The 56,913-nt window shown below is 66.1% G+C and carries 49 protein-coding genes (2 of these 49 only partly in view); 19 read left to right on the top strand and 30 right to left on the bottom strand.

Annotation, left to right across the window (positions count from 1 at the left end):
• A protein-coding gene (locus GGR40_RS15630; RefSeq protein ID WP_429277168.1) for a winged helix-turn-helix domain-containing protein crosses the window boundary here: on the bottom strand, positions 1–91 show its 5' portion. It extends 596 nt beyond the left edge of the window; 91 of the gene's 687 nt are visible here — the first part of the coding sequence; it begins with the start codon at positions 89–91; its stop codon lies off the left edge, out of view.
• Between the two features lie 189 nt (positions 92–280).
• Between GGR40_RS15630 and GGR40_RS15625 the strand changes: the two genes are divergently transcribed.
• The 6 genes from GGR40_RS15625 to GGR40_RS15600 all read left to right on the top strand — a co-directional run bounded on the left by GGR40_RS15625 (position 281) and on the right by GGR40_RS15600 (position 8,055).
• Positions 281–619, top strand: coding sequence for a hypothetical protein (locus tag GGR40_RS15625; RefSeq protein ID WP_429277167.1), 339 nt, complete (start codon positions 281–283; stop codon positions 617–619).
• Between the two features lie 73 nt (positions 620–692).
• Positions 693–1,133, top strand: coding sequence for a DUF2147 domain-containing protein (locus tag GGR40_RS15620; protein ID WP_429277166.1), 441 nt, complete (start codon positions 693–695; stop codon positions 1,131–1,133).
• A complete protein-coding gene (gene mprF / locus GGR40_RS15615; protein ID WP_429277165.1) occupies positions 1,130–3,733 on the top strand; it encodes a bifunctional lysylphosphatidylglycerol flippase/synthetase MprF in 2,604 nt (867 codons plus the stop codon). Before GGR40_RS15620 ends, mprF begins: the two co-directional genes overlap by 4 nt.
• Positions 3,730–4,479 carry an AcvB/VirJ family lysyl-phosphatidylglycerol hydrolase gene (locus GGR40_RS15610; RefSeq protein ID WP_429277164.1) on the top strand — a complete coding sequence of 250 codons (750 nt, stop codon included), beginning with the start codon at positions 3,730–3,732 and terminating at the stop codon, positions 4,477–4,479. Before mprF ends, GGR40_RS15610 begins: the two co-directional genes overlap by 4 nt.
• Complete coding sequence (locus GGR40_RS15605) at positions 4,476–4,640, top strand: hypothetical protein (protein ID WP_429277163.1); 165 nt, start codon at positions 4,476–4,478, stop codon at positions 4,638–4,640. Before GGR40_RS15610 ends, GGR40_RS15605 begins: the two co-directional genes overlap by 4 nt.
• Positions 4,641–4,740: 100 nt before the next feature.
• Positions 4,741–8,055, top strand: a complete 3,315-nt coding sequence (locus GGR40_RS15600) for a glycosyltransferase (RefSeq protein ID WP_429277162.1) — start codon at positions 4,741–4,743, stop codon at positions 8,053–8,055.
• A 3-nt stretch (positions 8,056–8,058) separates the two neighbouring features.
• On the opposite strand, the gene GGR40_RS15595 is transcribed toward GGR40_RS15600, so the two are convergent.
• Positions 8,059–9,117, bottom strand: coding sequence for an oxidoreductase (locus tag GGR40_RS15595; RefSeq protein ID WP_429277161.1), 1,059 nt, complete (start codon positions 9,115–9,117; stop codon positions 8,059–8,061).
• Positions 9,118–9,171: 54 nt separating this feature from the next.
• Positions 9,172–9,594: a nuclear transport factor 2 family protein gene (locus tag GGR40_RS15590; RefSeq protein WP_429277160.1), complete on the bottom strand. Its 423-nt coding sequence runs from the start codon at positions 9,592–9,594 to the stop codon at positions 9,172–9,174.
• A 114-nt stretch (positions 9,595–9,708) separates the two neighbouring features.
• On the opposite strand from GGR40_RS15590, the gene GGR40_RS15585 reads away from it, so the two are divergent.
• Together GGR40_RS15585 and GGR40_RS15580 are read left to right on the top strand one after the other, a co-directional pair.
• Positions 9,709–10,059, top strand: coding sequence for a Rieske (2Fe-2S) protein (locus GGR40_RS15585; RefSeq protein ID WP_429277159.1), 351 nt, complete (start codon positions 9,709–9,711; stop codon positions 10,057–10,059).
• 93 nt (positions 10,060–10,152) lie between these two features.
• Positions 10,153–10,581 (top strand): nuclear transport factor 2 family protein, encoded by a 429-nt coding sequence (locus GGR40_RS15580; RefSeq protein WP_429277158.1) that lies wholly within the window; start codon positions 10,153–10,155, stop codon positions 10,579–10,581.
• Positions 10,582–10,636: 55 nt separating this feature from the next.
• Here GGR40_RS15580 and GGR40_RS15575 read toward each other — a convergent pair whose 3' ends face one another.
• Both GGR40_RS15575 and GGR40_RS15570 read right to left on the bottom strand, forming a co-directional pair.
• Positions 10,637–12,685: a M13 family metallopeptidase gene (locus tag GGR40_RS15575; protein WP_429277157.1), complete on the bottom strand. Its 2,049-nt coding sequence runs from the start codon at positions 12,683–12,685 to the stop codon at positions 10,637–10,639.
• 221 nt (positions 12,686–12,906) lie between these two features.
• Positions 12,907–15,372: a TonB-dependent receptor gene (locus GGR40_RS15570; RefSeq protein ID WP_429277156.1), complete on the bottom strand. Its 2,466-nt coding sequence runs from the start codon at positions 15,370–15,372 to the stop codon at positions 12,907–12,909.
• A gap of 155 nt (positions 15,373–15,527) precedes the next feature.
• On the opposite strand from GGR40_RS15570, the gene GGR40_RS15565 reads away from it, so the two are divergent.
• A complete protein-coding gene (locus GGR40_RS15565; protein ID WP_429277155.1) occupies positions 15,528–16,535 on the top strand; it encodes an NADP-dependent oxidoreductase in 1,008 nt (335 codons plus the stop codon).
• Between the two features lie 3 nt (positions 16,536–16,538).
• On the opposite strand, the gene GGR40_RS15560 is transcribed toward GGR40_RS15565, so the two are convergent.
• The 4 genes from GGR40_RS15560 to GGR40_RS15545 form a co-directional block, all read right to left on the bottom strand.
• Positions 16,539–16,880 carry a hypothetical protein gene (locus GGR40_RS15560; protein ID WP_429277154.1) on the bottom strand — a complete coding sequence of 114 codons (342 nt, stop codon included), beginning with the start codon at positions 16,878–16,880 and terminating at the stop codon, positions 16,539–16,541.
• A 73-nt stretch (positions 16,881–16,953) separates the two neighbouring features.
• Entirely contained in the window at positions 16,954–17,718 is a 765-nt protein-coding gene (locus GGR40_RS15555) for an SDR family NAD(P)-dependent oxidoreductase (RefSeq protein ID WP_429277153.1), read from the bottom strand.
• Between the two features lie 78 nt (positions 17,719–17,796).
• Entirely contained in the window at positions 17,797–20,115 is a 2,319-nt protein-coding gene (locus GGR40_RS15550; protein ID WP_429277152.1) for a TonB-dependent receptor, read from the bottom strand.
• Between the two features lie 191 nt (positions 20,116–20,306).
• Complete coding sequence (locus GGR40_RS15545; protein ID WP_429277151.1) at positions 20,307–21,068, bottom strand: SDR family NAD(P)-dependent oxidoreductase; 762 nt, start codon at positions 21,066–21,068, stop codon at positions 20,307–20,309.
• 132 nt (positions 21,069–21,200) lie between these two features.
• On the opposite strand from GGR40_RS15545, the gene GGR40_RS15540 reads away from it, so the two are divergent.
• The gene (locus GGR40_RS15540; RefSeq protein WP_429277150.1) at positions 21,201–22,007 is read left to right on the top strand and encodes an SDR family NAD(P)-dependent oxidoreductase; all 807 of its coding nucleotides are present in this window, start codon (positions 21,201–21,203) and stop codon (positions 22,005–22,007) included.
• Positions 22,008–22,074: 67 nt separating this feature from the next.
• On the opposite strand, the gene GGR40_RS15535 is transcribed toward GGR40_RS15540, so the two are convergent.
• From GGR40_RS15535 to GGR40_RS15525, 3 genes are all read right to left on the bottom strand, one after another.
• Positions 22,075–23,301, bottom strand: a complete 1,227-nt coding sequence (locus GGR40_RS15535) for an MFS transporter (protein ID WP_429277149.1) — start codon at positions 23,299–23,301, stop codon at positions 22,075–22,077.
• A 62-nt stretch (positions 23,302–23,363) separates the two neighbouring features.
• The gene (locus tag GGR40_RS15530; protein WP_429277148.1) at positions 23,364–24,002 is read right to left on the bottom strand and encodes a cysteine hydrolase family protein; all 639 of its coding nucleotides are present in this window, start codon (positions 24,000–24,002) and stop codon (positions 23,364–23,366) included.
• Entirely contained in the window at positions 23,995–25,137 is a 1,143-nt protein-coding gene (locus GGR40_RS15525; RefSeq protein WP_429277147.1) for an LLM class flavin-dependent oxidoreductase, read from the bottom strand. Before GGR40_RS15525 ends, GGR40_RS15530 begins: the two co-directional genes overlap by 8 nt.
• Before the next feature lie 175 nt (positions 25,138–25,312).
• Here GGR40_RS15525 and GGR40_RS15520 point away from each other — a divergent pair, with 175 nt between their 5' ends.
• The gene (locus GGR40_RS15520) at positions 25,313–26,137 is read left to right on the top strand and encodes an oxidoreductase (RefSeq protein WP_429277146.1); all 825 of its coding nucleotides are present in this window, start codon (positions 25,313–25,315) and stop codon (positions 26,135–26,137) included.
• 30 nt (positions 26,138–26,167) lie between these two features.
• Here the strand turns inward: GGR40_RS15520 and GGR40_RS15515 are convergent, their stop codons facing one another.
• From GGR40_RS15515 to GGR40_RS15505, 3 genes are all read right to left on the bottom strand, one after another.
• The gene (locus tag GGR40_RS15515; protein ID WP_429277145.1) at positions 26,168–28,474 is read right to left on the bottom strand and encodes an acetamidase/formamidase family protein; all 2,307 of its coding nucleotides are present in this window, start codon (positions 28,472–28,474) and stop codon (positions 26,168–26,170) included.
• A gap of 7 nt (positions 28,475–28,481) precedes the next feature.
• Entirely contained in the window at positions 28,482–29,684 is a 1,203-nt protein-coding gene (locus GGR40_RS15510) for an aromatic ring-hydroxylating oxygenase subunit alpha (RefSeq protein WP_429277144.1), read from the bottom strand.
• A gap of 101 nt (positions 29,685–29,785) precedes the next feature.
• Complete coding sequence (locus GGR40_RS15505) at positions 29,786–30,271, bottom strand: VOC family protein (protein ID WP_429277143.1); 486 nt, start codon at positions 30,269–30,271, stop codon at positions 29,786–29,788.
• Positions 30,272–30,467: 196 nt separating this feature from the next.
• Between GGR40_RS15505 and GGR40_RS15500 the strand changes: the two genes are divergently transcribed.
• Positions 30,468–31,559, top strand: coding sequence for an acetamidase/formamidase family protein (locus GGR40_RS15500; RefSeq protein WP_429277142.1), 1,092 nt, complete (start codon positions 30,468–30,470; stop codon positions 31,557–31,559).
• A 69-nt stretch (positions 31,560–31,628) separates the two neighbouring features.
• Here GGR40_RS15500 and GGR40_RS15495 read toward each other — a convergent pair whose 3' ends face one another.
• Both GGR40_RS15495 and GGR40_RS15490 read right to left on the bottom strand, forming a co-directional pair.
• On the bottom strand, positions 31,629–34,190 hold the full coding sequence (locus GGR40_RS15495; RefSeq protein ID WP_429277141.1) for an HWE histidine kinase domain-containing protein: 2,562 nt from the start codon (positions 34,188–34,190) through the stop codon (positions 31,629–31,631).
• A complete protein-coding gene (locus GGR40_RS15490) occupies positions 34,183–34,782 on the bottom strand; it encodes a biliverdin-producing heme oxygenase (protein ID WP_429277140.1) in 600 nt (199 codons plus the stop codon). The genes GGR40_RS15495 and GGR40_RS15490 overlap by 8 nt, the downstream gene beginning before the upstream one ends.
• Before the next feature lie 222 nt (positions 34,783–35,004).
• Between GGR40_RS15490 and GGR40_RS15485 the strand changes: the two genes are divergently transcribed.
• Entirely contained in the window at positions 35,005–35,754 is a 750-nt protein-coding gene (locus GGR40_RS15485) for a Crp/Fnr family transcriptional regulator (protein ID WP_429277139.1), read from the top strand.
• A gap of 31 nt (positions 35,755–35,785) precedes the next feature.
• Here GGR40_RS15485 and GGR40_RS15480 read toward each other — a convergent pair whose 3' ends face one another.
• Positions 35,786–36,466: a response regulator transcription factor gene (locus tag GGR40_RS15480; protein ID WP_429277138.1), complete on the bottom strand. Its 681-nt coding sequence runs from the start codon at positions 36,464–36,466 to the stop codon at positions 35,786–35,788.
• A gap of 109 nt (positions 36,467–36,575) precedes the next feature.
• Between GGR40_RS15480 and GGR40_RS15475 the strand changes: the two genes are divergently transcribed.
• A complete protein-coding gene (locus GGR40_RS15475) occupies positions 36,576–37,208 on the top strand; it encodes a response regulator transcription factor (protein WP_429277137.1) in 633 nt (210 codons plus the stop codon).
• Between the two features lie 21 nt (positions 37,209–37,229).
• Here GGR40_RS15475 and GGR40_RS15470 read toward each other — a convergent pair whose 3' ends face one another.
• The 9 genes from GGR40_RS15470 to GGR40_RS15430 form a co-directional block, all read right to left on the bottom strand.
• The gene (locus GGR40_RS15470; RefSeq protein ID WP_429277136.1) at positions 37,230–40,151 is read right to left on the bottom strand and encodes a sensor histidine kinase; all 2,922 of its coding nucleotides are present in this window, start codon (positions 40,149–40,151) and stop codon (positions 37,230–37,232) included.
• Positions 40,152–40,218: 67 nt separating this feature from the next.
• Positions 40,219–40,926: a YoaK family protein gene (locus GGR40_RS15465; protein WP_429277135.1), complete on the bottom strand. Its 708-nt coding sequence runs from the start codon at positions 40,924–40,926 to the stop codon at positions 40,219–40,221.
• 99 nt (positions 40,927–41,025) lie between these two features.
• Positions 41,026–42,399 (bottom strand): alginate export family protein, encoded by a 1,374-nt coding sequence (locus tag GGR40_RS15460; protein ID WP_429277134.1) that lies wholly within the window; start codon positions 42,397–42,399, stop codon positions 41,026–41,028.
• A complete protein-coding gene (locus GGR40_RS15455) occupies positions 42,392–42,832 on the bottom strand; it encodes a DoxX family protein (protein ID WP_429277133.1) in 441 nt (146 codons plus the stop codon). The genes GGR40_RS15460 and GGR40_RS15455 overlap by 8 nt, the downstream gene beginning before the upstream one ends.
• A gap of 4 nt (positions 42,833–42,836) precedes the next feature.
• Positions 42,837–43,712 carry a glyoxalase gene (locus tag GGR40_RS15450; protein WP_429277132.1) on the bottom strand — a complete coding sequence of 292 codons (876 nt, stop codon included), beginning with the start codon at positions 43,710–43,712 and terminating at the stop codon, positions 42,837–42,839.
• A gap of 158 nt (positions 43,713–43,870) precedes the next feature.
• Complete coding sequence (locus tag GGR40_RS15445; RefSeq protein ID WP_429277131.1) at positions 43,871–45,715, bottom strand: amidohydrolase; 1,845 nt, start codon at positions 45,713–45,715, stop codon at positions 43,871–43,873.
• Between the two features lie 92 nt (positions 45,716–45,807).
• Positions 45,808–46,059: a DUF1427 family protein gene (locus GGR40_RS15440; protein ID WP_429277130.1), complete on the bottom strand. Its 252-nt coding sequence runs from the start codon at positions 46,057–46,059 to the stop codon at positions 45,808–45,810.
• Positions 46,060–46,086: 27 nt separating this feature from the next.
• A complete protein-coding gene (locus GGR40_RS15435) occupies positions 46,087–46,923 on the bottom strand; it encodes an alpha/beta fold hydrolase (protein ID WP_429277129.1) in 837 nt (278 codons plus the stop codon).
• Positions 46,924–47,097: 174 nt separating this feature from the next.
• Positions 47,098–47,769, bottom strand: a complete 672-nt coding sequence (locus GGR40_RS15430) for a hydrolase (protein WP_429277128.1) — start codon at positions 47,767–47,769, stop codon at positions 47,098–47,100.
• A gap of 358 nt (positions 47,770–48,127) precedes the next feature.
• Here GGR40_RS15430 and GGR40_RS15425 point away from each other — a divergent pair, with 358 nt between their 5' ends.
• The gene (locus tag GGR40_RS15425) at positions 48,128–50,590 is read left to right on the top strand and encodes a PhoX family protein (protein WP_429277127.1); all 2,463 of its coding nucleotides are present in this window, start codon (positions 48,128–48,130) and stop codon (positions 50,588–50,590) included.
• Between the two features lie 163 nt (positions 50,591–50,753).
• A complete protein-coding gene (locus tag GGR40_RS15420; protein WP_429277126.1) occupies positions 50,754–51,161 on the top strand; it encodes a hypothetical protein in 408 nt (135 codons plus the stop codon).
• Between the two features lie 6 nt (positions 51,162–51,167).
• Here GGR40_RS15420 and GGR40_RS15415 read toward each other — a convergent pair whose 3' ends face one another.
• From GGR40_RS15415 to GGR40_RS15405, 3 genes are all read right to left on the bottom strand, one after another.
• Entirely contained in the window at positions 51,168–51,293 is a 126-nt protein-coding gene (locus tag GGR40_RS15415) for a hypothetical protein (RefSeq protein ID WP_429277125.1), read from the bottom strand.
• Positions 51,290–51,898, bottom strand: a complete 609-nt coding sequence (locus GGR40_RS15410) for a hypothetical protein (RefSeq protein ID WP_429277124.1) — start codon at positions 51,896–51,898, stop codon at positions 51,290–51,292. The genes GGR40_RS15415 and GGR40_RS15410 overlap by 4 nt, the downstream gene beginning before the upstream one ends.
• A gap of 184 nt (positions 51,899–52,082) precedes the next feature.
• Positions 52,083–53,285 (bottom strand): BON domain-containing protein, encoded by a 1,203-nt coding sequence (locus tag GGR40_RS15405; protein WP_429277123.1) that lies wholly within the window; start codon positions 53,283–53,285, stop codon positions 52,083–52,085.
• 648 nt (positions 53,286–53,933) lie between these two features.
• On the opposite strand from GGR40_RS15405, the gene rpsL reads away from it, so the two are divergent.
• The 3 genes from rpsL to fusA all read left to right on the top strand — a co-directional run.
• Positions 53,934–54,305 (top strand): 30S ribosomal protein S12, encoded by a 372-nt coding sequence (gene rpsL / locus GGR40_RS15400; RefSeq protein ID WP_007011879.1) that lies wholly within the window; start codon positions 53,934–53,936, stop codon positions 54,303–54,305.
• Between the two features lie 90 nt (positions 54,306–54,395).
• On the top strand, positions 54,396–54,866 hold the full coding sequence (gene rpsG / locus GGR40_RS15395; RefSeq protein ID WP_008828242.1) for a 30S ribosomal protein S7: 471 nt from the start codon (positions 54,396–54,398) through the stop codon (positions 54,864–54,866).
• Positions 54,867–54,986: 120 nt separating this feature from the next.
• Positions 54,987–56,913: the 5' portion of an elongation factor G gene (gene fusA / locus GGR40_RS15390; RefSeq protein WP_429277122.1), read on the top strand. The gene runs 158 nt beyond the window's last position; the window shows 1,927 of its 2,085 coding nt (coding positions 1–1,927); it begins with the start codon at positions 54,987–54,989; the stop codon falls past the right edge of the window.

The following is a 56,913-nucleotide window of genomic DNA, read 5'->3' as shown; positions in this document are numbered from 1 at the left end:
GATCGACGACGAAGCCGGCCTCGTCCAGCCCCTTGGCGATGAATTCGGCTGTCGATGCATCGTCTTCCACTAGCAGTATCTTCTGGCTCAACGCGCGCGTTCCCGATCAAGGCTGTGCGGTGCGGACTGCGCGAATGCAGGCCGTCGATCCTTCCATACCGATAGAGCGCCAGGCCCATCCGGCCGATGAGGGACGAATTAACTTTTGCTCATCTTTCCTCCAGCGGCGGAAGGCATGGGGCATCGTATCCGCTTCGCCTTACATCACAAGGCACAACCCATGGAACCCGACAAAGCAGCCGATCCCGCCGGGCTTGATGCGCGCACCTGCCGGCTGATCTGTCCAATCGCCTCGGCGATGGTGGGCGTGTGCATGACGGGCATCGGCCTGCTGCGCGTTGCCGCATCAGTGCGCGGGGACACGACCATCGCCGACGACCTGTTGTCGGTCGATGCGCTGCTGTTCCTGTTGGCGACGCTGACTTCGTATTTCGCGCTGAGGGTGCAATCTTCCGTGCGGCTGCGTGGACTCGAGCAGGTAGCGGACAAAGCCTTCATCCTGGCCATGGCGCTGCTGACAGTTGCGTGCTTCGTCATCACGTATTCGCTGGGCAGCTGATCCCGCCGCAGATTGCCGATTGTTCATGTAGCGGCGAGCGTCCCGCAATCCGGCATCGGGCAAAAGTGGCATCATGTCGTACCGAACAACCATTGTCCTTCCGCTTCTTGCCGCACTGGCAGCCCCGGTGCAGGCCGGGGCCATTCCCGCCGCCTCTCCTGCGGAAGGCGTATGGCTCAACCCGTCAGGCAGCGTGGCGGTGCGTACCGCGCCTTGCGCAGTGCAGGCAGGGCAGGGCTTGTGCGGGCACATCGTCTGGGCCAGTGCCAAGGCGAAGGCCGATGCGCAGGACAGCGGCATCGGCTCGCTCGTCGGCATCGAACTGCTGCAGGACTATCGCCCCGCAGGCAGCGGCGCATGGCGCGGCACCGTCTACGTCCCCGACATGGGCCGACGGTTCGATTCGCGGATCGAGACGCTTTCGCCCGCGCGCTTGAAAGTCAGCGGCTGCCTGCTTGGCGGCTGGCTGTGCCGATCGCAGGTGTGGACGCGCATCGCGCAGGTGCCGGCATGATCGCGCTGTTGCAGCGGCATCGCCGCGCGATCGAGATCGCCGCCGTGCTGGTCATGATCGTGCTGGCCTTCACCGCGCTAGACACCCTGACCCATCAGATGCGCTATTCCCAGGTGCGCGCGGCCTTCCATGCGCTTGAGCCGGGCCGGGTCGCGCTGAGCCTGCTGTTGACGGCAGCCAGCTATCTGGCGCTTACGTTCTATGACGTGCTGGCGCTGCGCACGATCGATCGACCGCTACCGTGGCGGACCGCCGCTCTGGCGTCGTTCGCCAGCTATACCCTGAGCCACAACCTGGGGCTTTCGCTGCTGACCGGCGGCTCTGCACGCTACCGCATCTATGTGGGCGCCGGGCTGGACGGGCCGGATGTTGCCAAAGTGGTGATGCTGGCGGCTGGAAACTTCTGGGCGGGCGTGCTGGCGGTGGCGGGCGCGGCGATGATCGTCCACCGCGGCGATCTTGACCTCCACATGGTCGTGCTGGAGCCGCTGGCGACGCACCTGACCGGCGGGGCGGTGCTGGCTCTACTGGGCGGTGTGGCGGTGGTAGCGGTGCGCGAAAAGCGTCTGGCCCTGCCGGGCATGCGCCTGCCGCTGCCCTCGGCTGCAGGGATCGCGGCACAGCTGGGCGTCGGCGTCATCGACATCACCTGTGCCGCTGCTGCCCTGTTCGTGCTGCTGCCCGGTGCCGAGCCGAGCCAGCTGCCGATCTTCGTGCTGGCCTACGCGCTGGGGATCGTGGTTGCGCTGGTGGCGCATGTGCCGGGCGGGCTGGGCGTGTTCGAGGCGGTGGTGCTGGCGGTCGCGCCGGGGGACCGGACGCAGCTGTTCGCCGGGCTCATCGCCTATCGGCTGGTCTATTACCTGCTGCCGCTGGCCTTGGCCGCACTGCTGCTGGCATGGCGCGAAGGGGCGCGCAGCACCCGCATGACCCGGATCGTCGGCGGCATGCACAGCGTCGCCATCGGGTTGTCGCCGCTGGTGCTGGCCAGTGCGACGCTGCTGGGCGGCGGAATGCTGCTGCTGTCGGGTTCACTGCCCGCTATCCACGCCCGCATGGGCCTGCTGGCCGACGTGCTGCCACTGCCCTTCATAGAGGCCAGCCACATCGCCGCCAGTCTGGTCGGCACCGCGCTGCTGCTGCTGGCGCCGGGCCTTTACCGCCGGCTGGATGGCGCCTTCCATGCCACGCGGCTGCTGCTGCTGGCGGGGGCGTTCTTTTCCCTGACCAAGGGCATCGACTACGAGGAGGCGCTGGCCTGCCTGACGCTGGCCGGGCTGCTGCAGATGACGCGCAGCGCGTTCTATCGCCGGACCGCGCTGACCGAAACGCCGGTGACCGTGGGCTGGGCTGCCGCTGTCACCCTCGTCGCCGGAATGGCGCTGTGGGCGGGACTGTTCGCCTATCGCCACGTTCCCTACGCCGACGATCTGTGGTGGAAGTTCGCGTTGCGGGCGGATGCGCCCCGGTACTTGCGCGCGGCACTGGCCTGTGCGGTGCTGCTGGCGGGCTTTGCGATATGGCGGCTGTTCGCGCCCGGACCCCTTCGCGTCGAGCGGGGTACCGGAACCGCTCAGCAGACAGACCCGGCAATTCGCGCGATCCTTGCCGCCAGCCAGCGGACGGAGGCGATGCTGGCACTGACCGGGGACAAGCGGTTCCTGATCTCGGCGGCGGGCGATGCCTTTCTGATGTACCAGATCAAGGGCACCAGCTGGGTTGTCATGGGTGATCCGGTGGGCGCGGAACAATCCTGGGGCGAACTGCTGTGGCAGATCCGCGATCTGTCGCACCGCCGCCAGGGGCGGCTGGTTCTTTACGAGATTTCGCCCGCCATGCTCGACCTTGCAATTGGCATGGGCCTGCAGATCGTCAAGTACGGCGAGGAGGCGGTCGTCGATCTGCCGGGGTTCGAACTGGACACGCCGCAACTGCGCTCGATCCGCAAGTCGGAGCGGACGGCAGCGCGGGCAGGGGCCAGGTTGCGGGTGGTGCCGGCAGCAGCGGTCCCGGTGATCCTGGACGAACTGGAGGCGATCTCCGCTGAATGGATGGCTGCCAAGAACCAGCGCGAAAAGGGCTTCAGCCTGGGGGCATTCGACCGGGAATACCTGTGCAACTTCGACATGGCGCTGGTCATGGTCGAGGACCGCATCGTCGCGTTCGCCAACCTGTGGCGGACGCAGGACGGCTCCGAATGCTCGGTGGATCTGATGCGCCACCGTTCCGACGCGCCGCGCGGAACCATGGACTTCCTGTTCACCAACCTGATCCTGTGGGCCAGAGCACGCGGCTATCGCCGCTTTACGCTGGGCATGGTGCCGCTTTCCGGCATCGAGGGACGACACCTCGCCCCCGCCTGGGCCAAGGCGGCGGCGCTGGTGTTCCGCCATGGAGAGCGATTCTACGGCTTTCGCGGGCTGCGCGGGTACAAGGAGAAGTTCGCCCCGCGCTGGGAGCCGCGCTACGTTGCCGGACCCAGCGGGATTGGCCTGCTGCAGGGCCTGCACGACATCTCGCGCCTGATCGGCGGTAGCGGCGCGGCCACAGGGCGTGCCGTCCTGCCGCGACAGGCAGAGCAAGCGGAGCAGGCGGCATGAAGGCGCGCTCCTTTTTCACTCGCAGCCGCATCGCTCTTGCGTTGCTGTTGACAGCCACATTGGCCCTGGCAGCGGTTTGTGCGCCCCGCCTGGGGCTGCTGGGCACTGCGCCTGTCGTCATGTTCCCCGCCCGCGACCCGCATCCGCGCGTGGCGGCGGTGTTCCTCTCGGGAGACATGGGCTTTCGCTTCGGCATGGGCGTCAAGGTGGCCCGCGCGGTCGCCGCCAAGGGGGTACCGGTGGTGGGCGTCTCCACTCCGGTGGTCTTCGCCGGTCGCCGCACGCGCGCAGAGGCCGATGCCGTGGTGGCCGGAGCGGTACGGCTGGCGCTGGCCAGCACACGGGCGCAGAAGGTGGTGCTGATGGCGCAGTCCTACGGCTCCGACATTCTGGCCACCGCCGCGCCTGACCTGCCCGCCGACTTGCGCGCGCATGTCATCACCATCGACCTGACAGTGCCGGCGCAGGACGTCTATTTCCGTGCCGACCCGGTCGGTCTGGCATACCTCGGCACGCCCGACGCCCGCCCTCTGGCAAAGATGCGGCGGCTCGACTGGGCACCGGTGGTCTGCATCTACGGCCTGAAGGAGCACGGCAGCCTCTGCCCCGCGCTGACGGGCAATCCCCGCGTCCGGGTCATCGGCCTGAGCGGCGACCATTACCTCGATCACGATGCGCGGCGCCTGATCGCCACGACCCTGGCAGCGCTGCACGACGTCGCCCCGCAAACAGGTCTGAAGCCATGAACGGTACCCTTGCCGATTGCCGCAACGAACGCCATTCCGCCGCGCGCAAGTTCGTGGTCGATGCGTCGGGCGTCCAGACCTGCCGCTGCCGGGTCTGCGGCTGCGATCTGCGGCGAATGCCCGCCATGCGCCGCTGGTTCCGCTCAGGCATGATGGGCTGATCGTCAACATGACGAAAAGTTAAGACGCCGATCAGGTCGCGGAGAAACGGGCGGAGGTATCGGGCTCACCATACCCTTCCTCGCGTGGACACACGGCGTCATGAGCAAGCCCATCTTCTTCGATCCCACCGGCCGCCGCAGCCGCCATGCGCGCCGCGTTCTGGCAGTCCTGTTGGCGGCGGTGCTGCTGGGCGCGGCGGCTTTCGCGACGACGCTGGTCGCCGTCCCCGCCCAGCGCGAACTGGAACTGCCGATCCAGCGCCTACACCCTTCCACCCTGCACGGATCGCCGCTGGGCCATGCCATCAAACGCTGGCTGCCGCGGATCAAGGCGCCGGGTGGCTCCAACGGCCATAAGCCGCTTAGCATCGGATTCTACCTGCCCGGCAACGACGCCAGCTTCCTCTCACTGGTCCACCACGGCAACGATCTGGACTGGGTGGTGCCGGCGGTAATCAACGTGGCAGGACCGCAGCACGCCGTCACGATAGCCCCGGATGCGCGCTTCGACCGTCTGGTGGCGGGGCAGCAGCACCACTTCAAGGTGCTGCCGATGGTGCAGAACGTGGGCGCCAGCGAATGGGACGGTGCCGGCACCGCCGCGCTGCTGCACGATCCCGCGCAGCGTGGGGCGCTTGCCGCCCGGCTGGCGCAAGTGGTCGCGCAGAAGCACGAACAGGGCCTGGTGATGGACTTCGAGGCACTGCCCGCGCGCACCATTCCCGATTACCTGATGTTCCTGAAGACCCTGCATGCCGCGCTGCCCGCCGGTTCCACCCTGGCGCTCACCACCCCCGCCGACGATGGCGGCTGGCCGCTGGAAGCGCTTTCGAAGGTGGCCGACAAGATCATCTTCATGGCCTATGACGAGCATTGGGAAGGCGGCCAGCCCGGCCCGATCGCGCCGCAGGACTGGTTCGTGCGCGAAGTGCAGGGCGCTCTGAGGCGCGTCGGCCCCGATCATCTCGTCGTGGCGCTGGGCAGTTATGCCTACGACTGGCACGGCGGCGATAGCGATGCGCTGGCGATCGAGGACGCCTGGCTTGCCGCGCATGACAGCGACGCCAAAATCACCTTTGATCCCGCCAGCGGCAACGCCGGCTTCGCTTACGACGACGACCGGCAGCACCACAATGTCTGGATGCTCGACGCCGCAACCAGCTGGAACGAGATGGCAGCGATGAAGCAGCTGGGCATTCGGGACATGGCCCTGTGGCGGCTGGGCACAGAGGATTCGGGCTTCTGGGCGGACCTCAGGGCCTTTCGTAGGGGCGGCCAGCCGGACCTGTCCACCCCCCGCACGATCAGCAGCGCCGATATCGAAGGTTCGGGCGAAATCCTGCGCATCACCGCCACCCCGCACGACGGCAGCCGCACCATCCGCTACGACCCCAGCGGCGTGATCCGTGATGAGGCGTACACCACGCTGCCCACGCCCTATGTGGTCAACCGTTCGGGCAGCGCCGATCCCAAGCGGATCGCCCTGACCTTCGACGACGGCCCGGACCCGACGTGGACCCCGCGCATCCTGAAGGTGCTGGAGGCCAAGCATGTTCCAGGCACATTCTTCGTCATCGGCGAGAATGCGCTGGGCAGCCCCGGCCTGCTCCAGCGCGAAGTCGCCGACGGCGGTGAACTGGGCAATCATTCCTACACCCACCCGAACATGGCGAACACCGGGCCCCGCCAAACGCGGCTGGAACTCAACGCCACCCAGCGACTGGTGGAGGCTTATACCGGCCACAGCATGACGCTGTTCCGCGCACCCTACTTCGGTGACGCAGAGCCAACCACGCCGGATGAACTGGGCCCCGCGCTGGAAGCGCAGGAGGCGGGCTACACCGTTGTCGGCCTGCACGTCGATCCCAACGACTGGCAGCGCCCAGGCGAAGATGCGGTGGTCGATCAGGTGCTCCAGCAGGTTCATGCCGCCGGCCCGCAAAACGCCGCAAACGTCGTGCTGCTCCACGACGGAGGCGGTGACCGGTCCCAGACGGTGGCGGCACTGCCCCGCATCATCGACGCACTGCGGGCGCAGGGCTATACCTTCGTCACCGCATCGCAGCTGGTCGGCATTCCGCAGGCTCGGGCAATGCCCGCGATCTCCACGACCGACCTTGCCGCCGTGCGCATCGACGTGGCGGCCTTCGTGGCGCTGATGGCGATCTCCGCCTTCCTCGCCTGGCTGTTCTACGTGGCGATCTCGCTCGGCATCGCGCGGGCGGTCATCATGGCCGGCCTCGCCTGGTTCCAGAGCCGCCGCCGCCGCGCCGAGCCGCCGCACTACGAACCCGCCGTTTCGGTCATCATCCCAGCCTACAACGAGGAGCGCGTGATTGCGGCATCGGTGGCGCGGGTGCTGGCTTCGGATTATCCGGCGTTGCAGGTCATCGTCGCCGACGACGGGTCTAAGGATCAAACCAGCGCCATCGTGCGCGAACGCTTCGGTGACGATCCTCGCGTAACGCTGCTTACGCTTGCCAATGGCGGCAAGGCCAGTGCGCTCAACCGCGCGTTGAAGGAGGCCACCGGCGAGGTCATCATCGCGCTGGACGCCGACACCCAGTTCGAGCCGCTGACGATCCGCCGACTGGCGCGGTGGTTCGCCGACCCGGCGATCGGCGCGGTGGCGGGCGATGCGCGCGTGGGCAACCGGGTGAACCTGGTCACCCGCTGGCAGGCGGTGGAATACATCACGGCACAGAACCTCGAACGCCGCGCTCTGGCAGGGTTCGAGGCGATGACGGTGGTGCCCGGCGCGGTCGGTGCATGGCGGCGCGCGGCGCTGGACGAGGTGGGCGGCTATCCCGAAGACACGCTGGCCGAAGATCAGGATCTGACCATCGCCATCCAGCGCAAGGGCTGGCGCGTCACCTTCGACCCTCGCGCCGTTGCCTGGACCGAAGCGCCCGAAAGCTTCGCGGCGCTGGCCAAGCAGCGGTTCCGCTGGGCCTTCGGCACCCTGCAATGCCTGTGGAAGCACCGCCGCGTGATCGCGGAGCGCAAACCGTCGGGCCTTGGGCTGGTGGGCCTGCCGCAGGCCTGGCTGTTCCAGATCGGCTTTGCCGCCATCTCGCCACTGATCGATCTGGCGCTGGTGCTCTCCATCATCGGCACGGCGATGCGCGTGTCTGCCCACGGCTGGGCGCAGACCCGCGGCGACGTGGGGACGATGGGCGCCTACTGGATCGCCTTCACCGCCATCGACGTGCTCTGCGGCTCGGTCGCTTACCGGCTGGATCGGCAGGACGGCGTGAAGCGCGCGCGCTACCCGGCGCACCTGCTGGTCGCGCAGCGGCTGGTCTATCGCCAGATCATGTACTGGGTGGTGCTGCGAGCCATTGCATCCGCCGTTGCCGGCTGGTTCGTCGGCTGGGGCAAGCTGGAGCGCACGGGCCGCGTCGCCGCCGCCTGAGCACTACCAGGCTTCCCGTTCCTGTGCCGTGAGGGGCAACGCCACGGTGCGCCCCTCACGCGCGGAGATCACCCCGGCCTCGATCACCGCCATGACCGCCAGCGCTTCGAGCGGACGGACCGGGGGCGTGGCTTCTCCATGCCGGGCGGCGGCAAGGGCGGCGTAGAAGCCGCGCTGATCGCCGGGCGTAGCGGCGATGTTCCGCGCAGGGGCCGTGCCTTCGTAAAGGACCAGCGGGTCGGCATCCTCTCCCCAGCCCGTGTCGCCGGGGCGCATGCCGGACAGCAGTTGCGCTTCCTGCCGATCAGCCGCCTGCTTGACGGCGCTGCCGGTGGTCCCATGGACGGTGAACCGCGCCGATCCGCCCGCCACCAGCATCCCGGCATGCAGCACCACGCGGCGTTCGCCGTACGTCAGCACGGCGTGTGCCCAGTCGTCGGTCTGCGCGCCGTCACGCTGCAGCGCCAGACTGACGGTGACGCCGTCGGGCAGGCCGAACAGTTGCAAGGCCTGGTCGATGAGGTGTGGTCCCAGATCGAACCAGATGCCGCCGCCGGGCGTCGCATGTTCGCGCCAGCGATCGCGCACTTGCGGGCGGAAGCGGTCGATACGGGATTCCAGATGAACGACGCGGCCCAGCACGCCGCTATCGATCGCGGCACGTATGGTCAGGAAATCGCTGTCCCAACGGCGGTTGTGGAACACCTGCAGCAGCCGCCCGGTGGCCTGCGCCTTCGCCACGACCTCGCGCGCCTGCGCCAGATTAAGAGCAAAGGGCTTGTCGATCACCACATGCCGCCCCGCGTCCAGTGCGGCGATGGCAAGCGGCGCGTGCGTATCGTTGGGCGTGGCGACGATGACCACATCGACGGTATCGTCCGCGATCAACGCCTCGGGCGTGTGGTGGACGATGACCTCGGGGAAATCCGCATGGACCTTGGCCGCATCGCTGGACGCTACCGCGTGAAGGACAAGCCCCTCTGTCGCGGCCACAAGCGGGGCGTGGAACGTCTTGCCTGCAAAGCCGTAGCCCAGCAGCCCCACGCGGATCGGTCCGGACATGATTTCCCCTGACGGTCGGTAAAGCCATATTGTCTAGGGGCTATGAGCCGGGAATCAAGCGACGGGCGCGCCTTGAGCGGCTTTCGCCTTTGCCGCGGCGTGGAAGGTCGCGGGATCGTAGTAGTAGGGTTTGATCTCGCAGCATTTGCCGTCTCGAAAACGGAACATCTCGCACAGATCGGCCGGGGCCAGCGAAGGATCGGCGAAGCGCATGGTCAGGACGGCGATGGCGCTGTCCTGTCCCGTCAGCAGGTCGTGCCGGTCCAGCCCGACGACATCGACCATGCCCATCACGCGGGCGAACAGGTCTTTCAGGCCGTTCCTGCCGCGATAGGCGCCCGCCATCGGCAGCGCGTCCGCCTCGTAGGCCACGAAATCGTCCGTGAGCATGGCATTGGCGGTGTCCCAGTCTCCCGCGCCTGCTGCGGCGTAGAGGCGGTCGACGAGGTCGGCGATCTCTTCGGGGGACATGCTCATCGATCCTGCTCCACATCTGTTTTCCGGCTGAGTTGACCACGCCGGGGCTTCCGCGCAAACCTAGCGTTTAGGCCAGCCTTTTCTGTGCCGGCACCATCGGTAAGCATGAGAACCATGAGCGAAACCTACCATCCCGTCGTCGCCGAGGCCGAGTTTCCCGAAGACGGCAAGATCGCCGTCCGGCTGGGCGAATGGAGCGTGCTGGTGGTCCGGGTCGATGACGGATACTGCGCGGTGAACGACCGGTGCACCCATCAGGCGGCGCTGCTGTCGCCGGGGCGGGTGCGGCGCGGGGCGATCATGTGCCCGCTGCACGGCGCCCGGTTCGAAGCGGCGACGGGGCGGTGCATCGGCGGCGCCTATGCGGACCTGCGCCGCTTCCCGCTGCGGGTGGAAGGGGGCACGATCGAAGTCGCCGTGCCGGACGAGGCGCCCGGTCCGAACGAACGCCCGGTCCCGTCCTGAGGACTCCTAGCCCTGATTACTCGCACAAGGCATAGTTTCGCGTTCGTTGGCAGCGGTTAGCATTCCATGCAAACACCACGGGAGAATGCCGAAATGCCTTTCACCGGCCCGTTCGAGGACCGCCTCGCCATTCGCGAACTGCTTGAGACTTATGCCGACGCGGTGACCCGCCGCGATGCCGAGGCATGGGGCGCGACCTGGGCGCCGGATGCGGAATGGTCGCTGCCGGATTATCCGGAGCTGGGCACCACGCATGGCCGCCCCGCCATCGTCGCGATGTGGATCGAGGCCATGAAGGCCTACCCCGGCATCATGTTCGAGGCCTGGCCCGGTTCCATCGAAATCGACGGCGACCGGGCCGTGATGCGCAGCTACACCTCGGAAGTCTACGACCACGATGGCGTCACCATGCGCGATCGGGGGGTCTACGAGGATACGTGCGTGAAGGTGGACGGGCGGTGGCTGTTCAAGAGCCGTTCGTTCCGCAACATCCACCGCCAGCACGCCCCAAGAGGCGTTTAGCGCCCTTGGCGCAAACCGCCAACGGTCCCGGATCAGGTCCGGGACGACGGCAGCCTTACCACAGCTTCACGCGCTGTTCCGGCGACAGGTAAAGCTTGTCGCCGGGCTTGATGTCGAACGCCTTGTACCATGCGTCGATGTTGCGCACGGTCAGAGCGCGATACTGGCCCGGCGCGTGGGGATTGCCGATGATCTGGCGGCGCAGCGCGCCGTCGCGGGACTTGTCGCCCCAGCTCTGGGCAAAGGCGATAAAGAAGCGCTGGTCGCCGGTGTAGCCGTCGATCACCGGCAGTTCCCTGCCGTCCAGCGCCTCGCGATAGGCATCGTATGCGGCGGCAAGGCCGGCAACGTCGGCACCGTTTTCACCCAGTTCCAGCTTCCCGTTGAGGTGCAGGTCGGGGAATGGCTGATAGGCATCGTATTGCGCCACCAGCGCCTGCGTCTGCGCCTCGAAGTGGGCAAGGTCTTCGGCGGTCCACCAGTTGCGCAGGGTGCCGGTGCCATCCACCGATGCGCCGCTGGCGTCGAAGCTGTGGCTGATCTCGTGCCCGATCACCGCGCCGATCGCGCCGTAGTTGGACGCAAGGTCCGCCGCCGGGTCGAAGAACGGCTTTTGCAGGATCGCGGCGGGGAAGTTCAGCGCGTTCTGCACCGGCAGGTTCACCGCGTTGACCAGCTGCGGGGTCATCCACCACTCGCCCCGGTCCTGCGGCTTGCCCAGCTTGGAAATCTGCTGGAGCGTGTAGCCGTGGATCGCCGACATGCGGTTGGCATAGGCCTGTCCCGGCTTGATGACGATCATCGAGGTGTCGGGCCATACGTCAGGATAGCCGACCGCCACGACCATGCCTTCCAGCTTGGCCTTGGCCTCGGTGCGCGTTGCCGGGCTCATCCAGTCGAGCGCGTCGATACGATGGGCGAAGGCATGCTTGATGCGGGTGGACATGTCCTCCACCTGCGCCTTGGCCGAAGCTGGGAAGTATTCGCGGACGTAGAGCTTGCCGAACGGCATCCCGAGGTCGCTGTTGACCGAAGACAGAGCCCGCTTTTCGCGGCTGCGCTGCTGCGGCGTGCCCGACAGGTTGGTGTCGAAGAAGGCGAAGTGCAGGTCGTCGAACTTCGTGGGCAGCACGTCGGTCTGCGCGTTGATGCGGTGGAACGCCAGCCAGTCCTTCCACGCCTCAAGCGGCTCCGACGCGACCAGTGCGGCAAGGCCGGTGACGGCGCTGGGGCTGTAGACGTCGAAGGTCTGCTGGCGCGGCATGTGCGCGGCGGTGAAATAGGCGTCCCAGTCGAGACCGGGAGCCTTGCTTGCGAACTCCGTGCGGGTCCACAGGGTGCCACCCTGCGTGAAGTCGGCGGTGTCGGCCTTGCTGGGGTGGGCACCGGCGATCTTCGTTTCCAGCTCGAGGATGCGCGCGGCGCGCACATCGGGCTGGTCGATACCGGACATGCGCAGCAGGTCGGCGATGTATTTCAGATAGTCCGTCCGCACCTTGACCATGCGCGGCTCGGCGGAGAGGTAGTATTCGCGGTCGGGCAGCGCAATGCCACCCTGGAACAGGTAGGGCACCACTTCGTCGCTCTTGAGCGCCTTGGTGATGAACAGGCCGAACAGGTTTTCCGTCGCCATGTCGTTGTTGTTGTTGAACAGGTCGAGGTCGGCCTCGGTCTGTTCCCCCAGAACCTTCACCAGCGCGGCCTTGTCGCGGATCGCTGCATAGCGCGCCAGATCCGCCTTCACCGGGGCAAGGCCCAGCTTGTCGATCGCGGCGGTGTCCATGTAGGCGCGCCAGTAGTCACCGATCTTCGCCTCGTCCGACCCGGCGGCGGGCTTGGACTTCAGGATTTTGTCGATCAGCGCGGTCTGCTGGCGCTCGGTCTCGTCGGCGGCGACCGTGTGAGAGCCGATGCGGCTACGGTCGGCGGGGATCTGCGCCTGGGCCAGCCATGCACCGTTGGCAAAGAGGTAGAACTCGTCGCCCGGCTTGACGGTCTTGTCCATCGCCGCCTCGTCTATGCCGTCGGTTTGCGGCTCGGCGGCAGCGATCGAAATGGGGGCGGTGCAGAGCAGCAGCGCGGCCAGAAGGTGCGGGGTCTTCATCGAGGGCAGTCCTTTCGCGGCGGCGGGCAGGAGACGGCCCGCGCCGGTTTATCCATGCCGGTGGACTAGCGCCGCTTGCTGCCCGCGCCTACGGAAAAGTTGCGCTGCGACGCAACAATCGGAGAGAGCTGACAGGGACGTAAGGCAAGCACACCCTACGCGGCTGGAGGGCATGGCCCCGCCCCCGCTCCCCCGTGAGGCTGCGGAAGGGTTGCTTCCCGTCAGAAGCGCTTGGTCACTTCGACCATCACGGTGCGGGGCAGGGTGCCGAAGCCCAACTGGTCGGCCTTGACGCCCGCCGGAGTGCCGGTGCCGCTACCTGTGGAGGGGCCGTCGACCACGCCGGTGACGTAGAAGCGGTTGGTGAGGTTCTTGCCGATGACGGCGATCTGCCAGTTGTCGTCCTCGGCGCCGAAGCGGATGCCGGCATCCAGCGTCGCGTATTTGCTCTGGCGCGACAGCGGGTTGCCGAAGCCCGAGGCGAGGTAAGCGCCCGAATACTTGCTGTCGATGTTGAAGCCCAGCTTGTTGGCTGACCCGACCGACACTTCGTAGCCGATGCCCAGATTGCCGGTCCAACGGGGCGCAACCGAAAGCGGCGCGCCGGTCAGGTTCTGGCGGGTGTTGCCGGCAAGGTTACAGCCTTCCGCCGGGGTTTCGCCGGCATAGCACGGGGCCAGCGGGAAGTCGGTATAGGTCGCCTTGTTGTAGTTGACCGAGCCATGGATATCGAGGCCGGGAATGCCGTTCGGGGCGAATTCAAATTCCACCTCGACACCCTTGGTGCGGGCATCGGCGGTCAGGGTCTGGAACGCGAAGATCGGCGAGTTGAAGAAATCGACCTGCAGGTCGCGGTACTTGTAGCTGAACGCGGTGACGTTGAAGCGCAGTTGTCGCTCCAGCAGCGTCGACTTGAAACCGATTTCGAAGCCCTGCGCCCGTTCGGGATCGAACGTCAGATCGGCAGTGGGATCGCTGGAGAACTTGGAATTGATGCCGCCGTTGGAAAACCCGCCGGACTTGTAGGCGGTCTTGTAGGCGCCGTAGATCATCAGGTCCGGGGTCGGCTTCCACGTCAGGGTGGCTTCGGGGGACCAGTTGGTGAAGCGCTGGCGGGCGGTGACCACGCCCAGACCATCGGGGTCGTTCTGGTCGCGGAAGATGCCCAGAAGCAGCGGGTTGTTGTAGTTCTGCGTGAAGAAGCTGTTCTTCGTCTCGTCGGTATAGCGGACGCCGCCGGCCAGTTCGAGGTCGGGCAGGATTTTGTAGGTCAACTGGCCGAAGAGGGCCATCGTGTCGCCCTTGGTGAAGCTGGTCTTGGCGGTGGCGACGTGTTCATAGCCCTCCGGTGCGGCGGAGTTGGAGACCGCGCCCGTCATCACGAACTGCGCGAAGTCGCGGCGGGTGCGCTGATAGAGCGCGCCGACCATCATGTTGAATGGCCCGTCGAACTGCGTCAGCGCGCGCAGTTCCTGACTGAACGCCTTCCATGAGGAGTTCTCGGTCGCCCAGTTGCTGGCCGCGCTGGACTGGAAATCGCAGGCGCAGGCCCAGCGGTTGTTGTTCCATTGGTAATTGGTGACCGACGACACCTGCAGCGTATCGGCGTCATACGTCACGTTGAGCGTGCCGCCGGCCGAACGGTAGCGGTTGTAGAGCGAGCCGTCGCTCTTCGCGTAGGGATAGTTTGCGGCGATGTCGGCAGGCATGTTGTTCTGGTAGGTGACGAAATGTTCGCCGCATGCCTCTCCGGTCAGCTGCGAGGTGCTGCCGTTGCCGCAGCGGAACGCGACGTAGTTCCACGAGGAGTTGTTGACCTCGTTGTTGTCGAAGCTGCCCTTGAGGCTGACGGTCAGGTGATCGTCCGGTTCCCACTTCAACGTGGCGCGGGCCAGGAACTCCTCCTCGCCCGGAGCCTTGCGCGGGGCCGCCGTGGCCAGGTGCGATGTCGGGTCGCCGGTGCCGCCCGCGAGCACGCTGGCAGCGTCCACTTCGGTATAAGTGATGTCCTGCGCCAGATTGCGGTAATAGCCGCCGTCCATCTTGCTATAGCGCGCAGCGACGCGGTAGCCGAGCGTATCGGTCAGCGGACCGGATGCGTATCCTTCGACGCGGTACTGCTGGCTGCGAAATTCGTACCCGCCCTTGATCATGAATTCGGGTGCGGCGGTCGGGTCGGCGGTGGTGATGGAGATCACGCCCGCCGTTGCATTCTTGCCGAAGAACAGCGCCTGCGGGCCTTTCAGCACTTCCACGCGGGCAAGGTCGAAGAAGCCTTCGTTGATGACGCGGCCCTGACCGTAGTAGGCGCCGTCCACCACCACGGCCACCGACTGCTCGATGCCGATCGAGGTGGAGGAAGACCCGATGCCGCGCAGGGTCAGCTGCGCGCCCGAACCGTTGGAAGCGCGTCCGACGCTGAATTGCGGCGCGATGGCGGTCAGTTTCTCGACGCTGGTGACGTCGCGCGCGGTGATCTGCTCGGCAGAGATGGCGGTGACGGCCACCGGCACGTCCTGCGCGGTTTCCTGCCGCTTGCGCGCGGTGACGATGATCTCGTCGAGGCCGCCCTTCTGCCGGGCGCTGTCTTCCTGCGGTGCGGGCGCGGCGGCTTCCTGCGCCATTGCCGGCGTGGCGAAGACGGCGAACATGCTGGACGCGAGCAGGACGGATTTGTGGCGGCGCATTTCGACAGACCTCCCGATTGTATTCGTTCTTTGCACCCTGCCTAACCGGCCCGGTCCGCGACGCGCCCTGTGCAAACGGATAGCCCTAGCCGTTTGGACAGGTGGCCCCGGCGAGCGGCAGGTCGAGGGTACCCCCGCCCCACAGGAGACCTGAATTGACCCGCTGCCGTTTCTGGCGACTGGACCGCCACCCGGAAGGAAACACCGACTTCGCCCGCTTCCTCAGCCTGCAGGAAGAGGAATGCGCGCCGCTGGCGGCAGGAGAGGTACGCATCGCCGTCGAATGGCTTTCGATGGACGCGGGTACGCGCATGTGGATGAGCCCGCGCACCGATAGCTACCAGCCGCCGCTGCCGCTGGGATCTCGGATGGTCGGGCTGGTGCTGGGCCGGGTGATCGAAAGCGCCGACGCCGCGTACCCGGTCGGGGCGCTGGTGCGCGGTTTCGGGCAGTGGGCTGACGTGGCCACGGTGGTCCCGGCGCTTTCCGGGCTGGAGATCGTGGACGAAACCGTCGGCGATCCGCGCCAGCACTTCGGCGCGCTGGGCATGAATGCCTGGACCGCTTGGGTCGGTGTCAGCGAAGTGGCGGCGGTCAGGGCGGGCGAATGGCTGGTCGTCTCGGCAGCGGCAGGGGCGACCGGCAGCCTGGCCTGTCAGGTGGGCCGCAACCTTGGCGCGCGGGTCGTCGGCATCGCGGGCGGGGTGGAGAAGTGCCGCTACCTGACGGATGAACTGGGTGTCGACATCGCCATCGATTACCGCAGCGAAGACGTATCGGCGCGGCTGGCCGCGATACCCGGCGGGGTGAACGCCTTCTTCGACAATGTCGGCGGCCCGATCCTCGATGCGGTGCTGGGCAACATGGCGCATTACGGGCGCGTGGCGATCTGCGGCATGGTGGCGGGCTACGATACCGATGCGCCGATGCCGGGGCCGACGAGGTTCGATCAGGTGCTGATGCGGCGGCTGCGGATAGAGGGGTTCTTCATCCCCGATTTTCTCGAACGCGGGGCGGAATTCATGCCGCGGCTGCGCGAATGGCTGGACGCGGGCAAGCTGGCGATGCGCTTTGACGAGACGCCGGGGCTGGACAACGTGCTGACCGCTTACGAGCGGATGCTGACCGGGCGGAACATCGGGAAAGTCGTGGTCCGGCTGTAGCGATCAGCCCTCGGAAGCCAGCCTGTCCAGCCACGCCTGCGCCTGCTTGGGCTCGCCAACGGACTGGGAATCCACGGGGCCGCGTGCACTTAGAAATTCCTGCTGGAGCGCGAACGGCTCCATGAACAGCGTCTCGCGCGCCGCGTCGATTTCTGCGCCCAGTTCGGCAAGTTCGGCGATCACGGGAGCGATGAAGGCGCGGGCGTGACGGTCGGCGTTGTGGTCGAACAGACCCCACTTGCCCGCGGCAGTCACTTTAAGAGCAGCGATCAGCGCCTCGCGGTATTCGACCTCAAGGTCGGCGCGGCGCGCGTCGAGGCGTTCGAGACGGTCTGCTTTGGCCATGTGCGGGCGGTAGAGCGACCTGCCTGCCTGCGCAACCGAATCCTCCCCGAACAGGGCCGGGGAGGATTGGCAATCACATCGCGGTCACGCCGCCATCGACGATAAATTCGCAGCCGGTGATGTAGCCGGCCTCGTCGCTGGCGAGGAACAGGTTCATGTTGGCGATGTCCAGCGGGCTGCCCATCCGCTTCATGGGGATGGCGTTCACGATCTCCTTGAAGCCCTCGGGATTGTCGCGCCGGGCGACGTCCTGCATCGCGGTTTCGATCATGCCGGGGTGGACCGAGTTGCAGCGGATGTTGTCGGCGGCGCATTCCATCGCCACCACCTTGGAGAACAGCCGCACGCCGCCCTTGGCCGCCGCATAGGCGCCGCACATCGGCACGCCGACGTAGCCGGCAATGGACGAAAGGTTCACGATCGAGCCGCCCTGGCCCACCTTGCGCATCAGCGCCACGGCACGCTGGGTGCCATAGAACACGCTGTCGAGGTTGACCTTGTTCTGCCGCTCCCAATCTGCGGCGGTGAGGTCCGCCAGCGGCTTGAGGATGGCGATGCCGGCGTTGTTGACCAGTACGTCCAGCCGCCCGTGACCCTGAACGATGGCGCCGATCACGGCATCCCACGATGCCTCGTCGGTCACGTCCTGCGCCAGCGCCTCGGCCTGGCCGCCTTCATCGCGGATCGCGGCGGCGACCCCCTCGGCGTCTTCCAGCTTCAGGTCGGTGACATACACGAAGGCGCCTTCCTGCGCGAAACGGTGCGCGGTGGCGGCGCCAAGGCCGCGCGCATTGCCCGCGCCGGTTACCAGGGTGATCTTGCCTTCGAGACGGCTCATTGCATTTCCTTCTTCAAAGTTGGGGTGCCCGGTGAGGGGCCACCGGGCACCCCGTCTTCCCCCCGGAAGGGGGATGGCTCAGAACTTCACGCCCACCGTCGCGCCATAGGTGCGCGGTTCCAGCGCCATGCCGAAAGAGAACAGTCCGGCCACGGTGAATGCGTGCGTGGTGGTCTTCTCGTTCGCCAGATTGCGGCCGAACACGCGGAAGTAGGCTTCCTTGTCCCCGATATCGAAATTGAAGGTCAGGCTGGCATCGACCAGATCCTGCGTCGTCGTGCGGACGCGGGCATCGTTGCCGTTGACGGTGACTTCGGTGACTTCACCCGCGCCATTGACCGTCGGCGTCAGCGATCCCTGCGAAATCTGCTCGTCGTACGGGCTGATGTGGCGCCAGCCAGCCGTGGCCACGATCTTGCCGAAGCTGGTCGGGATTTCGTAATCGGCATTGATCGAGCCGGTGAATTTGGGCGCATAGATCAGGCGATTGGCGGAATAGTCGAACGGCACCAGCCCGGTGCCGCAGCCGTTGACTGCGGGCGTGCCCGCCGCATAGGCGCCGCAGGTCACGAAGTTGCGGAAGTGCGACTTCATGTAGGCGGTCGATGCGGTGATGCGGAACTGCGGGGTGATGCGCAGCGTGGCGTCGGCCTCGATGCCCTTGATGATGGCGCCGCCTGCGACGTTGCCGGTGATCGTCTGGTTGCCCAGCGGTCCGCCCGGCACCGTCAGGTTCTGCTGCATGTCCTTGTAGTCGGACACATAGCCCGCGACGTTCAGCTCCAGCTTGCGGTCGAACATCGCCAGCTTGGCGCCCACTTCGTAGGCATCCACGGTTTCCGGCTGGAACGGCGTGCTGGCGGTTTCGGCGGTGGCGGCGCGGGGGCTGAACCCGCCTGAACGATACCCGCGCGACCAGCTGGCATAGAGCATGACGTCGCCGTTCGGGCGCCAGTCAAGGCCGACCTTGGGCGTGAACTTGGTGAAGTTCGCGTCGCCGGTGCCGATCAGGCCCTGCGTGGCGAAGCTGTTGGTCAGCTTCTTGTTGTCATGGCTCCACCGACCGCCAAACGACAGGCGCCACTTGTCCGCGAAGGCCCAGTTGAAGTCGCCGAAGAAGGCGTAGCTGGTGGTCTTGCCGATGTTGGTCTGGGCATTGTTGTCGAACTCCATCGGCGGGATCGTCGGATCGAAGCCGAAGAAGCGCGTCCATTGCGTCAGGCTGTACTTCGAATGGAAGTAATAACCGCCCACGACATAGTCGAACCCGGTGAACAGGTTGCCGGCGGCGCGCAGTTCCTGGCTCCATTGCGTGTACCGCTGGCGCCGGTCGACATAGTAGAGATCGCTGGACGACCCGTCGAAGTCCTGTGTCTGCTTCTCCTTGCTGTGACGCCAGCCGGTGATCGAGCTGAGCTTTATGTCACCAAGATCGTAGTTCATCTGAAGTGTGGCGTTGGGCGCCTTGTACGTGCTCTTCGCGGGCAGGGTGAAAGTGGTGTAGAGGTCGGTCGTATTGTTGCGGTTGCACTCGTTTGCCGGGATGAGCGCGCAGAACGCTTCGGTGCTGTTGGTCAGATTGCTGACCACCGGCTCGAACTGCTGCTCCACGTTCTCGACCGAAAGCTGGGCGTCGAAGCCGGACCCTGCAGGTTCGAACAACAGGCTCGCACCATAGCTGTCACCCTTGCTGCCGCCCGCGCGGTCGCCCCGGATGACATTGCGGTAGAAGCCGTCGGTTTCGTTGTGGAAGTACCAGCCCTTGACGCCCCAAGTCTCGCCGTCGCCGTAGTTGACGATCGCCTTGCCGGCCCAGGTGTTCCAGCGGCCATAGGTGAACTCGGCCTTGCCGCCCGGCTCCATCGTCGGTTTGGAACGGGTGATGTTGATGACGCCGCCGATGGTATTGGCGCCGAACAGCGTGCCCTGCGGACCGCGCAGCACTTCGATCTGGGCGATGTCGAAGGCGTCCTGCAGCTGGCCGGTGCTGGTGCCGATGGTGACGCCGTCCACCACGACGCCGACGGTCGGGGTCTGCGACTTCTCGATATCGGCGTAAGTCAGGCCACGGATGGAGATGTTGGCCGCCTGCGCGCCCGAATTCTGCTGGGTGATGAGGAGGCCCGGCGCGGCGCCCTGGAGGTCACCGATGTTGGCAGATGCCTTGTTCTCCAGCATCGCGGCGCTGACGGCGGTGATCGCGACCGGGGTTTCCTGAAGCGTTTCCGAACGGCGGCGGGCCGAAACGATGATCTCGTTGGGATCCACCGCAGTCGTTGCGGGCGCTGCGGCGTCCTGCGCAAATACAGGTGTAGAAATACAGGTCAGCGCACTGCTGGCGAGGGCGAGTTTGAAGAGCGCGTTGCTCCGCGCTCCGCGAATAAGTGCGGATGCCATCAGATATTCCTCCCGGTGCGGCCGTGACTCTGTGAAGGGCCGTCTTCCGAAGAACACTATGCATCGGATCGCGCGTTGCCCTACCTGTCGAATTGCACAGGTGTGAACACTGTCCGGAAACGGGGCGATTCAGGCACGACAAAAGGCGGGCCGAAACGACCCGCCTTCCTCAGTCATCTACCCTTGTGCAATCAGAACTGGGTGCGTTTGGTATAGCCGTTATCGACCACGATGTTCGCGCCCGTCATCGCCTTGCAAGTGGGCGAGACGACGAAGGCGATCGCCTTGGCCAGCTCCTCTCCGGTGGTGAAGCGGCCCGAGGGCATCTTTTCCAGCGTCGCGTTGTAGAAGTCGGGCATCGCACCCTGAATATACTTCCACGGGCCATCGTCGGTCATCACCGGGCCCGGCGTGAAGCAGTTCACGCGGATGTTCTCCGCCGCCAGAGCCTGCGCCAGCGAGGAGGCGTAGTTCATGACCGCCGCCTTCAACGCGTTGTACGGCTGCACGCCCATGAACTCCTCCACTGCGCCAGTGGAACTGAGGCACACGATCGAGGCGTTGGCCGATTTCGCCAGATGGGGACGCGCGGCGGCAATACCGCGGCGCATGGGCAGGACGTCCGCCTGCATCACCGCGTCCCAGCCCTCGTCGCTGTCTTCGCCCTTGTTGGCGGACGTGAAGCTGATGAAGATGTCGCAGCCGCCCAGCGCCTCGGCGGCCTTTTCCACGAAGGCGGGGACGGTATCGGCCTGCGTGACGTCGAGCGCTTCGCCATACGTTGTTACGCTCGTGTCAGCGATTTCGGCCAGAACCTTGTCGACCTTGTCCTGCGAACGACCGCACACCGCGACGTTGCAGCCCTCTGCCGCCAGCACATGGGCTACCGCGCGCCCGATGCCGCCATTCGCCCCAACGAGGATGGCCCTGAGGCCGTTCAGTCCGAGATCCATGTCTTTCGCTCCTCTGCCGTGCACCCACGGTTTCGACGCTGGGCCATGCGATTGCCACTGTTTCTTTGATCAGGAATGCGCCGGTGTCCGCCGTGCTAGCGGTTTTCGCATGGGAATGAGAGGAAATCCGTGATGGGACGTCTGGAAGGAAAGCGCGCCGTCGTTCTGGGCGCCAGCAGCCCCGGCAACATGGGCCAGCACATCGCGAAGCGCCTGCTGGCCGAGGGCGCACAGGTGCTTGTGTCAGGCCGCAAGGAGGACGTGCTGGCCGACTTTGCCAACGACACCTGCTGTCTCTGGGCGCCGTGCGACTTGACCGACAAGGCCAGCGTCGATGCCCTTGCCGATGGCGCCATGCGGCAGTTGGGCGGCATCGACATCGCGGTCAACGCCACGGGCTGGGGGCTGCTCAAGGGATTCCTCGAAACCACGCATGACGAGCTGATGGCGATGACCATGCTGCAGTACGTCGGGCCGTTCCATTTCTATCAGGCAATGGTGGCGAAGATGGCGCGCAGCCGGGGCGGGCGCGGCGGATCGCTGATCCAGATCAGTTCGGCCACGGCCACGATCATGCTCAACGACCATGCCGCCTACATGGGCACCAAGGCCGGGGCGGACCATGTGATCCGCTGCGTCGCGCATGAATTCGGGGCCGAGGGCGTGCGCGCGAACTCGATCTCTCCGGGCCTGACCGAAACGCCGATGACCGCCGATGCGAAGCAGGTGCCCGGCCTGTTCGACGCCTTTCTGGCGGGCTATCCGCTGGGCCGCGTCGGCACCAGCGACGATATCGCCGCCGCCGTCGTCTGGCTGGCGAGCGACGAGTGCTTCATGACCGGCGAGAACCTGCAGGTGAACGGCGGCTTGACCCTGCGCCGCAATCCGACGAAGGGCGAGATCGATTCCGCCGTCGCCGCCGCTGCCGGCGGGCGATAGCGGGGACTGTCTTCCTGGGGAGGAAGGGCCGGCGGCGGTGTCCATCGGATACCGTCGCCGCTTCGCCTCATTCCGCGGCGAGGGCGGGCATGTCCGCCGGCGCAGTGCGTTCACCCGGCTTGCGCAGGACGGCCACGACGCAGAACAGCACGGCGCTGAGCACCGCCATCGCCAGGAAAATGCCTGAGAAGCTGCCGGTGGAATCCTTGATCGCCCCGCCCAGCGCCGGGCCGACGGCGGCCGAAGTCGATACCGCCATCATGATCGAATACAGCTCCAGCGCGGCACGCTGGCCGAAATAGGACTGCAGCAGCATGGCGGTGCTGACGTAGCTGAAGCCCAGCCCGCCACCGAACGTCACCATCCACAGCATCAGCGAGAGGGGCCCGTCCACCCACGCCAGCGTGGCGGCGGATACGCCCAGGCAGCCGAGCGAGAACATCGTCAGCACCCGCGCCGGAGTCTTCTCCCCCGCAAAGCCGGCCAGCGCCGATCCCACCGCGCAGACCAGCGCCGACAGGCTTATCAGTTGCGACGCGCGCGCGGCGGTGATGCCGTGCTCCATCAGGTGCTGGTAGGCGAAGCTGTGCGTCGTCGTGTTGATGGCAAGGCAGGCGGTATAGGCCAGCACCACCACCCAGAACTGCGGTGTTGCCAGTGCCCGCCGCACTGTCCATTCGATGTGCGCGGCATTGGGGGAAGGGGCCGGATCGCGCGGCGTTTCCAGCTTCAGGCGCCCGGCGACCAGCGTGCAGAAACCGCCCACGATCACCGATGCGACGGCGAACAGCAGCCAGTAGAACCGCCAGTCATACCCTGCCGACTGGGTGCCCGACCACAACAGCGGCCCGGCCACCGCGCCCAGATTGCCGATGGTGAAGTAGACCCCCAGCACCGTCGAGCGGCGGGTGAAGCTGCTGGAAAGCACATGCACCGCCGGGACCGTACCGCAGAAGCAGTACCCCACGCCCAGCAGCGTCGTGCCCAGATAGTAGGTCCATACGCCCTGCGAGGTGTAGAGCAGGCCAAAGGCGACGAACAGCAGCACCGTGCCCAGCGCCAGCGTGCGTCCGACCCCCAGCTTGCGGATGGTCAGCGCCGGGGCCAGGCTGACGATCCCGCAGGCCGTGCCGAGCAAGGTGAAGCCGAAGCCCGCCTGCGCCCAGCTCATGCCGAACGCCTCCACCATCGAGGGCAGGACCATGCCCAGCGAATTGAACGTCCCCGCCGAAAGCAGGAAATACATCAGGCACAGCGCCTGAAGCACGATCATGACGAGCAGATGGGTGTTCATCGCAAGGGTCCTTTTCCGGCGGGGAAATAGGGTGCGGGCTTGCGCTTTGCCAGCGCGCACGGTCAAGACTTCCACGCCGCGACCACGGCATCTGTCGTGACCAGCAGCGACGTGTTCTCGCTCAGGGCCTTCAGCGCATGAGCGTGCATGTCCGCGTCGTAGGCTGCGCAGGCGTCGGACACCACGAAAGTATGGAAATCGCGGTGGAAGGCGTCGCGCGTGGTGGAATCGACGCAGCACTCCGTCGTCAGGCCGGTCATCACCAGCGTGTCGATCCCGCGTGAGCGCAATTGCTGTTCCAGATCGGTGCCGTGGAAGCTGGAATAGACCCGCTTTTCGATCTCGATGTCGCCGGGGCGGGGGAACAGGCGGTAATAGTCCTCTCCGCCGCTGCCGACGCGGCAGATGCCTTCGTTGCCGGGCGTGCCCCGCCGCTCCATCCATGTGCGCAGCGCGTTGGAATCGGTTTCGGGCCGTGTCATCACCCGCATGAAGCCCACCGTCACCCCGGCTTCGCGGGCGGCGGCCAGCAGCGCATCGATCCGATCGATCGCCGCTTCTGCCGGGGCAAGGTCAACGCCGAAGCTGCCGATCAGACCCTGGGGCGCGGCGAAGTCCACCTGCACGTCCACCACGATCAGCGCCGTGCGGTCCGGTGCGATCATCGCGGCATCGGGTGCAATGTGCGGCAGGTCAGCCATGGGCGAGCGCCTCGGGCAGGACGGGCACCTTCGCGGGAAAGCGTTCGCGCAGCACCGGCAGCACCCTTTCGCCGAAGATCGGCAGCGACGCGTGATAATCGGGGAAGATCAGCATCAGGCCATCAAGCGAGGTCTTCGCGAAGATTTCGCTCAGCCGCTCGATCACGGTATCGGGCGTGCCCAGCACATGCGGCGTCATGAAGGTGGAGCGCGCCTTCTGCGTGAAGGCGTTTTCCTTGCCGATCTCGCTGTCGAGGAAGCCGTAGGCGCGCATCATGCCGTGCAGGGCTTCCTCGTCGAAGCCGGCGCGGAAGTGGGCGGCGGTTTCCTGCGCGGCGGCGTCGGTATCGCCGAACACCACGGTCATCATCGAATAAGTGCGGATCTTCGCCCCGTGCTCCGCCGCGCCCGCCTTCGCATCGGCGCTGGCTTTCGCCAGTTCATCCACGTTGCCGCCCGACAGGAACAGCGCGTCCATCTCGTTGGCGGTGAACTCTATCCCGACTTTCGACGTGCCCGCGCAGACAAGGAACGGCGGCGTGGCGGGCTTGGGGTTGGACATGCAGTCGTCGAGGGTGAAATACTTGCCCTCCATCGTCACCGAGTCCTGCGTCCACAGCGCCTTGATCGCCTGAATCCATTCGGTGGCAAGGACATAGCGCTCGTCATGGCCGACCCCTTCGGGCCATGCGCCCATCTGCGAAAACTCGCCCCTGTACGATCCGGTGACGACGTTGAGGCCCGCCCGGCCATGGCTGATCTGGTCCAGGGTGGCGATCATCTTGGCGGTGACTGCCGGGTTCTGCAGGATCGTGTGGACCGTGGCCCAGACCTTCACGCGGCTGGTCGCCTGCGCCAGCCCCGCCATCATCATCGGTGAATCCAGTGAACTGTTCCAGTGCTGCGTTTCGCCGCCGTAGCCCCGGTACTTCGCCATGGCCATGATGAAGTCCAGCCCGATCTCCTCCGCCAGCTGCGCCGCCTTGAGGTTGTAATCGTAGGAGCCGTCCAGCGTGGGGGCGTTCTTCGACAGGATCCAGCCGCCGTTCGCCATAGGCATGAAGATGCCCAGATCGCGCCCGCCGGTGTCGGAAGGCAGGCCGAATGCGGCAGGTCGCGGTTGGCGTTGGATCATCGTTTCTTTCCCTGGCCCTTCTGATCTTGGGCGAAAGGGTAGAATGGGACGCCCGGCGGTTCTTGTCACCCTGCGCCCCTGCTGTTGTCAGCGGTCAAGGTGTCGTACGTCCGCTGCAAAGCGCAAAGGCGCGGGCTTGCCTATGGTCCGGTGCCACACCGTCAGGGAGATCGACATGAGCAACTGGTTCGTCACAGGCGTCAGCACAGGGCTTGGCCGCGCAATTGCGCAGGCGGCACTGGCCGCAGGGCATACGGTGGTGGGCACCCTGCGCGATCCGGCGGCGGTGCCCGCGTTCGAGGCGCTGGGGGAGGGGGCGGTCGGCATGGTGCTGGATGTCACCGATGCCGCCGCAGTCAAGGCGGTGGTCGATGCGGCACATGCCCGGACCGGCGGCCTCGACGTGATCGTGAACAATGCGGGGCTGGGCTATACCGGCGCGATCGAGGAAACCCCGCTGGCCGATGCCAAGGCGCTGTTCGACGTCAACGTCTGGGGCGCGCTGGCAGTGATCCAGGCCGCGCTGCCGCACCTGCGCGCGCGCCGCCGCGGGCATATCGTCAACGTCGGGTCGATCAGCGGCATGGCCTGCTGGAACGGCACCGGTATTTACGGCGCCAGCAAGTTCGCGCTGGACTGCATCGGGCGCACGCTGGCGCAGGAAGTGAACCCGCTGGGCATCCGCGTCACAAACGTCGCGCCCGGTGGCATGCGGACCGAGTTCGCCGCCAAGCGCCTGCTGGGAGCGGAACCGGCGGTTGCCGACTATGCAGACACCGCCCATGCCGCGCGGGCCGTGCTGACCGGCCACCACGGCGAGGAACCGAGCGACCCTGCAAAGATCGCGCAGGCCATCCTGATGGCCGTGGCGGCGGACGAACCGCCGCTGGTGCTGCTGCTTGGCACCGACGCGCTGGGCTATGCGGAACGCGAGTTCGCGATGCTTCAGAGCCAGTTCGATGCATGGCGCGCGGTGACGACAGGCGTGGGGGCGGAGTGACGCACGGCCCGCTCCGGTGGCAAGACGCCTCTACGCCGCGAACAGGCTTTTGCGGATCACGGCGTGGACGCCCCAGTTGCCGTTGGCGACCTGGCTGATGCCGAAGTCCACCCCCACCGACAGCAGCGAAATCGCCTCATCCTCCGACAGATCGCGCAAGGTCATCAGGAACCGCCGCGCCTTGCGGAAGGCATCGCGCATGGCGCTGTCGATGGAACTTTGCTTGTAGACTTCGCTCTGCGCGCCCGCGCCCAGATCCTTAAGGTATTCCGGGCTGGAAAAGCCCAGGATCACCCATTCGTCCTTCGTCTCGATCATCGGATAATCGAGGTCGCGGATGTACTTGCGGCTGGTCTTGGCCGGGTGGAGCACCACCTGGATCACCGCCGTCATCGAACATTCGATGGCCGTGCCGCATAGTTCGGAATCGCCCTGGCTGGCGTGGGGATCGCCCATCGACAGCAGGCCGCCGGGAACGCCCACGGGCAGGAACACGCTGGACCCCGCGCCCAGCCGCCAGTTGTCGATGTTGCCGCCGAAGTTGGCGGGCGGAACCGAGTCGATCAGTTCGGAATGCGCAGGGGCCAGCGCCACCACGCCGAAGTGCGGGCGCACCGGGATCGTCACGTCGCGCAGGACGTCGAAGTTGCGGGTGATGCTTTCGGGATCGACCGGCACGCCGGGATAGTCGTAGCGTTCGTGGACCACGCCAGACGGGTCGGTCTGCGGTGTCCAGCGATAGGAATAGACCGCCTGCGCGGTGGCGCGGCCCGGTTCGTTGTCGATCTCGTAGATGGTGATGACCTCGCGCTGCTTGGGCTCTGTCAGCAGGTCGTTGTAGTGATAGCCCCAGTACGCCGCCACGTTGCTGCCGAACGCTCTCCCTGCGAACAGCGGGTTCTGGCTGGGCCGGTTCTCCATGTCCAGGATGCGCACCTCTATCACGTCGCCGGGCCGCGCGCCCTCCACCGCGATCGGGCCGGTGCAGATGTGGACGCCGAACCCCTCGCCCGGTCCGCGCCCCAGGGCCGAGGCGTCGAACGGACCCGCACCGCGCCGCTCCACCGCCTTGCCTTCCGCCGTCCAGTGAAACACCGCCTCCGCGCCCGCATCGCCCTCTATCATGCGTTCGGCGTCGTCATTGGCGTGATGGGTCAGCGTTTCGATCGTTACGTAGTCGCCCGAGCGGATTTCCAGCGCCGGTTGCAGCGAGCGGCTGAAGTAGCCCCAGTGGATCGTGTCGGGCCGCGCGGGCAGGAAGTGGTGGCGGCGCGACCGGGCGGCGTCGTCGAGGCTGGGCAGGCCGGCGAGCACGCTGGGCGGCTCGCGGTTGTCCAACCGCACGTCGCGCGCCTTTTCGGGGCGGCCCCGGCGGGGCGCTTCGGCAGGGCCGGCCGCGATCTCGGGAGACTTGCGGTATTCGCGCGGGCTCATCCCGTACTGTTCGCGGAACGCGCGCGAGAACGAGGCGCTGTCGTTGAAGCCCCACTGGAACAGGATTTCCGAGATGGAGCGCTGGGCATGAAGCGGGCTGCCAAGGTCGAGCCGGCACCGCTCCAGCCTGCGCAGCTTGACGTAGTGGCCGAAGCTCTCGCTATGGCTCTCGAACAGCTTTTGCAGGTAGCGCGGCGAGATATTGTGCTCGGCGGCGATCTGGTGGGTGTTGAGGTTGGGGTCCGACAGCCGCATTTCGATCGACTGGAACACTCGCTCCAGGATCGCCGCGCGTCCGCCTGCCGCGCCGCCCAGCTGCTTGGCGGGCGCGCGGTCCAGCAGGGTGGCGGCGATCATCTCAGGCAGGGCCAGTTCCACCGGGCGGATCTGGTCGTCCGAAACATCCAGGATGGTGTCGGCCACGGTGCGCAGCAGGCTGGACATCATGCGGCCCACGGCGGTGTCGGCGATCAGGTCGCTGATTTCGGTGGGCAGCTGCGAGCGGGATTTCAACGCCGGCAAACTGTGCGGCACCTTGACGACGAGCAGGCGGAAATCGCCCTCCATGGCGATCCGGCAGCGGGTGTCGCCGCCGCCATAAACCATGTCGCCCTCGCCGATTTCCGCAGTCCTCTCGCCGCTGCTGGCGGTCAGCCGCCCTTCGAGCAGCAGCACCAGCCAGAAGCAGCGGGCCTCCTGCGCGAAATTCAGCGTCATCGCCTGCGCCGTGCCGGTGCAGCGGACGAACTGGATCTTCTGCCCGCTGGTGAAGCTGACGAGATCGCCGTAGATGTCCTCGTTCTCGCTCTCCAGTTCCAGCGACACGCGCTGCAGGGCAAAGCGCCACGCCTGCAGCCGCTGGTCGTGGGGATAGGCATTGGTGGTCAGGCGCACGCCGGTCATGCGGGGATCAACTCACGCTTTCCGTCTGCGCCATGCGCGCGTGCGCGGCGCGGTAGCGGTGGACCAGCCACTTGTTGAACTGCCCTTGCGCACCTTCCTGCCACGAATAGCGGCCACGCGGGGCAAAGCGGGATCGCAGACCCTCCTGCACCAGTTCGTCGACGTGGAAGTCCTGCGCGATGATATGCGCGGTGGCGCGCATGTTCATGTCCAGCTTGTGCTCGAAATTGGGGTCTTCCATCGCGCCGGGGGCGAACAGCAGGCCGGTGTCCATTTCCAGCGATTCCGGGCCGTCGGGCCGCAGGATCAGGTAGATCACCATGTCGCTCATCATGATGAGGCTGAGCGAGGGCGGCACGTTGGCGAAGGTCATGCGATGGCGTGCCGCGTCCGACAGGCCGGGGAAGATCGGCAGCACCGCGCGCTGCGTGGCGTTGAAGCTGGCGTCGGGATGCAGGGTGCCGTTGAAGCGCAGGAACCCGGCGTCCTCCGGCTCGGAATGCGGGAACTCCGCCTTGCCCGATGGCACGAAGTCATGCAGCGGCCCGGCGTGCAGGCGGCTGGCATGGTAGCCGTCGTTGTTGTTCTCGAACATGACCTTCCAGTTCCACGGCAGCTTTGCCGCAGGTTCCGGGCGTGGTCCTTGCGCGCTGGCAAGGTCGTAGTCCGCGATGGCTTCGGCCACGCCCGTCAGGCGCGGGGCCAGCGGCGCGGCGTTCTCGTCGAAGTTGATGAAGACGAAGCCGTTCCAGATTTCCACCGCGAACCGGGGCAGGCTGTTGGCCTTGCGGTCGAAGTTGCACGTTTTGTTCATCGCCGGGGCCGCCACCAGCGTGCCGTCCAGCGAATAGCTCCAGTGGTGGTAGGGGCACAGGAACCCCCGCGCCGAGCCGCTGCCTTCGGCCACCAGCATCGCGCGGTGCTGGCACACGGCGGACATGGCGCGCACTTCGCCCTGCAGGGTGCGCGACACGATGACGGGCTCGTTCACGGTGCGGGTGGTGAAGTAATCGCCGGGGTTGGGAATCCAATCCTCTCGCCCCACGCACTGCCACTCGGCGTAATAGAGCGCGTCCTTCTCGAACTCGAAGAAATCGCGCGAGGTGTAGCACGAGGGCGGCAGCGTCACCGCGTCCTCAAGCGCCACCGCCGAGGCGGAGAGGGATTCGATGAAGGAATCGGACAGCTTCGGTGACGGCGGGAGCGACATGATGACCTTCCTGAGTCGGTATCTTTATGGGCTCGCTGACGCGGCAGCATCATCCTGCATACCGCAACCGCGAAGGCAATATTGCAAATGCGAAATGATGCTTATTCGCGCGAATAGTCGTCCGGGATGCGCGGCGGGTCGCCGGCCTTGCCCCACAGCACGATCTCGTTGCCCCAGGGGTCGCGGAAGGCGTGGTTCAACCCGTTGAAGGTGCCCCAGAAATGGTTGCGCCACAGCACCGTCGCGCCGCGTTCCTCGGCGGCGGAAAGGATGCGTTCGGGGGTGTCGTCATCAGCGATGAGCACCCAGATGCGCGGTTTACGTCCCTCGGCAGCGATCGCGCGCGGCGCCACGCCTCCGGCATCGGGGTGCGGGCGGGCATTCGCGGGATCGAAGATGCCCAGGTGCAGGTTGCCGATCTGACTGTCCGTGCCGTCCGGATTGGCGAACATGCCGCCCGGCACCATGCGGTGGTAGACGCCTTCGGGCTTGTGATCGTCGCGCCAGCCGAAGACTTCGGCATAGAAGCGCGCGGCGGCGGCGGGGTCGTCGGCGGGCAGGTCCACGAAAATGAGCGTGTTGGGCATGGCTTTGGGTTCCTTGTGGTCTGCCCCAAGGTCTGCGCCAGTTGCGCGCGCGGCTCTTGGCGGCAGGCGTCCGGTTTGTTGACGCAGCACCGGGACAACGCCTTCGCCAACTACCAGTGCGCTGTCCGCCAAGACCCGCGCCGGTGCCCTGCGAGACAGTGCAGCAGTCGATCCTCCATCCAACAAAGGACACTGCATGGCCTCGGTCTCCACTCTGACAACGGCGAAAGCGGACACGCGGCCTGCGGCGATCTGGCATCTTAAGGCGACGCCGGAGACGATCCACTGGGGCTACTTCTCGCCCGAGATAAAGCCGGCGCTGACGATTAAGAGCGGTGATCTGGTGCAGGCGGAGGCGATCACCCACCATGCCGGCGACGCCCCGGAACTGATGTTCGACGAAGGGGTGGAGCGCATCTTCCGCGAAGTCGATCCCGCCAGCCGCGCGCCCGGCGTCCACATCATGACCGGCCCGATCTACATCGAGGGCGCGGAGCCGGGCGACATGATCGAGGTGCGATACCTGCAGATGACCCCGCGGAACAACTACGGATCGAACCTGGCGGCCAACTGGGGGCACCTCTACGAGGAGTTCGGCAAGAAGGAGCGGGTGACGATCTACGAACTGGACCCGAGCGCCAACACCGCCCACGCGCTCTATGCTTATGATTTTCCGGGCGAGTATCTGGTGCCGGGCACCATCACCAACTGCCCGTCGTGCGACCGGCATCCGGCACTGCCCGGCATCACCATCCCGGCGCGGCCGCATCTGGGCACGGCAGGTGTGGCGCCGGCGGTGGACGCGCCGGTTTCCACGATCCCGCCGGGACTGCACGGCGGCAACATCGACAACTGGCGCATCGGTGCGGGATCGACGATGTTCTACAAGTGTCAGGTCAGGGGCGGGCTGTTCTCCATCGGCGATCCGCACGTCAGCCAGGGCGACGGCGAGATCAGCGGCACCGCGATCGAGGCGTCGCTGGACTGCCTGTTCCAGATCATCCTGCGCAAGGACTTCTCGTTCCCGTCACCACTGCTGGAAACGCCGGAAAACTGGATCGTCCACGGGTTCGGAGAAGATCTGGACCAGGCGATGAAGAACTGCTCGATGGATATGCTGCACCTCCTCCACGAACAGCAGGGGCTGAGCAAGGAGGACGCCTATTCGCTGATGAGCGTGGCGACCGACTTCGGCGTGACGCAGGTGGTGGACGGTACGCTGGGCGTCCATGCGCGGATCGAGCGGCGGATGTTCCCGGCGAAGGGCACGGTCATCGACCCGGATTGAACACCCTCACTCCTGACGGAGCGAGACCTGAAGGCCCGGTTCCGCAAGGAGCCGGGCCGTTTTTTGGTGTCAGCGCTTGACCACGCGGCCGATCGCGGATCGCACCTCGCGCTCGCCATAAGGCTTGGTGACGACCGGAACGCCCTTGAACTCGCCGGTCTGCAAAGCGCGCTCGCCATAGCCGCTGGCGAAGATGAAGGGGATGCCGCGTGCCTGCAGCCTGCGGGCCACGTCTTCGCTGGTGTCCTTGCCGAGGTTGACGTCCAGCATGGCGAAACTGACATCGGCGCCCTCGATGATGCCCATTGCGGCGTTGACCGATCCGGCGATGCGGCAGTCGGTGAAGCCGAAGCTGCGCAGCACGTCCTCCGCTTCCATGGCGATGATGACGTTGTCCTCGACGATCAGCGCCGCGCCCGAGGCCAGTTCCTCGGCAAAGTCGGCGGGCTGGGGCGGTTCGGCAGTGGGCTCGCGCAGGACCGCGCCCGGCGTCTCGAAGCCGCTGATGTGGTCGGCGGGGATCAGGAACAGCGCGTGCAGGCCCTCCACCGGATAGATCACCGAGGCCGAGCCGTTCAGTTCGTGCGGGATGGTGCGTTCGATGATGGTGGAGCCGAAGCCGCGCCGGGTCGGTTCCTTCACCGGCGGGCCGCCTTCTTCGCGCCAGTCGATCTCCAGCGCGCCGTCGTCGCTGCGGCTGAGCGTCACCGTGACCTGCCCGTGCGAGTCGGCAAGGGCGCCGTACTTGCACGAATTGGTCATCAGTTCGTGGATCACCAGCGCCAGCGTGGTGAAGGCGCCCGGCGCGATCAGCGCGTCAGGCCCGTCAATGACCACGCGATCCGGCGAATGGCTGGCGTAGGCGTCCGTTTCGGTGCGGATCAGATCGTAGAGCGAGGACGGCGACCAGTCCTTGCGCGTCACCTGATCGTGCGCGCGGGCGAGGGCGTGGATGCGGCTGCCGACGATCTCGGCGAAATCGTCGATGGTGGTCGCGCCTTCCTTGCTCTGCGCCACGAGGCCGCGGATCAGGTTGAGGATGTTGCGCACGCGGTGGTTCAGTTCCGCGATCAGCATGTCCTGCTGCTGGCTGGCCTGTTCACGCTCGGCATTGGCGGCGTCGGACAGGCGCAGCACCACTTCGAGCAGGGTGATCCGCAGCGATTCGGCGGCGGCCACTTCCTCGTCGGTCCACGGGCGGGAGTAGCCGCGCCGCTCTTCCTTCCAGATTTCGAAGCTTTTGCGTGGGGTCAGGCGGGCGCCGTTAGGGCCCAGTTCGATGGCTTTTTCCGGGTTGCCCGCCCACTTTACCTCGCGCACGGCCTCGCCCCGGAACAGGACGATGTAGTCGCGCGGGGCGCGGCTGACGGGCAGGGCCAGCAGGCCCGATGCCTTGTCCGCCCAGTCTTCCGCGTTGGGATAGACCGAGCCGATGTTCTCCGACGCCCAGACGGTGCTGGCGCCGGCAGTGTTGAGGAAGCGGGCGAGCGCCGTGAACTGCGCCTGGTCCGGTACCGCGCCCTGCCCCACGAACCGTCCGTCCACCCAGCCGACGACGCCATCGAAGGGGATGACGTGGCGGATCGAATCGGTGAAGTCGTCGAACGCTTCGATCAGCGACCCGCCACCGGCGACGCGGGCCATGATCTCGTCATGGACGCGCATCGATTCCGCGCGTTTGTCGTTCGAGAAATCCGTTTCCTTCTGCTCCAGCAGGTAGGAGAAGAATTCGCCGAACAGCTCGCTTGCGGTGCGCACCGAATAGGACAGCGTCAGCGGGGAATAGTGGTGGCAGGCCATCAGCCCCCACAGCTTGCCCCGCCGCATGATCGACACCGACATGGACGCCTTCACGCCCATGTTGCGCAAGTATTCGATGTGGATCGGCGATACCGCGCGCAGGCCCGACATCGACAGGTCCAGCGGCTCGCCGTTGGGATTGGTGGCGGGCACGATCGGCACGGTCGGATCGTCGACGTCGCTGATGATGCGCAGCAGGTTGCGGGTGTATAGCTTGCGCGCCTGGGCCGGAATGTCGGACGAGGGGAAGTGCTGGCCCTTGAAGCTGTCCACCATGCCGTTCAGGCTTTCGGCGATCACTTCGCCCGCGCCGTCCTGTTCGAAGCGGTAGACCATCACCCGGTCAAAGCCGGTCAGCCCGCGCAAATGACGCGCGGCGCTGGTGCACAGCTGCTCGATCGTGGGCGACTGGCGCAGCCGTTCGATCATCGGGCGCACGTAGGACACGTAATCACGGCGCTTGCCGCCTTCGTGCGGCTCTATCTCCAGCACGAAGGACCGGCCCGAATTGTGGACGGCGATGTCGAAGACCCTGCCGTCGCCGGTCAGGTCCACCTCGAACATGCGCTCAACCGTATTGGCGCTGCCCAGGATCTGCAGGCGGGTGCGGATATCGTGCAGGGCGTCCTGCGAGATGAACTCGGTTGCGGACAGCCCGATCAGGTCGCGCGGGTCACGCCCGAACAGAGTGTCGCAGTTCACCGAGACGTGGTTGATGATCCAGTCGCTGGAGAACGACAGCAGCCAGCCGAAGCTCTGGATTCGACCGATGATGTGGATCGGTTCGAGATCGCACGTCGAGAGATCGACCTGGTGCATCGCCTCAGCCACGCACGGAGCCGGCCGGTTGCACCCGCCCGCTTGCCGCAAACGCGCTTTCGAACGTTGCGAATGCAGCCAGGGCTGCCCGGCGCATGGCGTCCGCCTCCTGCGGAGGGAATGTGCGCGTACGCAAGACCGGAACCAGCGCCTTCCACGCATCGTGGCCGCGTCCGTCGCTCATGTAGGTGGAGCGGAAGCCCGCGCTATCGCCCCAGTACCCACGCTGGCGCAGGACCGCCAGGCCGAGTCGCGAACCGCACACGACGTAGGAAAGCCCTGCATCTGCACCTGCCGCTTCCAGCCCGTCGGGGGTGGGGACAGTGGGCAGTTCGCCCACGCCCAACGCATCCAGATCCGCCCGCAGCATGGCGGGATAGTCGGGACATTCGAGCGCCAGTTCGCGTTCCACGAAGGCACGGAAAGAGGGGAACAGCGGTTCCAGTCCCATCGCGTGCGCGGCAAGAAACCGCGCCAGGTCGGTACGTTGCGACAGGTCCAGCGCGCCGAAGGAAGCATCGAGGCTTTCGTGCGCGGGCCCCGTGGCTTCGCGCAACTGGCTGAGCATATCGGGTAGGACAGGCGATCCGGCTTGGGCTTCCATGAGTATCCGCTTAGGTGCCCGCAGGCCGATTGCAGGCGAACCGACTGGTGCGCCTGGGGTACCGGAACACGTATATCCCGGTAATGTTCCTCAGTAACACAATAACATGTCCGAACCACCCGGTCTGTTCACTAATGACCGCAGGGCATGGAACCGTGGGGGGAAATCGGGGTTCTCCTTGCGGACGGAGCAGCGCCCATCCGTCATCGCCGAGGATCCAGCATGAGCACAATCCCGCAGACCAGCCCGGTTTCCGCTGCCGCCATCGCCGGCAGCGACCTGCTGACGGCCTTGCGGCAGGACGATTTCGCCTTGATCGAACCGAAACTGGGGGAATGCCGCCTGCGCGCCGGCGATGTCATATATCAACCCGGCGACAACGTGGATTACTGCTACTTTCCCACCGAAGGCGCGATGTGTTCCTACTTCGTGGAGATGGAGGACGGCACTGCGGTGGAAACCATCCTCGTCGGGCGCGAAGGGGCGCTGGGGGGCATCGTCAGCCATGGGTCGCTGCCCGCGTATGCGCGCGCCAATGTGCTGCACGAAGGGGTGTTCCTGCGCATCCCCGCGCGCGATCTTGAGGCGGCGAAGGACCGTTCGCCCGCCATCGCCCACCTGTTCGCCCGCTATGCCGACTGTGTCATGGCGCAGGTGTTCCAGTCGATCGCCTGCAATGCGGTCCATTCCATCGAGCAGCGCGCCGCCAAGTGGCTGTCCGCCGCCGTCGACCGCATCGGTCGCAACGACGTGACGATGACGCAGGAACAGCTGGCTTCGATGATGGGCATCGGTCGCAGCTATGCCAGCCGCGTACTACAGCGCTTCAAGCGCGACGGCATGGTGCGGACCCGGCGCGGCGGCATCGAAGTGCTCGATCGCGACGGGCTGAAGGCGCGTGCCTGCGGCTGTAACGATCAGGTGGAAGCGCACTTCCACCGCGTGCTGGGCGGGGTATACCCCGAAACCTGACCTCTGACCCGACCGATGATCTCGGTGCGGTTCAGGCGAGAGCGGCGGGCTGCGCGCCGGGCAGAACCTGGGATGCGCGAACCAGATCGGGGACTGAGCGCAGTTCCATCTTGCGCATCAGGCTGGAGCGGTGAAGCTTCACCGTGATCTCGCTGATTTCCAGTTCCCACGCGATCTGCTTGTTCATCAGCCCGCGCACGACGCCGGCCATGACCTGCCGTTCGCGCGGGGTCAGGGTGGCAAAGCGCTGCGCCACGGCGGCGTTGCCACGCGCCACGCTGCGGCGGCGCGAATCGATCTCCAGCGCATGGTCGACTGCGCCGAGCAGATCCTGTTCGTCGAACGGGCGGGGCAGGAAGTCCACCGCCCCGGCCTTGATGGCGCGGACCGACAAGGGCACGTCGGCATCGTCGGTGACGAAGATCACCGGGATCGGATCGCCCCGGCCCTTCAGCCGTTCGATCAGTTCCAGCCCGTCGATGTTGGGCATGCGCACGTCGGCAACGATGCAGCATGGCGCTTCGGGCAGGGCGGCGTCCAGCAGCGCGCCTGCCCAGGCGAAAGTCTCCACTAGGTGGCCTTCGTCCTGCAACAGCGAATGAAGCGACGAACGGGCTTCGCCATCGGCATCGACGATCAGCACTTTTCCACGCGTCTGGGCGGTGTCTTCTTCCGCGCTGTTGCGGGGCGGATGGCTGATGGGACGGATCATTGGACTACTCCTGCTGGCGGCAACGGAAATGGTCCAAAGTGAACACTTGCGGCAATCCCCTCTTTCGGGGGGATTTCCCTCAGGGCCTTTGCCGGACTACACGCGGGGGATGGAAGACAGCGCTTCTCAGGCTCCCATCCGCATCGCCGTGGTGGACGATCATCCCCTGCTGCGCGAAGGCATCGTCGCAGTGTTCGCGACGCAGCCCGACCTTGACCTGATCGCATCGGGCGAGGACGGCGAGGCCGCGGTGCGGATCTACCGCGAACTGCGCCCCGACGTGATGCTGCTGGACCTGCAGATGCCCAATGTGGACGGGGTGGAGGCCATGACGCGCATCCTGGCCGAATTTCCCGAGGCGCGAATCCTGGTGCTGACGACCTATTCGGGCGACGGGCGCGCCACGCAGGCGATCAAGGCGGGGGCGTCGGGCTATCTGCTAAAGAACAGCCTGCGCACGGAACTGCTCGACGCGATCCGGTCGGTCCATCGCGGCGGCACCCATTTCGACCGGCAGGTGTTTGGCGCCGCCGACCGCGAGGCGAAGCGCCTGACCGCGCGCGAAAGCGATGTGCTGCTGCTGGCGGCCTCGGGCAATTCCAACAAGCAGATCGCGGCCCGGCTGGCCTTGTCCGAGGACACGGTGAAAGGTTACATGAAGGCGATCTTCGCGCGGTTGGGGGCGATGGACCGCACCCACGCCGTTGCAATCGCCGTGCGCAACGGCCTGATCGAGCTTTAACGCCCGCTCATAAATGGCCTGTCATCGATAGGCGATCCTTGCGGGCAGGCTCAGCCGGATCGAGGTGCCCTGACCGGCTGCATTGGCCACGCCGAAGGCACCGCCCAGCCGCTCTATCCGCTCACGCATGCCCGTCAGGCCGAAATGGCCTTCGCGCCCGCCGGCGGCCCGCACGTCCTCGGGCAGGCCGACGCCGTCGTCCACCACCCGCAGCGACAGCCGGTCGCGACCGTGGTGGATCTCCACCCGCACCGCGCTCGCTTTCGCGTGCTGGACCGCGTTGGCCAGAGCCTCGCCGACCGCCAGTTCAAGCTCCTCGGCCACAGGGGCGCCCACCAGCTGCTCGGGGCCGTCCACCCGCACTTCCCACGCCAGCGTATCGCCCACCACGCGGCGGGCGCAGGCGCGCAGGGTGTCGGCGATGCACTTGGGCTCGGCATCCTCACGCAGGCCGCGCACACGCTCCCGGCCATGGAGCAGGACGTCATCGGCGCGGTCCAGCGCTTCCTCGATGGCGGTGCGGGCGGGACTGCCCGGCGCCGTCAGGTGCAGCACCGTCTGGAACCGCAGCATCAGGCCCTGGAAGCCCTGCAACAGCGTATCGTGCAAGTCCTGCGCGATGCGCTCGCGCTCGGCCACGCGCTCCTCGATGCGATCGCGCAGAGCCTGCATGGCAAGGCGGATGCGCCAGCGGACCAGCGCCCAGCCGCCCAGCACCATGCCTGCCAGCACCGCCAGCCGGAACCACGCGGTCTGCCAGAAGTGGGGGGTAATGACGAAGCTCACCGTTGCGCCGCGCTGCGCCCACGGCCCGTCCTCGGTGGCGGCGGTGACGTGGAAGCGGTAGGTTCCCGGGCCAAGTCCGGCATAATCGACACGGCGGCGGCCCTGCGCGGCGACCCAGCCTTCGTCCACCCCATCCAGCCTGTAGCGATAGCGGTTGCCCTCCGCATCGGCCAGGCCCAGCCCGACGTAGGACAGGCTGACGCGGGTCGTTCCTGCAGGCAGGCGCGCGCCCGCCAGCGGATAGCCGCGCCCGTCCACCTCCAGCGCAGTGACGTGGACTGGCATGTTCCCCGCTTCGGGCGTCAGGCGGGATGGGTCGACCTGCACCACACCGGTGCTGGTCACGAACCACAGGCGGCCCTGCGCGTCGACGGCGGCATCGTTGGCAGAATAGGTCTCGGTCCGTGCCCGGATCACCCCGTTCTGGCCGAACCGTGCGAGTGGGATCGACGCGCCGGGACGATCGAAGGCGGCTTCAAAGTCGGCTCTTGCCACACGAATGATGCCGCCGGCCGAGATCAGCCAGTAATGTCCGTCCACCCGGACGATCCCCATCACTCCCGCCAGCCAGGGATAGGTGCGCGCGCTCAGCTGGCGGACGCGGCGACCGTCGTAGCGTGCAAGTCCCGCCTCGCCGCCGATCCAGGTTTCCCCGTCCATCTGCTTGAGCATGCGTACGAAGCCGACGCCCTTGCCGCTGTTCGGCCCTTTGCCTTCCGGCCAAACCGGCGTCGTCTTTCCATCATGGACGCGGGCGAGCATGCGCAGGGGCTGGTTGACGATGAAGGTGCCCGGACCGGTGGCAATGAACGTGGTGGCGGGGGGCAGGCTATCGTCCTTGATCCAGCGCGTGCCGTCCAGCCGGTACATCCCGTTGGCGGATACCGCCTGCCATATCCGTCCATCTGGATCGGAAGCGCAGGCCTGACCGAACTCGCGCTGACGTTCCAGCGGGCCGATGATCCGCGTCGGCGTGGAGCCGCGTACGAGATATTCGTTCCTGTACGTCAGGGCATAGGCGCCGACACCTGAAACGGAACATATTTCCGCCAGCAGACCGGATTTCAGTATCAGCTTCGCCTTGCCGTCGATGATGCGGTAGAGGCCCTCGTCCCCGCCGATGTAAAGCGATCCGTCCGGGCCGGTGGCAATGCCGGTGCGCACGCCCTTGATCGCGGAATAGCGCACCACCGGCGTGCGCACGAAACGATGCAGGCCATCGGGCGCTCCGCCCCAGATCGTCCCTTCGGCATCGCGCAGCAGGGTGGTGATCGGGGCGGGGTAGACCACGGCCCGGTCCATCGAAAGATCGCCTGCGGGCACCGTCGCCAGACCGGACGCATTGCCGGCGACCCATAGCAGGTTGTCGGCATCGAACAGCAGGCTTCGCGCCCCCTCGCCCCCGCCCAGCGGTTCGCCGAAGCCTACGCCGGTCGGCACGAAACCGCGCGGCGTCAGGCGCTGCAGGCCGTCGCTGGAAAAGAACCACATGCCCCCGTTCCGATCCTCCTGAAAGGCGGGGCCAAGGTTGATCTGGCCGGGGACGACGTCGAATGCCCGATGGCCGGGAGAAAGGCGCAGGACTTCGGGGTTCGAGGCGATCCAGACGGTGCCGTTGCGCTGCCGGTACATCCGCATCAGGGGGCCATCGACGTCGATTGCGTCCCACCGGCCCCTGACCAGATGCCTCAGCTGCGATCCGTAGCCGCTCCAGGAGGAAACCCACACGCTGCCATCAGGTGCGACTGCGATGTCGGTCACGCGCCCGCGCGGTTTGCCGGGGTTGGCGCCGCGCAGCCTGCCATCTTTCAGGTGCGTGATACCACCGAAGGCATAGCCGACCCACAGGCTGCCGTCCGGCGCTGCCGCCAGCGCGGTGACCTGTCGCGAGCGGAAGTTGTCGAAATCTTCCGGGTCGATGCGCTGGAAGGTCAGCCCGTCAAACCGGTACAGCCCGTCACCCGAACCCAGCCACAGGAACCCGTCGCGGGTGCGGGCCATGGCGCGGATGTCGGGCGGGGCGCCATCGGCCAGCGACCAGTGGCGGCTGGCATATCCGGGAATCTCGGTAGCCGGAGATGCATGGGCGGCAGGCGCGCAGAAAACCACGCCTGCAAGGGCAAGGATCGGTGCAGTTCGGCAGGGCAGGCGGCGCATCGCCCGCGCATTGCATGTGCATGCGCGGGCGGCAAGCAAACCTTGGTTTAGGCCCGGATCGAAGGGGTCACGGCCGGTGCGGGGCGGCGGCGGCGGGGTCGCTGAGGAACACCAGCGTCGCGCCCAGCACGATCGCGCCTGCCAGAGCCAGCGGCAGGGCCAGCCCGCCGTGCATCAGCAGCAGCGCGCCGATGGCAGCACCCGCGAAGATCGACAGCACCGCGCCAATGCGCCGCGCGAAGTTGGGGGTGCGGCCCGCGGTCTGGTCGGCGGCGATGCCGGTGATGGTCAGGGTCAGCACGGTGGTCGTCAGGTCCGGCACCTTCAGCTGGCGCACGGTGGCGTTGCGCAGGCCCATTGCAAAGCCGGTCAGCGCGATGACGCCCATCACCGCTGCCTTGGACGCCTGCGCGGCGACATCGACGTCCAGCGCGATCGCCGCCGCGATCCACAGCAGCCCGGCCTCCACCACGGCGGCCCACATCAGCCAGCGGCCAAGCGGACGGTCGGCATGCGCGCGCGCCAGGTGGCCCGCGCCCCACGCCCCGCCCATGAAGGCAAGCAGCGCCAGGACAGAGGGGATCACCTTGAACCCCGGCGTGCCCGCCGCCGCGAAGCCCAGGAACACGACGTTGCCGGTCATGTTGGCGGTGAACACCTTGCCCAGCCCCAGCACCGATGCGGCATCGACAAGGCCGGTCGTGGCGGACAGCAGCAGCAGCAGGCAGGGCAGCAGGGTGGACTTGGCGGTCGGCTGGTCGGCAGGGGTAGGCATGATGTGATCTCCTGAATGGTGAAGAGGGTCTACCGGGTGCAGACCTGCCGGGTTATTGGAATAATCTGCGTCGTCTTGTTCGATGAACCGGAACGGACGTCAGAACCGAAAATTGCTTTCCAGCCCCAGCATGTGGATGGTTCGGGCGCTGCCGGTGTCGCGGATGAACGCGCCCGGTGTGAAGGCTGAGACCGACATCGACAGTTCCATTTCCGCCGTAGCCTGCCACGCGATGGTGGCTTCCACTTCGGTGCCGATGAAGCGCGCGCGGCTGCCTCCGGCGGCGCGGATCAGGTTGCCGGGGATGTCGTAGATCCCGTCGCTACGCGACTGGCGCCAGTATGCCGCCGCCGCGATGCCGGCAGAGACGGTCGGGGCCAGCTGCATGCCCAGCGCCGGATGGACGTTGACGATGTTGTACGGCCCCACCGGCGAAAGTTCGCCGAAATACTTGCCCTTGGGGAACAGCGCGTTGAACGTGCCGAGCGTTGCATTGTTCGGGTCATGATCGCCGCTGACCATGTTGGCGCGGAAGGTGACATCAGGTGACAGCGGCAGGTCGGGAAAGGCGCGACCCACCTCCGTGCCCACGGTCCACGCAGAGATCGTCCCGCCGTCGAACGTGCCGAACTGGTATACGCCCTCGACGTTCCAGTGCCAGTCGCCCCGCACCGCATGCCATCGCGCGCCCAGGCTGTGGCGCGTCTCGCCGCCCGACCGCGTGCCCCAGAGCGCCGCATCGTTGCGATAGCCGAGATAGTAGAGGTCCAGTTCGGGCATGGCGGCATAGGCGCCCCAAAGCGCTTTCTGCGATGACGTGCGATCGTCGAAGCTGCGGGTGCCGGGCTGGACCGGGCGCAGTGCCAGCAGGCTGACTCTGGCGCTGCCCACGGATACATTGGCGCGCAGGCCGTCGAACGCCAGCGGCACGTTGGGCCCATAGCGTGTGCCGACCAGCCGCTCCGTCCCCAGCGACAGCATCTGCCGCCCGGCGCGCAGGGTGACGGGGCCGAGTTCCGCCTCGGCGAAGCCCTGCAGCAGGTCCACGCCGGTGCTGTCCACCGGGCCGGGCGCGGGCGCGACCCCGATCGAGGTGGCGAGGATCGGCTGAACGAAGGCGCGCAGCTTGCCGACGTGCAGGTCCGCATAAGGCAGCGCGCGCAGCCAGACATAGCCATCGTCCGGCGCATCGGCGCTGCCCCACAGGTTGTCGTCGTAGCTTTCGCTGCGGGCGCGCAGTTCGATGCCGGTGGAAAGCCAGGCGTCGTCCGACAGCGGGATGTACTTGAACGGGCCGGTCCAGTGGTGATCGCGCTTTTCGGCGTTCTCCAGATCGGACCAGTCCTCGTCGTAGCGGGTGATGGTAAGGGTGGGCGCTTCCCACGCCTCCTTCGGCGCGGCGAGGGCGGCGTGGGGCAGCAGCGCGCCCACCGCCGTCGCCGCAAGCGAAGCGAGGCGGCGGAGCCTAGGCATCGCGCTGCCCCTTGCGCGCCAGCACGGCGACCAGCACGAAGCCGCCGACAAGGCCCATGTGTTCGAAGAAGGCGTTCATCGCGCCGAACCGTTCCGGACCATCGGGCATGGCCCAGAATGCATTGGCGACCAGCGCGGCAAAGAAGGTGAACACGCCCAGCATTCCTGCGCCCAGCCAGACCAGCCGGCCCGACAGGATCAGCAGCGGTCCGATGAGTTCGACCGCAATGGTCAGCGCCGCCCACAGCGCGGGCGGGGTCAGGCCGAAGTGGGCCTGTTCCGCCAGCGCGGCGGGCCAGTCGCCCAGCTTGTCGATGCCGCCCACGAGGTAGGCGCTCACCAGCAGCAGCCGGGCGAGGAAGGCGGTGGGGGTGAAGTCCAGCACGGCCCCGACCAGCGAAGGCGTGCGATCGATCGGGGGCAGGCTGGCCATCGGCTTATGCTCCCTGATGGATTTCGGCGATGTAGCCGCCGGGGAACCGGACGATGGCGGTCTGGCGCTTGGCTGCCGTGAACGGGGCGACAAGGGTCTCGACACCTGCCGCATTGGCCTTGGCCAGCGTGGCGGCAAGGTCGGGCACGGCATAGCCGGTCATGTCGCGGCCATAGGGCCAGGGCAGCTGCCCGTCCGAGACGAAGACCACCATTTTGCCATAGCCGCTGTCGATGGAGACGCGGCGCACGGTCTTGCCGGGTTCCCCGATCTCGGCTCCCGAAGCGGCCTTGTCGTCGGCGGTGACCTTGCCGTGGGCGTAGCCGGTCCAGCTCCTGACGAAGGCGTCGGCGGCGTCAGGCGTCAGGTAGACGCGGTTTTCCGGCACGCTTGCCAGCGCGGGATAGCTGGGCTTGGCGGTGTGCCAGTAGATCTGCATGTTCACGCCGCCCGGCCACTGCACCACGGAATCGCGCCCGATGGGATCGGGGAACGTGGCAATGCGCCGCACCGCGCCGTGCTTCACCGCAGAGGCCACCGCCGCGTCGATGTCGGTGACCAGATAGCCGGTGCGCTCGTCACCGAAGGGGTAGGGGATCGGCGTCTTGAACCCGAACACCGAGACGGTGCCCGAAGGGGTCAGCACCAGCTGCGACTTGGTCAGGCTCTTGGTCGGCGTCACCTGAAACTCGCCCTGCTTGCTGGTGGTGCCGCCGAAGGTGGCGACGAAGCTGGAGACGAAAGTGTCGAACTGGTCCTGCGGCACATAGACATGCGTGGTGTCGTACTGCGCGCCAACAGCGTAGTCGGTGGTTTCGGCGGCATAGGCGGGCGCCGAGGTGAGGACGGCGGCGGCGATCAGAAAGGTGAAGCGCTTCATCGGGGATGCTCCTTGGGGGCGAGTTTCATCGTTGCCCGAACCGGCTCGCCAAAGGGGTCGGCGGCTGGTGCGAGACGGTATAAGCGGCAGTCGAACTTCAAACGATCCGAATAAAATCGTCTGACTTGTTCAATATTATCGAATGGTCCTGTGGGGGCTCACACCGCCCAGCAGCCGCAGCCGAGCGATCCCCAGAACGTCTGGACATCGGCAGCGGGGACGTTCGCGCCCAGTGCGGCGGCGTGGTCGTGGCCGTGGACGCCGCAGCTGCTGACGCAGCCGCAGGCCGACGCCAGCTTCTGCTTCGCTTCAGGCGTCTGGTAATAACCGCCGAACGTGGCGACCGGCGACCAGTCCGGCATGGCGCGGGGAAGTTCGGGCGCCAGCGGGGCGAAATCGCCGTCGCCATGCACCACCTTGCCGCCCAGCAGGGTCAGGATCGAGCGGATGTGCACGATCTCGTTGTCGGGTACGGCGAAGTAGTCGTCGGACAGCAGCGCAAGGTCGGCCAGCTGGCCTGCTTTGATCTGGCCCTTCTTGCCCACTTCGGTGGAGAACCAGGTGTTCTCGTGCGTCCACATGCGCAGCGCCTTCTCCCGGCTGACGCGGTTGTCGCCGCGATAGAGCGAGAGGCCGCCCACGGTGCGCCCGGTGACCAGCCACGACAGCGAAACCCACGGGTTGTAGCTGGCGACGCGGGTGGCGTCGGTGCCTGCGCCCACCGGGATACCGGCGGCGATCATGCGGGCGATGGGCGGGGTGCGCTCCGCCGCCTTGGCGCCATAGCGTTCGACGAAGTATTCGCCCTGATAGGCCATGCGGTGCTGCACGGCGATGCCGCCGCCCAGTGCCGCGATGCGATCGATGTTGCGGTCGCTGATCGTCTCGGCGTGGTCGAAGAACCAGTTGATCCCTTCAAGAGGGATGTCGCGGTTGACCTTCTCATAGACGTCCAGCGCGCGGTCGATCGTCTCGTTGTAAGTGGCGTGCAGGCGCCAGGGCCAGCGGTTCTCTGCCAGCAGGCGGATGACGGGTTCCAGATCGCCTTCCATCTCTGGCGCCATGTCGGGGCGCGGCTGGCGGAAGTCCTCGAAGTCGGCGGCGGAATAGACCAGCATTTCGCCCGCGCCATTGTGGCGATAGGTGTCGTCGCCCTGGCCGGGCTTCACCTGCTTGGCCCAGCCCTTGAAGTCGTCCAGCTCCTCCTTCGGCTTCTGGGTGAACAGGTTGTAGCTGATCCGCACGGTCAGCTGGTCTTCGGCGTGGAGCTTCTCGATGATCTCGTAATCGTCGGGATAGTTCTGCGCGCCGCCGCCCGCGTCGATCACGCCGGTCACGCCCAGCGCGTTGACTTCGCGCATGAAGTGGCGGGTGGAATTGAGCTGGTACTCAGGCGGCAGCTTCGGCCCCTTGGCCAGCGTGGAATAGAGGATCGTCGCGTTGGGATGCGCCAGCAGCAGGCCGGTGGGGTTGCCCTGTGCATCGCGCACGATCTCGCCGCCCGGCGGGTTCGGGGTGTCCTTGGTATAGCCCACCACGCGCAGCGCGGCGGCGTTCAGGAGCGCGCGGTCGTAGAGGTGCAGGATGAACACCGGCGTATCGGGCGCCACGGCGTTCAGCTCCTGGATCGTGGGCAGGCGCTTTTCGGCGAACTGGTGCTCGGTGAAGCCGCCGACCACGCGCACCCACTGCGGGGCGGGGGTACGGTCGACCTGCGCCTTCAGCATCGCCATCGCTTCGGACAGGCTGGTCACGCCGTCCCAGCGCAGTTCCATGTTGAAGTTCAGCCCGCCGCGGATGATGTGCATGTGGCTGTCGATCAGGCCGGGGATCAGGCGGTGCCCCTTGGCGTCGATGATCGTCGCTTCGGGAGCGGCGGCGCGGACTTCCTGCTCGCTGCCCACCGCCAGGAATCTGCCGTCGCGGATCGCCACGGCTTCGGCCTGCGGGTTCTCGCGGTCAAGGGTGGTCACCTTGGCGTTGACGATGATCGTGTCGGTCATTCTCGAATCCTTGGTTCGACCCGCTCGGGCCGCGAGGGTAGTGGGCAGGAGCGACGCGGCGGCCGCTCCCAGAAGCGTGTGGCGCCGCGAGATCATGCGTCGTGCTTGTCAGTGTCGCCTGGAAGGCGGCCGAGCACATGAGCGCGGCATTCGGTCATGACGAACTCGACGACATTGTTCTTCGTCATGAACCGGCCGGCCAGCGGGATGATCTGCTCGCCCAGCAGGATGCCGAGGAGGCCGGCCAGCGCGATCATCGGCGGCGCTGGCGAACGAACGCCGAGGAGGCTGTAGACGACACCCACCAGCAACCCGGCGGCGATGGAGAGAAGGTAGGCTTTCATCGGGAAGTCTCCTCGGCGTCGAACCGATCAGCCCTGCACGAAGGCGAGCAGGTCGGGGTTGATGGTATCGGCGTTGACGGTCAGCATCCCGTGCGAGAAGCCGGGATAGATCTTGAGCGTCGCGTTCGGCAGGATCTCTGCCTGGAGCACGCCGGCGTTCTTGTAAGGCACGACCTGATCGTCATCGCCGTGGAGGACGAGGGTCGGGACGCTGATCGCCTTCAGGTCGTCGGTCTGGTCCGTTTCCGAGAACGCCTTGATCCCTTCGTAATGGGCCTTGGCGCTGCCCATCATGCCCTGGCGCCACCAGTTGTCGATGACGGCGGGCTTCACGTCCGCGCCTTCGCGGTTGAAACCGTAGAACGGGCCGGATGCGACATCGCGGAAGAACTGCGCGCGGTTGGCGGCAAGCCCGGCGCGCAACCCGTCGAACACGTCCATGGGCAGGCCGCCGGGATAGCGTTCGGTCTTGAGCATGATCGGCGGCACGGCGCTGACCAGCACGGCCCTGGCGACGCGGCCCTGCGGTATGCCGTAGCGGGCGACATAGGCGGCCACTTCGCCGCCGCCGGTCGAGTGACCGATATGGACGGCATTGCGCAGGTCCAGATGCTCCGTCACCGCAGCGGCGTCGGCGGCGTAGTGGTCCATGTCGTGGCCTTCGCTGACCTGTGCGGAGCGGCCATGGCCCCGGCGGTCATGCGCGACGACGCGAAAGCCCTTGGACAGGAAATACAGCATCTGCGTGTCCCAGTCGTCCGACGAGAGCGGCCAGCCGTGGTGGAAGACGATCGGCTGCGCGTCCTTCGGACCCCAGTCCTTGTAGAAGATCTCGACGCCGTCCTTGGTGGTTACGTATGCCATGATGCTGATCCTTCGGATGGGTTGGTACTGATGGGGCTTCGACAAACTCAGCCCGCCCTTGAAAGAGGGGGCGAGGGCAGACTGAGCTTGTCGAAGCCCCCTCGCAAGGAGGGGGCTGGAACCGGCGACCCGGTGAGGGCCAGGGGGGTGTGAGCCGCCGGTTCCGAACTGAAATCAGTGACCGCCTTCGGAAGCGCCGAACATGGTTTTGGCGTACTTGATGCCCAGGCCGTAAGCGCCACCCCAGACCTTGGCGATGCCGGTGGTGCTGTCGTAGGTTTCGGTGCGGGCCCAGTCGCGCTGCAGTTCAAGCAGGTACTGCAGCGAGGTCATCGGCACCGCGCCCAGCTGGATCATGCGCTGGACGGCGCGTTCATGGGCTTCTTCGGAAATGTCGCCGCAGGCATCGGTGATGACATAGGCCTCGAAGCCCTGGTCGATGGCTGAAGCGACCGGGCCGACGATGCACACCGAGGTCCACAAGCCGGCGAAGACGATGCGCTGCTTGCCGATGCGATTGATCTCGCAGATCACGGCTTCGTCTTCCCAGGTATTCATCGAAGTGCGGTCAAGCAGTTCCTGGCCGGGGAAGGCATCGGTGATCTCATCGAACATCGGGCCGGAGAAGCTCTTTTCGGCGACGGTCGTCAGGATGGTCGGCACGTCGAACGACTTGGCACCGCGAGAGATCAGCGCCGCGTTGTTGCGCAGCAGTTCGGGCGAGATCGACTTGGTGGCGAAGCTCATCTGCGACTGGAAATCGATCAGCACCAGAGCGTGGTTGTCGGGCGAGATCAGCGACTTGCCCGGAGTTGCAGTGGCCGTGGTGGTTGCGGTGAGCGTCATTGGAAAAGTCCTCCTGTTGCTGGGCGTCTCGGCCCGGTGAGGTCTTTCTGACGCATCGCCGGGCTTCTAAAAAGGCGGATAAAATAGGTTCTGATGTTCGATGAAGTAGAACATTTGCTCAGCCATGCGATGGGCTGTGGCAACGCCGATATGCAGGCGAACAGGCGCGATTCGATACCAACCGAACGTATACCCACTGAATAGAGGGTGGTGCGCGGCGCCGGTGCCATGGGCCGTTGCGGGCTGTCGTCGAATTTCAGTCATGAAACCGTCGTCGAACTGCCTCTGAACCTGCGTTTTTGTTTCATGAAGCGCTCGTAGCAATCGCCCCCGCGACCAAACCAAAAGGGGGCACACCATGACCGAGATGAATCCCGCCACGATGTATTCGGATGGCGACGTAAACACCAACGACAGCACCCAGCGTTCGCTGGAAAGCATGGCGGCAGAACGCTATTCGCGTCGTCAGGCCCTCTATCGCGGCGCCGGCGCCACCACGATGGCGTTCATGGGCACCAGCCTGCTGGCGGCCTGCGGTGACGACAACGGCGAAGGCGGCACCATCGGCGGCGCGGTCAACGTGACCGCGGGCAGCAACGTGGCGACCAGCGCGGGCCGCGTCGTGACCCTTACCGGCACGGTCAGCGGCGAAGCCACTTCGGCGGGCTGGACGCAGGTAAGCGGCCCCGAAGTCACGTTCGGCGGCGGCGGCACCGTGGTGACCTTCCTTGCTCCTGCCGTGGCGACGGCCACCGACCTCGTCTTCCGCTTCAGCGCGAAGCCGGTCCTCGGCACCCCGGTGACCGCCACCACCACCGTGCGCGTTTCGCCCGCCGTGCTGGGCTTCACCGCCGTGGCGCACAGCCTCGCCGACGTCGTCGTGGTGCCTGAAGGCTACTCGGTCACCGTGATGACGCGCCTTGGCGACCCGCTGACCGCCACCACGCCGGCCTACAAGAACGACGGTACCGACACCGACTTTGGCAACCGCATCGGCGATCACCATGACGCGCTTGCCTGGTTCGGTCTGTCTGGCGCCGGCACGGTCGATGCCAACGCTTCGACGCGCGGCCTCATGGTCCAGAACCATGAGAACATCACGCAGAAGTACCTGCACGCCGCTGCGCCTTCCACCGGCGCGCGCGACGAGGCCGAAGTCATCAAGGAAATGAGCTGCCACGGCGTTTCCATCGTCGAATACAACGACGCCGGCGACCGCAAGTGGAGCTATGCCCAGAACAGCACCTTCAACCGCCGCATCACGCCCTTCACCGAAATGGCGTTCCATGGCCCCGCCGCCGGTTCGGCCATGCTGCGCACGCAGTATTCGCCGGAAGGCACCAAGGGCCGCGGCACGATCAACAACTGCGCCAACGGCGTCACCGGCTGGAACACGTATCTCACCTGCGAGGAAAACTACGCAGGCTACTTCCGTCGCGATGCATCGGACAATGCACTGCGCACCACGCGTGAACTGATGTCGCTGCGTCGCAATGGCGTGACCAGCACATCGGGTAACTATGGCTGGTCGCGCGCCGCCACCACCAACACGGCGATCACGCGCTGGAACGCGACAATCAGCAGCGCCACGGCAACCTCGGCGAACGATTTCCGCTATGAGATGAACCAGATGGGCTGGGTGGTCGAAATCGACCCCTACGATCCCAAGTCCACTCCGCGCAAGCGCACTGCGCTGGGCCGCTTCGGTCACGAAGGAGCATTCGTCCGCATCGCCGCGAACCAGAAGGTCGGCTTCTACATGGGCGACGACTCGGGCGGCGAATACATGTACAAGTTCGTTTCCACCGCGACCTGGAACCCGGCTGACGCCACGTCGACCAACCGCCTCGCGATGGGTGACAAGTACATGGATGCCGGCATCCTCTACGTCGCCCGCTTCGATGCGAACGGCACCGGCGCCTGGCTTCCGCTCGTCTACGGTCAGGTTCCCGACCGTCCGGCCAGCGGCACCAACTATCCCGAACCTTACGTCTTCGCCGACCAGGCCGACATCTGCATCAACGCCCGCCTTGCCGGCGACGCGCTGAAGGCGACCCCGATGGACCGTCCCGAATGGACCACGGGCAACCCGGTGACCGGTGAAATCTACCTCACCCTCACCAACAACAGCGGCCGCACTGCCGCCACCACCAATGCGGCCAACCCGCGTGCGTACCAGAACAATCCGGGTTCGGGTTCGGCCAGCAACCCCAACGGCCACATCGTGCGCATCCGCGAAGATGGCGACACCACCAGCGCGCTGACGTTCAAGTGGGACATCTACATGTTCGGCGTCGATTCGACGGATTACCCCGCCAGCGCCACCAACGTGAACGTGTCGGGCCTGACCGTCGCCAACGACTTCTCCAGCCCCGACGGCGCGTTCTTCTCGCGTGCGACCAACGCCGGTGGCCAGGTGAAGCCGCTGCTGTGGATCCAGACCGACGACGGCGCCATGACCGACCGCACGAACTGCATGATGCTGGCCGCCATTCCGGGCAACGTGGGTGATGGCGGTGCGGCGACCATCAACAACGGCGCAAGCACGCAGGGCACCATCGTGGGTGCAAAGGCGACTGCCGCCAACCTGCGCCGCTTCCTCGTCGGTCCTATCGATTGCGAGATCACCGGTGTGGACACCACGCCGGACGGGCGCACGATGTTCGTGGGCATCCAGCATCCGGGCGATGGCGGCACGATCGCCGCGCCTTCGGGCCACTGGCCGGACTCGCAGGCGACCGGCACCGCCGGTGCCACCGTACGTCCGCGTTCGGCCCTGATCGCCATCACCAAGAACGATGGCGGCGTGATCGGCCTGTAAAGGCACAGACCTCCCCAACGGGAGAATGCAGGGGGAGGGGACGCCAAGGCGGCGTTCCCTCCCTTCTCGTTTTGAGGGTGGAACCACCTCGATCCTGCGGGAGTTTTCCGCAGATACAGGCGAGCGGCGCCTTTCATGCCGTTCCTGCATCGAAAGGTTCCCGATGAACACCAAGATCCTTGCCCTGGCGCTTGCCGGTTCGACGATGGCGCTGGGCGGCTGCGTGACGGACGGATACGGGGGCGGCTATGGCTACAGTTCGATCGGCTGGGGCACGCCTTATGCCTATGACGGTTGGTACGACGGCTATTACGGCTCGATCCACGACGGCTACTGGGGCAGCGACGACTACTTCTACTACCGCAATTCCGACCGCGACCGTCGCTATCGCCGGGGCGACCGGAGCCACATCATGCGCAGCGCTCCGCAGGGTCAGCACCGCTACCGGCAGTTCCGCGGAGAAATGCGCCCGCAGCAGGGCATGAAGATGCCGATGTGGCGCGGCGGGGGCGATCATCGGGGTGGCGATCATCGCGGTGGAGGCAGAGGCCCCGGTCGCGGACGGCGCTGAGGGGGCTTACGCGCCGCCGTAGCTTTCCAGTTCCTCTTCGGCCATTTCGTCGCGCTCGATCTCGAGTTCCGCCGCGTGGGCGAGCCGTCGCTGTTTTATGCCCTCGATCTTGCGGTTGATGCTCTCGATCACTTCCTCTGACGAGGCTGGCGAGATTTGTAATCCGCCACGATCCGTTCGTAGAGCGCCGAGCCGGGCTGCGGATCGTTGCCCGGCCTGTCCGAATAACGCCCCGCCATCCGCTGGCGCAGCAGGAACAGCATCAGCGTGGTGTCGTGGCGCACGTAAGTGGCCACCACCTTGCCCTGGCTTGCCACCGGGCGTTCCTCGCCCAGGATCGCGCGTTCCAGCGCACAGTCCTGCAGGCGCATCATACCCCGGTCGACCGCCATGTTCCAGGCAGCAGAGAACCCTTCCGCGCCCTTGCGGTGCCGCAGCTTGTAAAGCGCCTCAAGGCTGGCGCCGATGGTGCGCGCCGCCTGCGTGACAATCCCCGTCGCGGCCAGCGCGGCGATGAACATGCGCTGCCGATCGGGCGTGATGGCGTTGCGGCGCGGCTGGACATGCAGATAGGGCGCAAAGCCCAGCAGCGGGTCGTCTTCGTCGGGCATGTCCTCGAAGAAGGCCACTGCCGATGTGCGCCGGGCAGGCCGCACGGATCGGGTTCGGGGGCAGGCGCGATCGAAATGCGGGCCTTCGCAATCCGAGGCGTCGAAATCATCAGGCTGGTGCGACATAAGGCGGGAAACTCCATGCTGGATCGGAGCGGGCGTCCCTTACGGCGGACCTATGTATGCCGAACGCGGGCCTGTAGGAAAATGGTTTGTCGTGCGTCTGCGGTTTCCGCGCGTCGGCATCGTGCCGGATACGAGAAAGGGAGCCTTTCGGCTCCCTTTCCGTTGGTCGTACTGGTCAGGGTAGTCAGGTGCTGCCGGTGGACGAACGATCGGTCGAGGTGGTCCCGCCAGTGGTCCCCGGCGTCGATCCGCCCGAGGCGCTGGCCGTGCTTCCCGAATGAGAGAGCCCCGGCGTGCTGGTGCCCGCCGTCACGCTGTCGGTTCCGCTGCGAATCCGCAGGTTGTTCTGGACATGGCGCACGCCGGTGACGTCGTCGGCCACGTCCTCGGCCCGGCGCTTGTCCGTGCGGCCTGAAACCGAGCCTTCCAGCGTGACTTCGCCATCCTTTACGGTGACGCGGATGCTGCTTGCGTCCAGACGCCAGTCATGCGTCAGCGCGTCGTTCACATCCTCGCGGATGCGCTCGTCCGACCGGGTATAGTCCGAAGGACCACGCCCGCGATGGTCCTGCTCGCGGCGCCTTGCGGCATCCTCGTCTCCGAACCAGCTGGCGATTTCGTCACCGGCCCGTTCCAGGAAGCCGCGGCTTTCGCCATATTCGCGCCAGTCGCCATAGTCCCTGCCGGAAGAGCGCTCGGAGGACTTGCGGCCCCAGCTGCCCGGGCCATAGCTTGGGCGGTAGCTTTCGCTCGATGCGCCGCCGCCGCTCAGCCCGCCCCCCCGCCGGGAGAAATCGCGCCCGCCGAAGTCTTCGCTGGTGAAGCTGGAATAATCGTTGCCGCCGCTGGCGTCGAACGACCGGATGGGATAGTCCGCATCACGTCCGCCGGAAGACCGATAACCCCGGCTGCCACGATAGTCGGGCCGGTATTCGCCCCGGTATTCGCTTTCGCCATACGCGCCATAGCGCCGGCCGCCGCCCGGACGCCCGGCATCGCGCCAGTCGTCATCGCGGCCATACGACGTCTCGCGATCGCGGTCCCAGCTGCGGTCCCAGCTACGGTCTTCGTCGTCTCGCCGGTCGAAGCCATATCGCGATCGGCTGCCGCGCTCCGACTGGTAACGGTCGGATGAATATCGATCGGACGGGTAGGCAGACTGATAGCGATCCGAATGTCCGCCAGCGGTGCCAAGGGACCGGGTCTCGCGCTCCTCGGTACGGCCCTGTCCCGTGCTGCCGCGATCCGTGTCGCCCCAGTTCGCGCCGGAGCCGGTCTGGTTGCTGCTGTCGTCCTGCCACTGGGTCGCCTGCTGCGGCGAATTCCAGGAGTTGTCGTCGCTGCGATAGCCACCGGCCTGACGGCTGCCTGGATCACGTCGGTTCATGGATGCTCTCCTTGTTGTTGTGCGGGCATCGGGCGAGTGGCACAAGCGGCCACCCCGACGTCCGCCTTCGTGATGACAATGAAACCGAGCGGACGATGGTATCGATCCACTGTCCGACGCTCCGGGGCGCGGTTCCGTCGCAGCATCGCCGGATCATCGGCTATCCCAAGCGCGCTTGACCCCGCCGGCCCTATCCCTTAAAGGCGCGCATCCCTCGCGGGTCCGCTCGCGGTGGATGATTTAGAGCTGAACATTGTCGTTCTGGCGCGTTTCTGCGGTTTTTTAGGGGCCATGCCTCTGACTGGCTGTGGATTTCGGACTGGCTCCTGAACCCGAATCGGGTGAGGGGGCATCCGGCGGGCGGGCGGCAAAGTAATCCGGCAGTGCTTTTCGGCAGCCGGGTGGAGTGTTTTTCGGCTCACGGGTGCGGCCTTTTCGAAAGAAGGCGGGCAACCCGATCACGGTTCCGGGCTTTGCCGGATATCGCGGTCGCGGTTTCCTTTCGGCGCATGTCCGTGAACGTCTACTCTTCTCCCGTCACCGCTGATCCAAGCCCTCCCGGCCCGGTGACCTTGCCGGGGTGCGACGGGTCGATACCGATGATGTCGGTGCCGATCCATCGCACTCCCATTTGAAAGAAGAGTATAGATGCCCACTATCAACCAGCTGGTCCGCAAGGGCCGCGAACCGCAGAAGGCCAAGTCCAAGGTTCCTGCGATGGAGCAGAACCCGCAGAAGCGCGGCGTCTGCACCCGCGTCTACACGACCACCCCGAAGAAGCCGAACTCGGCACTTCGCAAGGTCGCCAAGGTGCGCCTGACCAACAGCCGCGAAGTTATCTCGTACATTCCGGGTGAAGGCCACAACCTGCAGGAGCACTCGGTCGTGCTCATCCGCGGCGGCCGCGTCCGCGACCTTCCCGGCGTTCGCTACCACATCCTGCGCGGCGTGCTCGACACCCAGGGCGTCAAGGACCGTAAGCAGAGCCGCTCGAAGTACGGCGCCAAGCGTCCGAAGTAAGCTGGTCGCAGCCTGAAAGGGCTGCACGGTATGGAATTTACCGGCCGGTGATGCTCACGCTCCCGCCCGAAAATACAAGGAATATCAACGATGTCACGTCGTCGTCGTCCCGAGAAGCGGGAAATCCTGCCTGATCCCAAGTTCGGGGATCTCATCCTGTCGAAGTTCATGAACAACCTCATGTACGACGGTAAGAAGTCGGTCGCCGAAGCGATCGTCTACGGTGCCATGGAAACCATGGAAACCCGCGCCAAGTCCGACCCGATCCAGCTGTTCCACGACGCCCTGAACAACGTCGCGCCGCAGATCGAAGTGCGTTCGCGCCGCGTCGGTGGTGCCACCTACCAGGTTCCGGTCGAAGTGCGCCCCGAGCGCGCCCAGGCCCTGGCGATCCGCTGGCTGATCACCGCCGCGCGCAACCGTCCCGAGACGACCATGTCGGCGCGTCTGTCGGGCGAACTGCTCGATGCGTCGAACAACCGTGGCAACGCGGTCAAGAAGCGCGAAGACACGCACCGCATGGCGGACGCGAACCGCGCCTTCTCGCACTACCGCTGGTAATGTGCTGGGTGTGCGCCCGGTGGCCCAAGCGGTCATCCGGGCGTCACACTTTTATTTCAGGGGGCGAAGGTCTATCTCAAGGCCGCTTCCGCTCCCGAAACCCTCGCTAAGGATTCTCCCATGGCACGCAGCCATCCGCTGAATATGTACCGTAACATCGGTATCATGGCGCACATCGACGCTGGCAAGACCACGACGACCGAGCGTATCCTCTACTACACCGGCAAGTCCTACAAGATCGGCGAAGTCCACGACGGCGCCGCGACCATGGACTGGATGGAGCAGGAGCAGGAACGCGGCATCACGATCACCTCGGCTGCCACCACCTGCTTCTGGACCTCTGAGGGCCAGGAATACCGCATCAACATCATCGACACCCCGGGCCACGTCGACTTTACCATCGAAGTCGAACGCTCGCTGCGCGTGCTCGACGGTGCGGTTGCGTGCTTCGACGGCGTTGCCGGCGTTGAACCGCAGTCGGAAACCGTGTGGCGCCAGGCCGACAAGTACGGCGTGCCGCGCATGTGCTTCATCAACAAGCTCGACCGTACCGGTGCGAACTTCAAGTACTGCGTGCAGTCGATCATCGACCGCCTTGGTGCGACGCCTGCCGTGCTCTACATCCCGATCGGCCTCGAAGCCGACCTGAAGGGCCTCGTCGATCTCGTCCACAACCGCGCCATCGTCTGGAAGGACGAATCGCTGGGTGCCGAGTTCTTCTACGAGGAAATCCCGGCAGAGCTGGCTGACGAAGCCGCCGAGTACCGCACCAAGCTCATCGAACTCGCCGTCGAGCAGGACGATGCCGCGATGGAAGCGTACCTCGAAGGCAACGAGCCCGACGTCGAAACGCTCAAGAAGCTGATCCGCAAGGGTACGCTGGGCCACGCGTTCGTGCCGGTCGTCTGCGGTTCGGCGTTCAAGAACAAGGGCGTGCAGCCCCTGCTCGACGCCGTCGTCGACTACCTGCCTTCGCCGCTCGACATCGAAGACGTCCAGGGCGTCAAGGTCGACAGCGACGAGCCCGACAGCCGTCCGCCGTCGGACGATGCTCCGTTCTCGGCGCTCGCGTTCAAGGTCATGAACGACCCGTTCGTGGGTTCGCTCACCTTCGCCCGCATCTACTCGGGCACGCTCTCGAAGGGTTCGTACCTGAACTCGGTGAAGGGCAAGAAGGAAAAGGTCGGCCGCATCCTCGAGATGCACGCCAACGAGCGCAAGGACATCGAAGAAGCCTTCGCAGGCGACATCGTCGCTCTGGCGGGCATGAAGGAAACCACCACGGGCGACACGCTCTGCGCCGAACGCGCGCCGATCGTTCTCGAACGCATGGAATTCCCCGAGCCGGTCATCGAACTGTCGGTGGAACCCAAGACCAAGGCCGACCAGGAGAAGATGGGCATCGCGCTCAACCGTCTCTCGGCCGAGGATCCCTCGTTCCGCGTCTCGACCGACCACGAATCGGGCCAGACGATCATCAAGGGCATGGGCGAACTTCACCTGGACATCATCGTCGACCGCATGCGTCGCGAGTTCAAGGTCGAAGCCAACGTCGGTGCGCCGCAGGTGGCTTACCGCGAATACCTCGGCAAGCCGGTCGACATCGACTTCACCCACAAGAAGCAGTCGGGTGGTACCGGTCAGTTCGGCCGCGTGAAGGTCAAGGTCACCCCCGGTGAGCGCGGTTCGGGCATCACCTTCAAGGACGAGATCAAGGGCGGTAACATTCCGAAGGAATACATCCCCGCGATCGAAAAGGGCATGCGCGAAACCGCTGCCTCGGGCTCGCTGGTCGGCTTCCCGATCATCGACTTCGAAATCGTCCTCTACGACGGTTCGTACCACGACGTCGACTCGAGCGCCCTGGCGTTCGAAATCGCCGGTCGCGGTGCCATGCGTGAAGTCGCCCAGAAGGCCGGCATCAAGCTGCTCGAACCGATCATGAAGGTCGAGGTCGTGACCCCGGAAGAGTTCATGGGCGACGTCATCGGCGACCTCAACTCGCGTCGTGGCCAGATTCAGGGCACCGACAGCCGCGGCAACGCAC

Source organism: Novosphingobium gossypii, assembly GCF_050433305.1.
GTDB classification, from domain to species: Bacteria; Pseudomonadota; Alphaproteobacteria; order Sphingomonadales; family Sphingomonadaceae; genus Novosphingobium; species Novosphingobium gossypii.
Note: the sequence above shows the minus strand (reverse complement) of the source record. Positions and strands in the feature narration are given on the sequence as shown.

Excerpts from the sequence above, each read along its gene's own strand:
- GGR40_RS15595 (WP_429277161.1), bottom strand. The coding sequence starts at position 9,117 with ATGTCCGGACCGATCCGCGTGGGGCTGCTGGGCTACGGCTTTGCAGGC.
- GGR40_RS15485 (WP_429277139.1), top strand. The coding sequence starts at position 35,005 with ATGAGCACAATCCCGCAGACCAGCCCGGTTTCCGCTGCCGCCATCGCC.
- GGR40_RS15520 (WP_429277146.1), top strand. The coding sequence starts at position 25,313 with ATGAGCAACTGGTTCGTCACAGGCGTCAGCACAGGGCTTGGCCGCGCA.
- GGR40_RS15580 (WP_429277158.1), top strand. The coding sequence starts at position 10,153 with ATGCCTTTCACCGGCCCGTTCGAGGACCGCCTCGCCATTCGCGAACTG.
- GGR40_RS15465 (WP_429277135.1), bottom strand. The coding sequence starts at position 40,926 with ATGCCTACCCCTGCCGACCAGCCGACCGCCAAGTCCACCCTGCTGCCC.
- rpsL (WP_007011879.1), top strand. The coding sequence starts at position 53,934 with ATGCCCACTATCAACCAGCTGGTCCGCAAGGGCCGCGAACCGCAGAAG.
- GGR40_RS15430 (WP_429277128.1), bottom strand. The coding sequence starts at position 47,769 with ATGACGCTCACCGCAACCACCACGGCCACTGCAACTCCGGGCAAGTCG.
- GGR40_RS15455 (WP_429277133.1), bottom strand. The coding sequence starts at position 42,832 with ATGGCCAGCCTGCCCCCGATCGATCGCACGCCTTCGCTGGTCGGGGCC.
- GGR40_RS15575 (WP_429277157.1), bottom strand. The coding sequence starts at position 12,685 with ATGAAGACCCCGCACCTTCTGGCCGCGCTGCTGCTCTGCACCGCCCCC.
- GGR40_RS15605 (WP_429277163.1), top strand. The coding sequence starts at position 4,476 with ATGAACGGTACCCTTGCCGATTGCCGCAACGAACGCCATTCCGCCGCG.
- GGR40_RS15470 (WP_429277136.1), bottom strand. The coding sequence starts at position 40,151 with ATGCGCCGCCTGCCCTGCCGAACTGCACCGATCCTTGCCCTTGCAGGC.
- GGR40_RS15525 (WP_429277147.1), bottom strand. The coding sequence starts at position 25,137 with ATGATCCAACGCCAACCGCGACCTGCCGCATTCGGCCTGCCTTCCGAC.
- GGR40_RS15410 (WP_429277124.1), bottom strand. The coding sequence starts at position 51,898 with ATGTCGCACCAGCCTGATGATTTCGACGCCTCGGATTGCGAAGGCCCG.
- GGR40_RS15600 (WP_429277162.1), top strand. The coding sequence starts at position 4,741 with ATGAGCAAGCCCATCTTCTTCGATCCCACCGGCCGCCGCAGCCGCCAT.
- GGR40_RS15590 (WP_429277160.1), bottom strand. The coding sequence starts at position 9,594 with ATGAGCATGTCCCCCGAAGAGATCGCCGACCTCGTCGACCGCCTCTAC.
- GGR40_RS15480 (WP_429277138.1), bottom strand. The coding sequence starts at position 36,466 with ATGATCCGTCCCATCAGCCATCCGCCCCGCAACAGCGCGGAAGAAGAC.
- GGR40_RS15460 (WP_429277134.1), bottom strand. The coding sequence starts at position 42,399 with ATGCCTAGGCTCCGCCGCCTCGCTTCGCTTGCGGCGACGGCGGTGGGC.
- GGR40_RS15505 (WP_429277143.1), bottom strand. The coding sequence starts at position 30,271 with ATGCCCAACACGCTCATTTTCGTGGACCTGCCCGCCGACGACCCCGCC.
- GGR40_RS15540 (WP_429277150.1), top strand. The coding sequence starts at position 21,201 with ATGGGACGTCTGGAAGGAAAGCGCGCCGTCGTTCTGGGCGCCAGCAGC.
- GGR40_RS15610 (WP_429277164.1), top strand. The coding sequence starts at position 3,730 with ATGAAGGCGCGCTCCTTTTTCACTCGCAGCCGCATCGCTCTTGCGTTG.
- GGR40_RS15425 (WP_429277127.1), top strand. The coding sequence starts at position 48,128 with ATGACCGAGATGAATCCCGCCACGATGTATTCGGATGGCGACGTAAAC.
- GGR40_RS15620 (WP_429277166.1), top strand. The coding sequence starts at position 693 with ATGTCGTACCGAACAACCATTGTCCTTCCGCTTCTTGCCGCACTGGCA.
- GGR40_RS15515 (WP_429277145.1), bottom strand. The coding sequence starts at position 28,474 with ATGACCGGCGTGCGCCTGACCACCAATGCCTATCCCCACGACCAGCGG.
- GGR40_RS15405 (WP_429277123.1), bottom strand. The coding sequence starts at position 53,285 with ATGAACCGACGTGATCCAGGCAGCCGTCAGGCCGGTGGCTATCGCAGC.
- GGR40_RS15550 (WP_429277152.1), bottom strand. The coding sequence starts at position 20,115 with ATGGCATCCGCACTTATTCGCGGAGCGCGGAGCAACGCGCTCTTCAAA.
- GGR40_RS15490 (WP_429277140.1), bottom strand. The coding sequence starts at position 34,782 with ATGGAAGCCCAAGCCGGATCGCCTGTCCTACCCGATATGCTCAGCCAG.
- GGR40_RS15570 (WP_429277156.1), bottom strand. The coding sequence starts at position 15,372 with ATGCGCCGCCACAAATCCGTCCTGCTCGCGTCCAGCATGTTCGCCGTC.
- GGR40_RS15545 (WP_429277151.1), bottom strand. The coding sequence starts at position 21,068 with ATGGATCTCGGACTGAACGGCCTCAGGGCCATCCTCGTTGGGGCGAAT.
- GGR40_RS15435 (WP_429277129.1), bottom strand. The coding sequence starts at position 46,923 with ATGGCATACGTAACCACCAAGGACGGCGTCGAGATCTTCTACAAGGAC.
- GGR40_RS15500 (WP_429277142.1), top strand. The coding sequence starts at position 30,468 with ATGGCCTCGGTCTCCACTCTGACAACGGCGAAAGCGGACACGCGGCCT.
- GGR40_RS15475 (WP_429277137.1), top strand. The coding sequence starts at position 36,576 with ATGGAAGACAGCGCTTCTCAGGCTCCCATCCGCATCGCCGTGGTGGAC.
- GGR40_RS15555 (WP_429277153.1), bottom strand. The coding sequence starts at position 17,718 with ATGAGCCGTCTCGAAGGCAAGATCACCCTGGTAACCGGCGCGGGCAAT.
- GGR40_RS15585 (WP_429277159.1), top strand. The coding sequence starts at position 9,709 with ATGAGCGAAACCTACCATCCCGTCGTCGCCGAGGCCGAGTTTCCCGAA.
- mprF (WP_429277165.1), top strand. The coding sequence starts at position 1,130 with ATGATCGCGCTGTTGCAGCGGCATCGCCGCGCGATCGAGATCGCCGCC.
- GGR40_RS15560 (WP_429277154.1), bottom strand. The coding sequence starts at position 16,880 with ATGGCCAAAGCAGACCGTCTCGAACGCCTCGACGCGCGCCGCGCCGAC.
- GGR40_RS15625 (WP_429277167.1), top strand. The coding sequence starts at position 281 with ATGGAACCCGACAAAGCAGCCGATCCCGCCGGGCTTGATGCGCGCACC.
- rpsG (WP_008828242.1), top strand. The coding sequence starts at position 54,396 with ATGTCACGTCGTCGTCGTCCCGAGAAGCGGGAAATCCTGCCTGATCCC.
- GGR40_RS15530 (WP_429277148.1), bottom strand. The coding sequence starts at position 24,002 with ATGGCTGACCTGCCGCACATTGCACCCGATGCCGCGATGATCGCACCG.
- GGR40_RS15445 (WP_429277131.1), bottom strand. The coding sequence starts at position 45,715 with ATGACCGACACGATCATCGTCAACGCCAAGGTGACCACCCTTGACCGC.
- GGR40_RS15420 (WP_429277126.1), top strand. The coding sequence starts at position 50,754 with ATGAACACCAAGATCCTTGCCCTGGCGCTTGCCGGTTCGACGATGGCG.
- GGR40_RS15440 (WP_429277130.1), bottom strand. The coding sequence starts at position 46,059 with ATGAAAGCCTACCTTCTCTCCATCGCCGCCGGGTTGCTGGTGGGTGTC.
- GGR40_RS15450 (WP_429277132.1), bottom strand. The coding sequence starts at position 43,712 with ATGAAGCGCTTCACCTTTCTGATCGCCGCCGCCGTCCTCACCTCGGCG.
- GGR40_RS15535 (WP_429277149.1), bottom strand. The coding sequence starts at position 23,301 with ATGAACACCCATCTGCTCGTCATGATCGTGCTTCAGGCGCTGTGCCTG.
- GGR40_RS15510 (WP_429277144.1), bottom strand. The coding sequence starts at position 29,684 with ATGTCGCTCCCGCCGTCACCGAAGCTGTCCGATTCCTTCATCGAATCC.